At 72.7% G+C, this 57,671-nt stretch carries 45 protein-coding genes and 2 pseudogenes (1 of these 47 running past the window's edge); 27 read left to right on the top strand and 20 right to left on the bottom strand.

Annotated features, from left to right (window positions below):
- Positions 1-894 carry the 5' portion of a LacI family DNA-binding transcriptional regulator gene (locus AC069T_RS12905; protein ID WP_478782764.1) on the bottom strand. Its footprint begins 192 nt before the window's first position, so the window shows 894 of its 1,086 coding nt (coding positions 1-894); its start codon is at positions 892-894; the stop codon falls past the left edge of the window.
- A 236-nt stretch (positions 895-1,130) separates the two neighbouring features.
- Here AC069T_RS12905 and AC069T_RS12900 point away from each other — a divergent pair, with 236 nt between their 5' ends.
- Genes AC069T_RS12900 through AC069T_RS12890 form a run of 3 tightly spaced genes read left to right on the top strand, consistent with a single transcriptional unit; the run spans position 1,131 to position 4,263 of the window.
- Positions 1,131-2,282 carry a Gfo/Idh/MocA family protein gene (locus AC069T_RS12900; protein ID WP_478782763.1) on the top strand — a complete coding sequence of 384 codons (1,152 nt, stop codon included), beginning with the start codon at positions 1,131-1,133 and terminating at the stop codon, positions 2,280-2,282.
- On the top strand, positions 2,279-3,430 hold the full coding sequence (locus tag AC069T_RS12895) for a dihydrodipicolinate synthase family protein (RefSeq protein ID WP_478782762.1): 1,152 nt from the start codon (positions 2,279-2,281) through the stop codon (positions 3,428-3,430). Before AC069T_RS12900 ends, AC069T_RS12895 begins: the two co-directional genes overlap by 4 nt.
- A 35-nt stretch (positions 3,431-3,465) precedes the next feature.
- Positions 3,466-4,263: a sugar phosphate isomerase/epimerase family protein gene (locus AC069T_RS12890; protein ID WP_478782827.1), complete on the top strand. Its 798-nt coding sequence runs from the start codon at positions 3,466-3,468 to the stop codon at positions 4,261-4,263.
- A gap of 23 nt (positions 4,264-4,286) precedes the next feature.
- On the opposite strand, the gene AC069T_RS12885 is transcribed toward AC069T_RS12890, so the two are convergent.
- The 7 genes from AC069T_RS12885 to AC069T_RS12855 form a co-directional block, all read right to left on the bottom strand.
- Positions 4,287-6,044 (bottom strand): DUF6177 family protein, encoded by a 1,758-nt coding sequence (locus AC069T_RS12885; protein ID WP_478782761.1) that lies wholly within the window; start codon positions 6,042-6,044, stop codon positions 4,287-4,289.
- A complete protein-coding gene (eccCa, locus tag AC069T_RS12880) occupies positions 6,041-10,030 on the bottom strand; it encodes a type VII secretion protein EccCa (protein WP_478782760.1) in 3,990 nt (1,329 codons plus the stop codon). The genes AC069T_RS12885 and eccCa overlap by 4 nt, the downstream gene beginning before the upstream one ends.
- Before the next feature lie 61 nt (positions 10,031-10,091).
- Positions 10,092-11,048, bottom strand: coding sequence for a CpaE/TadZ family protein (locus AC069T_RS12875; RefSeq protein ID WP_478782759.1), 957 nt, complete (start codon positions 11,046-11,048; stop codon positions 10,092-10,094).
- 852 nt (positions 11,049-11,900) lie between these two features.
- Positions 11,901-13,283: a type VII secretion integral membrane protein EccD gene (gene eccD, locus AC069T_RS12870; protein ID WP_478782758.1), complete on the bottom strand. Its 1,383-nt coding sequence runs from the start codon at positions 13,281-13,283 to the stop codon at positions 11,901-11,903.
- Between the two features lie 13 nt (positions 13,284-13,296).
- Entirely contained in the window at positions 13,297-13,614 is a 318-nt protein-coding gene (locus tag AC069T_RS12865; protein ID WP_478782757.1) for a hypothetical protein, read from the bottom strand.
- 131 nt (positions 13,615-13,745) lie between these two features.
- The gene (locus AC069T_RS12860) at positions 13,746-14,057 is read right to left on the bottom strand and encodes a pore-forming ESAT-6 family protein (protein ID WP_478782756.1); all 312 of its coding nucleotides are present in this window, start codon (positions 14,055-14,057) and stop codon (positions 13,746-13,748) included.
- 22 nt (positions 14,058-14,079) lie between these two features.
- Positions 14,080-14,412, bottom strand: a complete 333-nt coding sequence (locus AC069T_RS12855) for a hypothetical protein (RefSeq protein ID WP_476751410.1) — start codon at positions 14,410-14,412, stop codon at positions 14,080-14,082.
- 743 nt (positions 14,413-15,155) lie between these two features.
- Between AC069T_RS12855 and AC069T_RS12850 the strand changes: the two genes are divergently transcribed.
- From AC069T_RS12850 to AC069T_RS12835, 4 genes and pseudogenes are all read left to right on the top strand, one after another.
- Positions 15,156-15,497, top strand: a complete 342-nt coding sequence (locus tag AC069T_RS12850) for a PadR family transcriptional regulator (RefSeq protein ID WP_478782755.1) — start codon at positions 15,156-15,158, stop codon at positions 15,495-15,497.
- Entirely contained in the window at positions 15,494-16,450 is a 957-nt protein-coding gene (locus AC069T_RS12845; protein ID WP_478782754.1) for a hypothetical protein, read from the top strand. The genes AC069T_RS12850 and AC069T_RS12845 overlap by 4 nt, the downstream gene beginning before the upstream one ends.
- 95 nt (positions 16,451-16,545) lie before the next feature.
- Positions 16,546-17,457, top strand: coding sequence for a phosphatase PAP2 family protein (locus AC069T_RS12840; RefSeq protein ID WP_478782753.1), 912 nt, complete (start codon positions 16,546-16,548; stop codon positions 17,455-17,457).
- A 544-nt stretch (positions 17,458-18,001) separates the two neighbouring features.
- Positions 18,002-18,292 (top strand): annotated as a pseudogene (locus tag AC069T_RS12835) (short-chain dehydrogenase); the annotation flags it as partial.
- Positions 18,293-18,362: 70 nt separating this feature from the next.
- On the opposite strand, the gene AC069T_RS12830 reads toward AC069T_RS12835, so the two are convergent.
- A complete protein-coding gene (locus AC069T_RS12830; protein ID WP_478782752.1) occupies positions 18,363-19,295 on the bottom strand; it encodes a hypothetical protein in 933 nt (310 codons plus the stop codon).
- Between the two features lie 105 nt (positions 19,296-19,400).
- Between AC069T_RS12830 and AC069T_RS12825 the strand changes: the two are divergent.
- A pseudogene (locus tag AC069T_RS12825) lies at positions 19,401-19,622 on the top strand (helix-turn-helix domain-containing protein); the annotation flags it as partial.
- A 150-nt stretch (positions 19,623-19,772) separates the two neighbouring features.
- On the opposite strand, the gene rbsD reads toward AC069T_RS12825, so the two are convergent.
- The 6 genes from rbsD to AC069T_RS12795 form a co-directional block, all read right to left on the bottom strand.
- On the bottom strand, positions 19,773-20,162 hold the full coding sequence (rbsD, locus tag AC069T_RS12820; RefSeq protein ID WP_478782751.1) for a D-ribose pyranase: 390 nt from the start codon (positions 20,160-20,162) through the stop codon (positions 19,773-19,775).
- Positions 20,159-21,058 carry a ribokinase gene (locus AC069T_RS12815; RefSeq protein WP_478782750.1) on the bottom strand — a complete coding sequence of 300 codons (900 nt, stop codon included), beginning with the start codon at positions 21,056-21,058 and terminating at the stop codon, positions 20,159-20,161. Before AC069T_RS12815 ends, rbsD begins: the two co-directional genes overlap by 4 nt.
- Before the next feature lie 187 nt (positions 21,059-21,245).
- Positions 21,246-23,198, bottom strand: coding sequence for an ABC transporter permease/substrate-binding protein (locus AC069T_RS12810; RefSeq protein WP_478782749.1), 1,953 nt, complete (start codon positions 23,196-23,198; stop codon positions 21,246-21,248).
- Positions 23,188-24,726: a sugar ABC transporter ATP-binding protein gene (locus AC069T_RS12805; RefSeq protein WP_478782748.1), complete on the bottom strand. Its 1,539-nt coding sequence runs from the start codon at positions 24,724-24,726 to the stop codon at positions 23,188-23,190. Before AC069T_RS12805 ends, AC069T_RS12810 begins: the two co-directional genes overlap by 11 nt.
- The gene (locus AC069T_RS12800) at positions 24,723-25,739 is read right to left on the bottom strand and encodes a LacI family DNA-binding transcriptional regulator (RefSeq protein ID WP_478782747.1); all 1,017 of its coding nucleotides are present in this window, start codon (positions 25,737-25,739) and stop codon (positions 24,723-24,725) included. The genes AC069T_RS12805 and AC069T_RS12800 overlap by 4 nt, the downstream gene beginning before the upstream one ends.
- A 137-nt stretch (positions 25,740-25,876) precedes the next feature.
- Entirely contained in the window at positions 25,877-26,287 is a 411-nt protein-coding gene (locus AC069T_RS12795; protein ID WP_478782746.1) for an ATP-binding protein, read from the bottom strand.
- Positions 26,288-26,512: 225 nt separating this feature from the next.
- On the opposite strand from AC069T_RS12795, the gene AC069T_RS12790 reads away from it, so the two are divergent.
- The 7 genes from AC069T_RS12790 (at position 26,513) to AC069T_RS12760 (ending at position 32,041) form a co-directional block, all read left to right on the top strand.
- Positions 26,513-27,349, top strand: coding sequence for a helix-turn-helix domain-containing protein (locus AC069T_RS12790; protein WP_478782745.1), 837 nt, complete (start codon positions 26,513-26,515; stop codon positions 27,347-27,349).
- 8 nt (positions 27,350-27,357) lie between these two features.
- A complete protein-coding gene (locus AC069T_RS12785) occupies positions 27,358-27,558 on the top strand; it encodes a DUF397 domain-containing protein (RefSeq protein WP_478782744.1) in 201 nt (66 codons plus the stop codon).
- A gap of 18 nt (positions 27,559-27,576) precedes the next feature.
- Positions 27,577-27,765 carry a DUF397 domain-containing protein gene (locus tag AC069T_RS12780; RefSeq protein WP_478782743.1) on the top strand — a complete coding sequence of 63 codons (189 nt, stop codon included), beginning with the start codon at positions 27,577-27,579 and terminating at the stop codon, positions 27,763-27,765.
- On the top strand, positions 27,762-27,986 hold the full coding sequence (locus AC069T_RS12775; protein WP_478782742.1) for a DUF397 domain-containing protein: 225 nt from the start codon (positions 27,762-27,764) through the stop codon (positions 27,984-27,986). Before AC069T_RS12780 ends, AC069T_RS12775 begins: the two co-directional genes overlap by 4 nt.
- Positions 27,987-27,994: 8 nt before the next feature.
- The gene (locus AC069T_RS12770; RefSeq protein ID WP_478782741.1) at positions 27,995-28,189 is read left to right on the top strand and encodes a DUF397 domain-containing protein; all 195 of its coding nucleotides are present in this window, start codon (positions 27,995-27,997) and stop codon (positions 28,187-28,189) included.
- Between the two features lie 39 nt (positions 28,190-28,228).
- On the top strand, positions 28,229-30,487 hold the full coding sequence (gene recD2 / locus AC069T_RS12765; RefSeq protein ID WP_478782740.1) for an SF1B family DNA helicase RecD2: 2,259 nt from the start codon (positions 28,229-28,231) through the stop codon (positions 30,485-30,487).
- A gap of 264 nt (positions 30,488-30,751) precedes the next feature.
- Entirely contained in the window at positions 30,752-32,041 is a 1,290-nt protein-coding gene (locus AC069T_RS12760) for a citrate synthase (protein ID WP_358849840.1), read from the top strand.
- Between the two features lie 670 nt (positions 32,042-32,711).
- Here AC069T_RS12760 and AC069T_RS12755 read toward each other — a convergent pair.
- Positions 32,712-34,979 carry a heavy metal translocating P-type ATPase gene (locus tag AC069T_RS12755; protein WP_478782739.1) on the bottom strand — a complete coding sequence of 756 codons (2,268 nt, stop codon included), beginning with the start codon at positions 34,977-34,979 and terminating at the stop codon, positions 32,712-32,714.
- A gap of 123 nt (positions 34,980-35,102) precedes the next feature.
- A complete protein-coding gene (locus tag AC069T_RS12750; protein WP_476751422.1) occupies positions 35,103-35,342 on the bottom strand; it encodes a heavy-metal-associated domain-containing protein in 240 nt (79 codons plus the stop codon).
- 224 nt (positions 35,343-35,566) lie between these two features.
- Between AC069T_RS12750 and AC069T_RS12745 the strand changes: the two genes are divergently transcribed.
- Both AC069T_RS12745 and AC069T_RS12740 read left to right on the top strand, forming a co-directional pair.
- Entirely contained in the window at positions 35,567-36,124 is a 558-nt protein-coding gene (locus tag AC069T_RS12745; RefSeq protein WP_478782738.1) for a YcxB family protein, read from the top strand.
- Positions 36,125-36,239: 115 nt separating this feature from the next.
- Entirely contained in the window at positions 36,240-37,283 is a 1,044-nt protein-coding gene (locus tag AC069T_RS12740; protein WP_478782737.1) for a zinc-dependent alcohol dehydrogenase family protein, read from the top strand.
- 82 nt (positions 37,284-37,365) lie between these two features.
- Here the strand turns inward: AC069T_RS12740 and AC069T_RS12735 are convergent, their stop codons facing one another.
- Entirely contained in the window at positions 37,366-37,566 is a 201-nt protein-coding gene (locus AC069T_RS12735) for a helix-turn-helix transcriptional regulator (protein ID WP_476751424.1), read from the bottom strand.
- Positions 37,567-37,799: 233 nt separating this feature from the next.
- The gene (locus AC069T_RS12730; RefSeq protein WP_478782736.1) at positions 37,800-38,777 is read right to left on the bottom strand and encodes a sugar phosphate isomerase/epimerase family protein; all 978 of its coding nucleotides are present in this window, start codon (positions 38,775-38,777) and stop codon (positions 37,800-37,802) included.
- Positions 38,778-38,899: 122 nt separating this feature from the next.
- Here AC069T_RS12730 and iolC point away from each other — a divergent pair, with 122 nt between their 5' ends.
- The 9 genes from iolC (at position 38,900) to AC069T_RS12685 (ending at position 52,164) form a co-directional block, all read left to right on the top strand.
- Complete coding sequence (iolC, locus tag AC069T_RS12725) at positions 38,900-39,850, top strand: 5-dehydro-2-deoxygluconokinase (protein WP_478782735.1); 951 nt, start codon at positions 38,900-38,902, stop codon at positions 39,848-39,850.
- Positions 39,851-39,930: 80 nt separating this feature from the next.
- The gene (locus AC069T_RS12720) at positions 39,931-40,809 is read left to right on the top strand and encodes a Cgl0159 family (beta/alpha)8-fold protein (RefSeq protein WP_478782826.1); all 879 of its coding nucleotides are present in this window, start codon (positions 39,931-39,933) and stop codon (positions 40,807-40,809) included.
- 7 nt (positions 40,810-40,816) lie between these two features.
- A complete protein-coding gene (iolB, locus tag AC069T_RS12715) occupies positions 40,817-41,641 on the top strand; it encodes a 5-deoxy-glucuronate isomerase (RefSeq protein ID WP_478782734.1) in 825 nt (274 codons plus the stop codon).
- Positions 41,638-43,512, top strand: a complete 1,875-nt coding sequence (gene iolD / locus AC069T_RS12710; protein ID WP_478782733.1) for a 3D-(3,5/4)-trihydroxycyclohexane-1,2-dione acylhydrolase (decyclizing) — start codon at positions 41,638-41,640, stop codon at positions 43,510-43,512. Before iolB ends, iolD begins: the two co-directional genes overlap by 4 nt.
- 13 nt (positions 43,513-43,525) lie before the next feature.
- The gene (gene mmsA / locus AC069T_RS12705; protein WP_478782732.1) at positions 43,526-45,028 is read left to right on the top strand and encodes a CoA-acylating methylmalonate-semialdehyde dehydrogenase; all 1,503 of its coding nucleotides are present in this window, start codon (positions 43,526-43,528) and stop codon (positions 45,026-45,028) included.
- 376 nt (positions 45,029-45,404) lie between these two features.
- On the top strand, positions 45,405-46,814 hold the full coding sequence (locus tag AC069T_RS12700; RefSeq protein WP_478782731.1) for an APC family permease: 1,410 nt from the start codon (positions 45,405-45,407) through the stop codon (positions 46,812-46,814).
- Between the two features lie 128 nt (positions 46,815-46,942).
- Positions 46,943-49,594: an alpha/beta fold hydrolase gene (locus AC069T_RS12695; RefSeq protein WP_478782730.1), complete on the top strand. Its 2,652-nt coding sequence runs from the start codon at positions 46,943-46,945 to the stop codon at positions 49,592-49,594.
- Complete coding sequence (locus tag AC069T_RS12690) at positions 49,591-50,454, top strand: ABC transporter permease (protein WP_478782729.1); 864 nt, start codon at positions 49,591-49,593, stop codon at positions 50,452-50,454. The genes AC069T_RS12695 and AC069T_RS12690 overlap by 4 nt, the downstream gene beginning before the upstream one ends.
- Before the next feature lie 153 nt (positions 50,455-50,607).
- A complete protein-coding gene (locus tag AC069T_RS12685) occupies positions 50,608-52,164 on the top strand; it encodes a vWA domain-containing protein (protein ID WP_478782728.1) in 1,557 nt (518 codons plus the stop codon).
- Here AC069T_RS12685 and lacZ read toward each other — a convergent pair.
- Complete coding sequence (lacZ, locus tag AC069T_RS12680) at positions 52,161-55,346, bottom strand: beta-galactosidase, LacZ type (protein WP_478782727.1); 3,186 nt, start codon at positions 55,344-55,346, stop codon at positions 52,161-52,163. The two genes, AC069T_RS12685 and lacZ, sit on opposite strands and share 4 nt — an antisense overlap.
- Before the next feature lie 270 nt (positions 55,347-55,616).
- Here lacZ and AC069T_RS12675 point away from each other — a divergent pair, with 270 nt between their 5' ends.
- Positions 55,617-57,542: an AMP-dependent synthetase/ligase gene (locus AC069T_RS12675; RefSeq protein ID WP_478782726.1), complete on the top strand. Its 1,926-nt coding sequence runs from the start codon at positions 55,617-55,619 to the stop codon at positions 57,540-57,542.
- The last annotated feature ends 129 nt before the right edge of the window (positions 57,543-57,671 follow it).

The following is a 57,671-nucleotide window of genomic DNA, read 5'->3' as shown; positions in this document are numbered from 1 at the left end:
CACGGACACGTCCTGCGGAATCCGCAGCCCGGAGTCCCGCAGCGCCGCGCACGCCCCGAGCGCGACGGTGTCGTTGGCGGCGACGACCGCGGTCAACGACGGTTCGCGGCGCAGGAGTTCGAGGGTCGCCTCGTACCCGGCCCGCCGGTCGTACGGGCCGTGCACGATCCGCCGCGGGTCGTCCTCGATCCCGTGCGCGGCGAGCGCTGCCTGGTGCCCCTCCAGCCGGTGCCGGGTCGTCGTCCGCTCCTCGGGACCCGCGATGTAGCCCATGCGCCGGTGCCCGAGCCCGATCAGGTGCTCGGTCAGCCGCTGGCCGCCCCCGCGGTTGTCGAAGGTGAGCGCGACCGCCCCGGTGTCCTCGGGAGCGGGCGGCCGCCCGCACAGGACGATCCGGGTCCCCGCCTCCGCCAGCCTGCGCAGCTTCGCGGCGACCGCGGCCCCGTGCGCCGCGTCCTCGACGGCCCCGCCGGTCAGCACCACCGCGGCGGCCCGCTGGCGCTGCAGGAGCGTGAGGTAGGTCAGCTCCCGCTCCGGGGAGCCGCCCGTGTTGCAGACGACGGCGAGACGCTCACCGCCCGCGCGCCCGCCCCCGAGCACCTGCGAGGAGTGCGCGGACAGTCCGAGGGGTCCCCCTATCTCCGCCTGGACGGCACTGGCCATGATCCCGAAGAAGGGGTCGGCGATGTCGTTCACGAGGATGCCGACCAGGTCGGACGTGGCGGCGGCCAGCGAACTCGCGGGCCCGTTCAGCACGTAGTCCAGTTCGTCCACGGCCCGCAGCACCCGCTCCCGCGTGGCGGCCGCCACCGGGTAGTTCCCGTTCAGCACACGCGACACCGTCGCGGGCGAGACCTGCGCGCGGGCCGCCACGTCCGCCAGGGTCACCGTCATCTCGTCGTTCCTCCGGTCGCGCGTCGCTCAGTCGGTCCGGGGCCGTGATCGGCCGTGCGATGCCCTGCCCCCGCCGCGTGACCGTACCTCTTGTCCGCCCCGTCGAACATCTCGCGGTCCCCGCGGTCTTGTCCGAACGGTTCCGCAGCGGTTAGCTTCTCACTCGTATAGAAAGCGCTTGCTGTCTCGCTCGCCTGCGAGCGTACGCGGCGCCGGACGCGTACGAAGGGAATGACGTGACACGCAAGACGGTGCGTATCGCCATGAACGGCGTGACGGGGCGCATGGGTTACCGCCAGCACCTCGTCCGCTCGATCCTCGCCCTGCGCGAGCAGGGCGGTCTCGACCTCGGCGACGGCACCGTGCTGTGGCCCGAGCCGGTGCTCGTCGGGCGGCGCGAGCACGCCCTGGCGGCGCTTGCGGACCGGCACGGCCTGGAGCACTGGTCGACGGACCTGGACGCGGTGCTCGCCGACCCGGCCGTCGACATCTACTTCGACGCGCAGGTCACGTCCGCCCGGGAGGAGGCGATCAGGAAGGCGATCGCCGCCGGCAAGCACGTCTACACCGAGAAGCCGACCGCGACCGGCCTCGACGGCGCCCTGGAGCTGGCCCGGCTCGCCGACGCGGCGGGCATCAGGCACGGCGTCGTCCAGGACAAGCTGTTCCTGCCCGGACTGCTGAAGCTGAAGCGGCTCATCGACGGGGGCTTCTTCGGACGGATCCTGTCCGTCCGCGGCGAGTTCGGCTACTGGGTCTTCGAGGGCGACTGGCAGTCCGCGCAGCGGCCCTCCTGGAACTACCGCGCCGAGGACGGCGGCGGCATCGTCGTCGACATGTTCCCGCACTGGGAGTACGTCCTGCACGAGCTCTTCGGCCGGGTCACCTCCGTCCAGGCGCTCACCGCCACGCACATCCCGCAGCGCTGGGACGAGCAGGGCAAGCCGTACGACGCCACCGCCGACGACGCCGCGTACGGCGTCTTCGAGCTGGCGGGCGGCGCCGTCGCCCAGATCAACTCCTCGTGGGCGGTGCGCGTGAACCGGGACGAGCTCGTCGAGTTCCAGGTCGACGGCACGGAGGGCTCGGCCGTCGCCGGGCTGCGCAACTGCCGCGTCCAGCACCGCAGTTCCACGCCCAAGCCGGTCTGGAACCCGGACATCCCCGCCACGTACTCCTTCCGCGACCAGTGGCAGGAGATCCCGGACAACGCCGAGTTCGACAACGGCTTCAAGGCCCAGTGGGAGCTATTCCTGCGGCACGTCTACGCCGACGCGCCCTACCACTGGGACCTGCTGGCCGGCGCCCGCGGCGTCCAGCTCGCCGAACTGGGCCTGAGGTCCTCGGCCGAGGGCCGCCGCCTCGACGTACCGGAGATCTCGCTGTGACGATCCGACTGCCCGGCGCGGACGGGGAACTGCGCGCCTACACCCCGCGCTCCGAACCGCTCGCCCTGTCCCCGGGCGCCCCCTTCACCTCCCGTACGGTCTTCTCGGCCGCGCACGTCGTGGCCGATCCGTACGCCGACACGACCCCCGACTCCCCGGCCGCCGTCGACTGGGACGCGACGCTCGCCTTCCGCCGCCACCTGTGGGCGCAGGGCCTCGGGGTCGCCGAGGCGATGGACACCGCGCAGCGCGGCATGGGCCTGGACTGGGCGGGCGCCGCCGAGCTGATCCGGCGCTCCGCCGCCGAGGCACGGGCGGTCGGCGGGCGGATCGCGTGCGGGGTCGGCACCGACCAGCTCGTCTCCGGCTCGCTCGACGGCGTCCGGGCCGCCTACGAGGAACAGCTCGCGCTCGTGGAGGGGACGGGCGCACAGGCGATCCTCATGGCGTCCCGGGCGCTGTGCGCGGCGGCGTCGGGCGCCGAGGACTACCTGGAGGTGTACGGGCATCTGCTGCGCCAGTCCGCCGAACCGGTGATCCTGCACTGGCTGGGCCCGATGTTCGACCCGGCGCTCGAGGGCTACTGGGGCTCGGCGGACCTGGACACGGCGACCGGCATCTTCCTCGAGGTCATCGCCGCGCACCCCGACAAGGTCGACGGCGTCAAGGTCTCCCTCCTGGACGCGCAGCGGGAGATCGACCTGCGCCGCAGGCTCCCGCACGGCGTGCGCTGCTACACCGGCGACGACTTCAACTACCCCGAGCTGATCGCGGGCGACGAGCGGGGCTTCAGCCATGCCCTGCTCGGCATCTTCGATCCGCTGGGCCCGCTCGCCGCCGAGGCGGTACGCGTCCTGGACACGGGGGACGCGAAGGGGTTCCGTGAACTCCTCGACCCGACGGTGGAGTTGTCGCGTCATCTCTTCCAGGCGCCGACCCGTTTCTACAAGACCGGCGTCGTCCTCCTGGCGTGGCTCGCGGGCCACCAGTCCCACTTCACGATGGTGGGCGGGCTCCAGTCGGCCCGCTCGCTCCCGCACCTCGCGCGTGCCTACGAACTCGCCGACGGACTCGGCCTGTTCCCGGACCCGGCGCTCGCGGAGTCCCGTATGAGGAACCTGCTCGCCGTGTACGGAGTCGCCCAGTGACCACCCAGGACCTCTCCCGCTTCTCCGTCAACCAGATGACGGTGAAGCAGCTCTCCCTGCCGGAACTGGTCGACGGGTGCGCCGAGTTGGGCGTGCCCGGAGTCGGCCTCTGGCGCGAACCCGTCCGGTCGTACGGCGTCGGGGCGGCGGCGAAGCTGGTGCGTGACGCGGGACTCGCCGTGACCACGCTGTGCCGCGGGGGCTTCCTCACCGCGACCGACCCGGACGAGCGGGCGCGGTCCCTGGACGACAACCGGGAGGCCGTCGACGAGGCGGCGGTCCTCGGCACGGACACCCTCGTGCTGGTCTCGGGCGGGCTCCCCGCGGGTTCGAAGGACCTGCACGGCGCGCGGGAGCGGATCGCCGACGCCCTCGGCGAGCTCGGTCCCTACGCGGCCGAGCGCGGCGTACGGCTGGCCATCGAACCGCTGCACCCGATGTTCGCCGCCGACCGCTGCGTGGTCTCCACCCTCGCCCAGGCCCTGGACCTGGCCGAACGCTTCCCGGCGGACCAGGTGGGCGTCACGGTGGACACGTACCACATCTGGTGGGACGACACCGCGCCGCGGCAGATCGCCCGGGCCGGCGCCGGCGGCCGCATCCACACCTTCCAGCTCGCCGACTGGGTCACCCCGTTGCCCGAGGGTGTCCTCAACGGGCGTGGCCAGCTCGGGGACGGCGCCGTCGACCTGCGGGAGTGGCGCGGGTACGTGGAGGCGGCCGGTTACTCGGGTCCCATCGAGGTCGAGCTCTTCAACGACGGGCTGTGGGCACGGGACGGACGCGAGGTGCTGGCCGAGACGGCGGCCCGGTTCGTGGCGCACGCCCTGTAGGCGCAGGTCGCCCCGGCTGCCCGCTACCCCCGCTTCAGGTGCTGCGTGAGCTGCTGGAACGTCGCCCAGGACCGCGGGTCCCTCCCGTCGCCGAGCGGGTAGTGCAGGGCCGGTCCGGCCGCGGGACCCAGCGGGACCGGGCGGACGGCGACGGGCGGGCGCCGGGCGTGGGCGAGACCGATGCCGCGCACCTCGTCCGGGCCCAGGGTGAGGGAGAAGGGCACGGGCGGGGCCTCCAGCAGCGGGGGCGCGGTCAGGTCCCGGCGGGCCCGGCGGACCGAGACGAGCAGGCTGACCAGGGCGTGCTCGCCGACGAGGACCCCGGCGAGGTCCTGGACCGCGTCGAGGGGCAGCTCCTCGTCCTCGCCGAAGCCGAGGGTGAGGAGCATCTCCTCCTCCACACCCGCCGCCGTACGCGTCACCCGCAGGGTTCCGACCGCGGGCCGCGCCGGGTCGCCCACGGCGATCAGGTGGGTGGCGGCCGGCGCCCGCCCGTGCGCCAGATCCGTCAACTGGCGGCGCGACCAGGGCAGGTTGACCGGCTCGGCCGTGCCCCAGCCGGCGGGCGGCGCCCCGGTGAGGGCCCGCCAGGCCGTCTCCAGCGCCCCGCCGAGGAGCAGGTTCGGGTCGGCGGCGTGCCGGGTGCGGAACGCGACGTGGAGCTGCCGCTCGGCGGTGGGCCCGGTGGCGGAGAACGCGCGGGCCACCGTCGCCCTCCCGTCGGCGGTGAGGGCGGGCGTGAAGGTGCCGCCCTGCCAGCGCAGTACGGCCCCGGACAGCCCGTCGTAGTACCCGCAGTCCGGGTCCTCGACGACCCAGCGGTTGGGTACCGGCGCCAGCGTGGTGCGGGCGGCCGGACTCAGCCGGACGTGCGGCGGGGTCACGATCTGCAGGGCGCGGCGCGAGCCGGACGCCTCTCGCAGGATCTCCGACAGCCACGAGGTCAGGGCGATCACCGGCCGGTCGGCCAGGACGACGGCGGTGCTGTCGGTGAGCACGTCGACGGCCGGCAGACCGACCGCCGCACGCGCCGTCACGGAGGCGTCCCCGCTGTCCGTCCCGCGGCTCCCGGTGGCGGCTTGCGGCTCCCCGTCCGTACCGGGCTCCCCGCTGTCCGTCCCGCGGCTCCCGGTGGCGGCTTGCGGCTCCCCGCTGTCCGTCCCGCGGCTCCCGGTGGCGGCTTGCGGCTTCCCGCTGTCCGTCCCGCGGCTCCCGGTGGCGGCTTGCGGCTTCCCGCTGTCCGTCCCGCGGCTCCCGGTGGCGGCTTGCGGCTCCCCGCTGTCCGTCCCGCGGCTCCCGGTGGCGGCTTGCGGCTCCCCGCCGTCCGTCCCGCGGCTTCCAGCGGCGGCCTGTGGCTCCCCGTCCGTACCGGGCTCCGCGGTCTCCGGTGCCGGTACGGCGGAGGTGTCCACCACCTCCGTACGCGCCGCGCCCGCCGGCCAGGTGATGCCGCCCAGCAGGGCGTTGAGCCGGCCGCAGACGGAAGCGGCGAGGCGCTCCGCCTCCGGCACCGCCGTGGAGGCGCGGGCCTCGGTCCACCAGAACGGCAGGGGCACACCGGCGGCCGACGGCCCGAGCAGGCGCTGCGCCTCGCCCGGCACCTGGACGAGGACCGGCGCCTCGACGGAGACGAGCGGGCGGCCTCCCGGCCCGTGGAGCTGGATGACCGCCCCGTCGGCCGCCGCGGACAGCCCGAGGTCGGGGCCGCCCGCGTACAGGCCGGTCAGCAGGGCCCAGACGTCGGGCATCTTCGGGGTGAGAGCGATGACGTCCTTGGTCACGGGCGTTCGGCTTCCTCGGTGTCGGAGAGTGCGGTCTGGATGAGCTGGTGGTGGCGGCCGCGGCGGACCATCGTGCCGCGTCCCGGCGGCTGCGCCGAGGCGTACAGGCCCGGGAAGAGCTGGCCCTCGGTGCGGTCACCGGCCATCACGAGCGCGGCGGTGCCGGTCTCGCGCAGCGTCGTCAGCAGCGGCTCGTACAGGGCGCGGGAGGACCCGGCGACGCGGCGGGCGATGACGAAGTGCAGCCCGATGTCCTGGGCGGAGGAGACGTACGGCAGGAAGGGCGTCAGCGGCTGCTGGCCCGCCGTGGCGAGGATGTCGTAGTCGTCGACCAGGATCACGATCCGCGGCCCGCTGAACGCGGGTTCGGCGCTCAGCGTGTCGGGGTCCGCGCTCTCCGGCAGCCGCTTCTCCAGTTCGGTCGCGATGCCGCCGGCCAGCGCGGCGGACAGCTTCGCGTTGTGCGCGTAGCCGCCGCGGTACGCCTCCGGGATCACCCCGCGCAGCCCGCGGCGCGGGTCGAAGACACCGAAGACCAGCTCCTCGTCGCTGTACCGCTCGACGAGCTGTCCGGCGATCAGCTTCAGCAGGTTCGTCTTGCCGCACTCGTTGTCGCCCAGGATCAGCAGATGCTGGTCGCTCCCGAACAGGTCGAGGAGGGCGGGCGCGAGCGCGTCCTGGTCCACGCCGAGCGGCACCCGCCGCGGCTCGGCTGCCACGGAGGGCAGCCGCGCCGCAGGCAGGCGGGTCGGCAGCACCCGGACGGGCGGCGCCACGTCACCGTGCCAGGTGGCCCGGATCGTACGCGCGGCCTCCTCCAGCGCGGGCCCGATGTCGTCCGTGGACGCCGAACCGTCGATGCGCGGCAGCGCGACCTGCGCGAACAGCCTCCCGTCCGTGAGGACCCGGCCCGGGGTGTCCGCGGCAAGCGTCTCGGACAGCTTGCGGTCGACGGAGGAGTCGGCCGGGTCGTTCAGCCGCAGCTCGACGCGCGTGCCGAACATGGACTGGGTGGCGATCCGCACGTCGTTCCAGCGCAGCATGCCGGCGACCACGTGGATGCCGTACCCGCCGCCGCGCTTGAGCAGGTCGGTCACCGAGTCGTCGAGTTCGGCGAACTCGTCGCGCAGCGCCCCGAATCCGTCGACGAGCAGGACGACGTCGGTCGAGCCGAGCTCCGCGAGACGGCCCTGCGCCCGCAGCCGGCGCAGCTGCTCGACGGAGTCGATGCCGTACTCGCGGAACAGCTCCTCACGCTCGGCCAGCATCGCCCGCACCTCGGCGACCGTCCGGGCGGCCCGCTCGTGATCGGCGCGCCCGGCGATCCCGCCGACGTGCGGCAGCCCGGCCAGCGCCGACAGACCGCCGCCGACCAGGTCGAGCCCGTAGACGGCGACGTCGTACGGGGTGTGCGTGGTCGCCAGGGCCAGCGCGAGGGTCCGCAGCAGGGTGGTTTTGCCGGACTGCGGTCCGCCGATGACGGCGGCGTGCCCGCCGGCGACGGTCAGGTCGAGCAGCCACTTGCCCTGCCACTGGCCGGCCGGGTCGTCGAGCACGCCGAGGGGCACGCGCATCGCCCCGGCCGGGCCGTCGGCCAGGTGCAGCCCGCGCTCGGTGACCTGGACGGGTCCCGCGGCCGCGTCGAGGGTGACGGCGGCCGGCAGTGGCGGCAGCCAGATCCGGCGCACCGGCGGGGCCGCCCCGGCCAGCTGGCCGACCATCACCGACATCACGGTAGGTCCGGTCTCCCGCTTGGTCGCGGCGGGTTCGGAGCCGCCCTCGGCGGGGGCCGTGCCGAGGGTGTTGAAGGCGGGATAGGGCCAGGCGAGCGGCTCGTCGTCCCGCTGGTCGCGCAGGGCCGGGCCCCGGTGGGCGCCGGACACGTACCCCGCCTTGAACCGCTCGTACACCGAGGTGTCGACCTTCAGATAGCCGAAGCCCGGCAGCGGCGGCAGATGGAAGGCGTCGGTGGTGTCCAGCACCGTGCGCGACTCGTCGGGGGAGAAGGTGCGCAGACCGAGGCGGTACGACAGATAGGTGTCCAGCCCCTTCAGCTTGCCGCCCTCGATGCGCTGGCTGGACAGCAGCAGATGCATGCCGATGGAGCGGCCGATGCGGCCGATCGACAGGAACAGGTCGATGAAGTCCGGCTTGGCCGTGAGGAGTTCGCCGAACTCGTCGATGACGACGAACAGGTGCGGCAGCGGCTCCAGATCGGGCCGCGCGGCGGCGCGCAGGGCCGCGTAGTGCCCGATGTCGGCGACGTTCCCCGCGTCCTTCAGCACCTGCTGGCGGCGCTTGACCTCGCCGGCGAGGCTGGTGTGGACGCGCTCGACGAGACCGGCCTGGTTCTCCAGGTTCGTGATCACCCCGGCCACGTGCGGGAGTCCGGTGAACGGCGCGAAGGTGGCACCGCCCTTGTAGTCGACCAGGACCAGGGCCAGGTCCTCCGGGGAGTGGGTGGCGGTGAGCGCCAGCACCAGCGTGCGCAGCAGCTCGCTCTTTCCGGAGCCGGTCGCGCCCACGCACAGCCCGTGCGGCCCCATGCCCAGCTCGGAGGACTCCTTCAGGTCCAGCAGCACCGGCTCATGACGGTCCGTCAGGCCGATCGGTACGCGCAGGAACTCACGCTCGCCGCGCGGTGCCCACAGCCGGGCCATGTCCAGCGCCGCCGGATCCTCGACACCGAGCAGGCCGGAGAAGTCGACGGGCCCGGACACCGGGGTCCCCTCGGCCGCGGACTCCGCCGAGAGCCGCAGCGGGGCGAGCAGCCGCGCCAGCCCCTCGGCGCCCGCGGGGCTCACCGCGTCCGCCGTGCCCTGCGCCACCGCGGACGGCTCGCGCAGGTCCTCCACCGTCACCTGGTCGCCGTCGACGCGGATACGGACGCCGACCTGGTCCGGCTCGTGCACCTGCCGCTCCAGCAGGTGCAGCACGGTGACGCCCATGTCCGGCAGCTCGACCACCGTGTCCGGCCGCGGGAGTTCGGCGGCCGTCTCGCCGTACTCGTCGCTCACCACCAGCAGCCGGCTCGTCATGCGCAGCGCGTCCCGGCCGGACAGACCCCGCCGCACCTCCGCCGCGTACGACGCGCGCCGGTCCAGCTCAGGCCGGCACAGCGCGGCGAGCTGCGGCAGGCTCGGGGCGATCCGGCGGGCGGCGACCGGCCCGTCCTGCTCCTGTGGATCGAGCACGTGGGGCAGCCACTTGGCCCACTCCCACTCGGCCAGCCGCTCCCCGGGGATGCCGAGGGCGACGGCCACGTCGTCCGGGGCGTGCGTGACGGCGGTCTGGATCAGCAGGGCGCGGGCGACCCGCAGCACGCCCTCGCGGTCGCCGACGATGCTCACGTTGCCCGCGCGGTCCAGCGGCACCGTCAGCGGACAGTCACTGGCGACCGAGTACCGGGCCAGCAGCGCCCGCGCCTCGTTGAGCATGAACGGGTCCGGCGGTGTCATCACCCCGCCGGAGTTCGAGTCGATGGCAAGCTCCTGCACCGGCACGTCACCCGTGCCCACCCGCACCCGCAGGAAGTCCGGGTCCTGACGCCGGCGCTCCCACAGACGGGCGGGATCCCGTACGAGGTCGTAGAGCCCCTCCGGGGGCGGGTTGAGGACCCGGGCCAGCCGGCGCCGCTCCCGCTCGGCGGCACCGAACTCCTCGCGCAGTTCCTCCAGATACTCCAGATACCGCTCGCGCTGGGCCCGCCGGGTGCGCTGCGCCTTGCCCCGCTGGGACAGGAACAGGGCGACCGCGCCGAGCAGCGCGAGGACCAGCACCATCGCGCCGAGCGCCGCGAACTGGCTGTTGCGGATGACGGTCATCATGACGACCGAACCCATCACGCCGGCCATGGGCAGCAGGGCCGTCGCCGCGTTCCCTAGCTTGCCCTCGGGCAGGTTCGGCGGCGGTTCGACCGTGCGCGGCCCGGCGGGCGCGAGCGGCCGGGTGGAGCGGGCGGGCCGGTGTATCAGACTCTGGGTCACGGACGGACCCCTTCTCGGACGGCTCCGGTGTCGTGACGTGCTGCGGCGCTGCGGCGGGCGGTCATCGCACCCTCGTCGCGCGCCGCATGGCCTCGGCGGCGAGGCGGACGGTGGCGTCGCGGGTGGCCTGCCCGAGCAGGTCGGTGCGGATGGGGCCGCCGCCCGCCAGATGCCGGTCGTAGGGGAGCGGGACGACGGTGACGCCCGTCTCCTTCAGGTGCGCGGTGGCCGCCTTGACGTCCAGCACCAGGTCGGGCGAGCCCGCGGTGAGCGCGACCACCGTGGAGGCGAGCGCGGCGTGCGGCAGCTGCGCCAGCCAGTTGAGGACCTGGCGGGTTCCGTTGACGCCCTCGGCCGTCGTCGGCGAGACGACCACCCGGGCGTGCGCGGTGTCCATCGCCGTACGGGCCACCTCGCCGGGCAGGCTCTCGCAGTCCACCACCGTCACCGCGAAGTAGCGGCGCAGCGCCAGCGTCACCGTGCGGTAGGTCGGCACGTCCAGCGGGGCACCGACGCGGCCCCGGCTCGCGGGCAGCAGCCAGCCGCCGTCCGCGACCGGCACCAGGTAGCCGGTGACGTCGTTCAGCCGCATGGACGGGCTGAGGACCTGCGCCAGGTCGGCGCACACCCAGCGCACGGACTCCGCGCCCATCCGCACGGGCAGGGTGCCGAGCGCGGCGTCCGCCTCCAGCGTGAGCACCGGGTCGTGCCGGTAGTGGTTGAAGGTGCGGCCCAGCAGCGCGGAGACCGTGGACTTGCCGACGCCACCGCGGATCGACGTCACCGCGATGACCCGGCCGGTGGTGACCGGCTGCTGCAACTCCCGGGCGATCCGGGTCTCTTCGGTCACGTCCTGGGCGGCCGACGCGGTCAGCCGACGCAGCGAGCGTCCGGTGCGCCGGGTGATCGAGTCCCCGTGCTGCGGCCGGCCCAGGGCCCGCGCGAGCCGGGGATCGACGGTGGGCACGGACTCCGGCGCGGACGCGGGCAGCCGGGGATCCCGCGAGCCGCTCGGCACGGGACTGCCCCCGGCCGGCTGCCCCTCGCCCGCCGCGGCCGACAGGACCGGGGCCGGCGGACCGCCGCCGGGCGCCTGCCCGTCGGGCCGCGCGGGTGCCCGGGGCGCGGGGACGGCGGACTCCGCCGCCGAGGGGGCGGGAACCGGTGCTTGCGTGGGCGCGGCAGGGTGCCCGGGCGGGGGTGCCCCGGGCGCGGGGATCGCGGACTCCGCCGACGGTGCCGGGTGCACGGCGGCGGCGGGAGCCGCGGGCTGCCGGGTCGCGGGGGCCGTCGGCCCGGTGGACCGGGGCGGGTGCACGAGACGCAACGCAGGCTCGCCCCGCCGCCCCCCGGAACCGGCGGGACCCGGACCCCCACCCTGCTCGAAACCCCCGACCCGCCCGACGGCACCGGCGTGTCCCACGGCACCGGCATGCCCTGCGCCGGCACCGGGTTGCTCTACGGAACCGGCACGCCCGGCGGCCCCCACGTGCCCGGCGGCACCGGCATGCCCTACGCCGGCACCGGGCTGTCCGAGGGCACTCACATGTCCGACGGCACCGGGCTGTCCGCCGGCACCGGGCTGTCCGCCGGCACCGGGCTGTCCGCCTGCACCGGGCTGTCCGCCTGCACCGGGCTGTCCGACGGTGCCGGAGCGCCCTATGCCGGCACCGGGTTGCCCTACAGCCCCCACGTGCCCAGCGGCCCCCACGTGCCCAGCGGCCCCCACGTGCCCGGCGGCCTCCGTCGCCGGGCCCGCGGCCGGCGTCCCGGCGGGTGTGGTCGCCTCCGCCTGTTGCAGGCGGCGCAGCACGTCCCGCTGCCAGTCCCCTCCCTGTCCCTGTCCCTGTTCCTGCGCCATGTCCGCCCCTTATGCGAAGGTGTCGAGCAGTCGTCCGTACACGCCGAACACGCCGAGGACCAGCGGGAACAGGGCGATCACCCCGACGGATTCGAGTACGTCGCCGGCGCGCCGCAACCGTACGCGCACATGTTCGGCGGGCTGGACCGCGAGCACCAGGAGCGGCAGCACCGCGAGCCCGGCCAGCACGGCCAGCGGCCCCGCCGCACCGGACCGGTCCAGCCACACGGAGATCAGCCGCACGGTGAGCACGGCCCCCGCGAGCAGCAGCACCACGACCTCCGCGACCAGCGGAAAGGCGCGGGCGCGAAGCGCGAGCACCGCCGTCGTGACGGCGGCGAGCAGCACCGTCCACACGGTGGGCTCCCGCAGGGCGAGGACACCCGCGGCCGCCGCGGAGACGGCCACGGTGACCGTCGCCAGCGCCAGCCCCCGGTGCGTGGCGGCGAGCGCCGCCGTCACCTGGTACCTGCTCACCGAGGCGCCACCCGACCGCCGGTCGTCGAGACCGGAGAGCCCCGAGGCCATCAGCGCCAGCCGGGGCAGCAGCCCGAGCACGACGACGGACCCGACGGCGAGCAGGGCGCCGGCCCTGGCCTGCTCCCCGGCGCTCGCCGCCCCCGACTGGAGGGCGACGGCCGCCTCCCAGCACACGCCCGTAGCGGCGAGGGCGGCGCCACCGACCAGCCCGCCGCGCCCGAGCGGCGTGAACCGGCCGAGCAGGAGGAGCGTCACGACGACGGCCGCGGCCGGTCCCCCCGACTGCACCGCCGTCGACCAGTCACGGGCGTCGCCCAGCGTCCAGGCACCGAGCGCGCCCAGCGCCCCGCCGGTGGTGATCAGCGTGGCGGCCACCCCGCGCCGCCCGGCCCGCCCCAGCAGCACACCCGCGAGTGCGGCGACCGCGGCGACGGCCAGCAGCCCCCCTCCGACGGCCCCGTGCCCGTACGCGCCGCGTGCCACAAGCCCGGTGACGAGCGCCCAGCCGACCGTCGCGAGTCCGGCCACGACCCGCCGGACGGCGGGCCGCCAGCGCCAGGCACGCCCGTCGAGGTCGTCGGCGGTCTCGTCGCTGACGTCGTGCACCACCGGCGCGGACGGCGCGTCCTCGGCCCGTACGAGCCGCAGCACGGCACCGTCGGGCACCCCCGCGGACTCCAGCGTGCTGTCGTGCGCGAGCGCGGAGCCGTCCGCGGTGACCAGGTGCCGCAGCTGGGGACGATCAGAGACGCGGTCGCCGAGCAGCCGCAGAACCTCGGGCAGCAGCAGCCCGACGGGTTCCCGGGACGGCAGGACGAGGTCCACGCGCCGCCGCTCGCCGACCAGGGTGACCCTGCTCAGCGCCGAGCGGTCACCCGGACCCGACTGAATCGAAGCCCCCGCAGATATCACGAATTCGAACCTATCACCGGGTAGAAGGGGTCACTGAGGACGCGGAGGGCCCCGCCGAGGGCCCGGGTGACGACGGCGCGGAAACCCCCGAAGGAGGCTGTACGGGACCACCGTTCGGGTTCTTGCCGATGATCCGGTGCGACACGAACGACCACCCCACGCATCCCGCGCACAGCACCGCCGCGATCACCACCCCGGCGAACACCTTGCCCAACCGCTCGTCCACCGAACGGCGTTGCCGCTGCGCCCCGAACAACAGGGCGTCGCGCAGCCGCCGTCGGCGTACCGACACGGACTCCAGCAGCTGGCTGTCGTACTCCTGGGCCGTCACGACGAACCCTTCCTGCCAGGAGTGCTGGCGATCACGGTGCTTCCCCGGGCAGGCGCGTCCCACGCGCGGTGGCACCCGGACGTGCCGGGTGCCGGGCCGCGGCGGTCACCGCGGCCCGGCACGGGCTTGTGTCAGCCGATGTTGTCGACGGCGGCGCGGGCCCTGGCGAGGGTCGCCTGGGCGGTGCCGTCGTTCTGCTCCAGCGTGGTGCGCACGAGCCGGATGATGTCGCGGACCTCGTTGGCCGCGCGGTTCCAGCGGACTTCCTTGCCGTGGTAGTCGTCGGAGACGCCGTCGGCCTGGAACTCGGCCATCGCGGCCTGCACCGCACGGTCGCGGTCGCCGAGGACCCGCTCCAACTGGCCGATGATGCCCTGCAGGCTGCCCTGCACCTCGGTGGAGGCGCCGGTGTCGTACGAGCGGCGGTCCTGGTTCTGACCCATGATCTGAATCCCCCTGAGTCGTCTATCGGGCGCCGAAGCGGGCCGCGTCGAAGTTGGCCTGCCCCATGTTCTGGTGGGCGTTGTCCTGCTGCTCGGTGTCACCGGTGCCGAAGGCGGTGTCCATGCCGCCCTGGCCGCCCAGGATCGCGCCCAGCGAGCCGTTCAGCGCGTCGGTGATCTCGTCCGCGCGGCTCTTGAACGAGTCGAACGCGGCCTTGCCCGCGCCGTTGAACTTTCCCTCCAGCGGCTCCGCGGCCTGCACGAGCCACTTGATCAGAGTGCCCAGGTCGTCACTGGATCCGACCGTGCTCTTGCCGAGGTCCGCCAGGGTCGTGGAGCCCATGTCGAACTTCATGCATTCACCCCCGTGTATCGCGTATGACTCACCAGTACGTCGAACATCGTGACCCATGACGCGTTGCAGCGGCAACGCCGTTGGACACCAAGTGACACGATCAGGACGTAACGCGGACTTGTTCGCGACTCCGGGTTTCCGCGCCCGCGCGGGGTGTTGAGGGTCCCGGGAAAAAACTTCGGCAGAGCGTGCAACCCTTCCGCGGGTCAGCGGGTCTTGTTTGCGTCAGGACTCTTGGAGGGGGATCCGGGGGGATCGCGGGGGTTCTGACGGGGGAGGGGAAAGCCGAAGGGGCCCGGTCGACGGACCGGGCCTCTTCGAAATCCCGCTGACCACCGGTCCAGCGGACCCTCGCAGCCCCGGACCACCGCCGGACCCCGGCTTCTTGACGCCCCGCCCGCCGGACAGCCGGGCGGGCGGCCCCACTGCGACGGGGTCCCGGGACCGCAGGCCCCGCGACGGGATCCCGGGACCGCAGTCCCTAGTGCCGCATCAGGCAACGTTCGCCCTGTTCACGACCTCGCGGAGGCGTTCGTCGGCGGCGTGCTTGTTTCCCCAGATGCTGTAGCGACGGATCACGCTGCCCTGCTCAAGAGCATCCGCCAACGCCGCGCGGGTGCGTCGAGGAGATCGCCGTCGCCCGCCGGCCGGGAGAGGGTGACGCTCGCCGCGGGCGTGGAGGTGCTGCCGTTGATCACCCAGGGCTGGCGGATATATTTCGTAGCTCGATATATGCTCGATGCATGCCCAGACAGAATTCTCCCTTGACGGAACCGCAGTACTTCATCCTCGCCGCACTCATGGATGGTCCGTTGCACGGTTACGGCATCATCAAGGCTGCCGAGCAGGCCACCGACGGGCGGCTCCGGATCGCTGTCGGCACTCTCTACGGCGCGCTGGAGCGGATGGAGCGGGCCGGGCTGGTGGCCGCCGGCCATGAGGAGATCGTGGACGGGCGGGCGCGGCGCTACTACCGGCTCACCGAGGACGGCACCGAGGCGCTCGGCCGGGAGGCGCTGCGGATGCAGCAGGCGGCGGCCGTCGTCATCGGACACTCGCGGGATGCCGGAGCGGCCCCGGCATGAACCGTCTGCTGCTTGCGGCCTATCCCGAGCCCTACCGTTCCCGGCAGGGAGAGGAGGTGCTGGCCTGCCTGTCCGAGGCGTACCCCGGCCGCTCCTGGCCCCCGCCGCGGGAAGTTGCCGCCCTGGTGCGCGCCGGGGTGCAGGCCCGCGCCCGTGCCGTCGTCGACGACACGGCCCGGCCGTGGTGGCTGGACGGCATCCATCTGGCCGCCCTGGCCCTCGCCGCGCTGGCGCTCGTTCCGTACTTGCAGGATGTGTGGCACTGGGCACTGCACATCGACCCCGGACAGCACGCCATCGCCTTCCACTTCTCCGGCTGGTACCCGTGGGCCGAAGGTCCCACGCGGATACGGCTGCTGCCCTACGGGCTGCTCCCGCTGGGCTGCCTGATCGCCCTGCTGCGCGGCAGAGCGTGGATCGCGCTGCCGGCCGCGGCAGCCATGATGTGGGCCGGCGCCACGTCCCACGGCCGCATCCTTTTCGGCGACGAGGGCAAGGCGGGCCTGAGCTACTACGGTCTCGGCGCCCCGCTAACGGCCCGTGACCTGGTGCTCTCGGGGGCACTGTGCGCCGCGTGCGCCGTGCTGGCGCTCTGCCGTCCCAGCCGTCTGCGACGCCGCTCGTACCGCTGGCTGGTCCCTGTCGTGCTCGCCATGTTCGTGGCCGGGGGCCTGCACATCATCTCCGTCAGTCCGACCTTCCAGCGCGGTCTGTTCGCCCTCGAAGTCGCCGCGCTGATCGCCGCGTGGGCGGCAACGGCCGCCACCGGCGACCGCCGGTGGCTGATCCCCGTCGCGGCGGTCGCGATCGTCCGCACGCAGGCGATCGTCGTCCGTCCGGACGCGTTCATGCAGTCCTTTCCGGACCTGGTCGTCCTCATCCTGCTGATCGCACCCCTCCCCGCCCTGGCGATCGCCGCCCAGCGCCGACAGGGGCAGGCACTCGCCGAATAGGAGCGGACCACCCGGTGGGCCGGCCGAGCCCGGAGGCCCACGTCGTGCCGCAACACGTGCGTGACCGAACTCCCCCCAACGGAAGAAACAGAGCGATGACTCAGCACGATTCTCCGTCCCTGCCCGCGCACCGTCCGGGGGCCTCAAAGCAGGCCCCCGACGACACCAGCCCGTCGTGTACGACGCGGCCGTGGATGCCGGCCCTGCTGTACACCCTGGGGTTCCTGACGGTCTACCTGCTCGCCATCTGCACCCCGTGGGGGCAACGAGCTGAGAACCCGTGGTTCTACCTCGGCATACAGGGTGGCGAAGCAGCATGGATCTACCCCCTATCAGGATCGGTCTACGGCTCGACGCCCCTGCCGCCGCTGGAACTGAGCGCCAAGCCCACCGTGATGGCGGGCCTGGCCGTCATCGTGCTCCTCACCCTGGTGCGACGGTGCTGGCGGCAGGGGTTCGCGGCGCTGGGGGTCGCCATTCTCGCGATCGGAACCAAGGAGGTGTTCAAATCGACCGTGCCCCGCCCCGATCTGGTGGGCGCGCCGGAGAATCTCCTTGACCAGGGTTTTCCCAGCGGGCACACGGTCATCCCCGCCGCGCTGACCCTCGCCGCCGTCCTCGTGGTTTCCCCCCGCATCCGCCCCTACGTCGCCACGGCCGGTGTGCTGTGGCTCGCCTGCATCGCCGCCGCCAGCGCGACCATGGGCGGCCACCGGCCCAGCGAAGTGCTGGGAGCCACACTGTTGGCCTGTGCCTGTTACGGCCTCGCAACCTGGCTGCTGCTGCCGGCCGCCGCGCCAGGCGCCACGCGGAGCCCTCGTGCGCTGCATGTCACCGCCCTGGCGCTGGCACTGATCGTCGCCCTCGTTTCCGGCGCACGGCCCGACACCCTCACAAGGTCACTGGTCTCCGCGGCGACGGCCTTCATATGTGCGGCCCTGGTCTGGTACGCCGCAGTCGGGCGGCCCGCACACACCGCACGCCGCACACGTCCCGCACTGGACTGACCACCCGGCCGGCTCCGGGCGGGAACCCGGTTGCATCCTGGCAGAGCGGCGGTCCGACGCCACCGCCCAGTCGTAGAAGCCGTCGACGCCTGAGCGGGGATGCGCTCCCGCCCGGCGTGTCCTCCCGTAGTCCGGTCAACAGGCCGGTGTCGCCCGGCGCGGCAACCGGCGGCCTTCGATCAGGCCGAGGCCCGCGACCGCGACCACGTGCGGACCTGGGTCGTCCTGGTCGACGGCGCCCGCCACCAACTCGACCTGATCCGCGCCGAAGCCGACCGGCGCGGATCACCGTGCAGGTCCTGCTCGACATCGTGCACGTCAGCGAGTACGTCTGGGCTGCCGCGCACGGCTTCCACCGGCCCGGCACCCCGGCAGCCGAAGCCTGGGTCGCCGGGCATCCGACCACGATCCTCCACGGCCGGGCCAGCCGCGCCGCCCCTTCCACCTCGCCCGCAAGCACGAACGGCTCTATTCCACCTCTGACCAGCACGACTACGACCTCACGGTCTGAACCGCAGGCGTCCCCCGGGGAGTGCTACCCCCTTCGGAGATGATGCTCGACAACTGCGGCGTCACCGAGGACAACTGGCGCGACGCGCTGGCCGACGTCCCGCACTTCTGCATCTCGGAGAGCCCGGCATACGTCGGACGCGCGGTCGCGGCGCTGGCCGGCGACAGCGACATCGCACGCCGCAACGGCCAGTCGCTGTCCAGCGGCCAACTCGCCCAGGAGTACGGCTTCACCGACCTGGACGGCTCACGCCCCGACTGCTGGCGCCACCTGGTCGAGGTCGACGACGCCGGCAAGCCGGCGGACGCGACCGGATACCGGTGAGGGGCATCGCCCGCGGGGCTCTTCCAGCGTCCGTCCGACTCGCCCGCCGCCCCTCACGCGCAGTCGTACGTCAGCCCGCCCGCTCATAGGTGAGGACGGTCTTCGGGTGGTTGCCGATCTTGCGTAGGCGCAGCGGGCCGTCCGAGGACTTCACGTCGAAGGAGTACTCGGTCTCCTTCGGCGGGCAGTTGACGGTCCTGGTGCCCTGATCGAGCTTGAAGTTGCTCATGGACAGGTCGTGCTGGTCGATGCCGGAGACAACGGCGCTGCCCTTGCATCGCGGGCCGGTGCGGGACTCGATGACCACGCGTGCGGATCTGCCCGGCTCGACCTGGTGGAGGGTCAGCTGCTGGCTGTCGTCCGTGGCTCGCCACCGGCCCACGAACCAGGGGTGGATGGGCTTGTACTTCGTGGCCACCCCGGCGAATCCGGAGCCTTTGCGCCAGGTCAGCGTGGTGGTTCTCAGCATGCTGCGATGGACGAAGTCCACTCGGGCGCCACCGTCGCGGATGCGGGCCTTCGGCCAGACGATGGTGTTTTTGGTCGGGTCGGTGGTCCAGGAGGAGAGGTCCCCGGTGGCGACGGCCGCAATCACATCGTGCGGTTCGTCGCCGTCCCTGCAGTACGCGCCGAAGCCGGCCGCGAGCCACACGGTGTCCCGGTACGCCTTTGCCCTGATGCCGCCGCACGGTTTGGTGCCGGTCTCATAGACCGTCTTCCGGGCGGACCAGACGTCGTCAGAGGCGTCGCGATGCTGTGCCTCCAGGCCGCGGCGAGTGAAACGGAGGGACACCTGCCGGCCGTCGGACAGTTCGAGGACGGTGTGGTCTTCATCGTCCTCGACGACCCGTGAATCAGGCTTGTCCTCGGGTTCGCGGTGGGACTTCGTGTGCTTCGCGCTGCTGCCGGACGGTCCCTTGTCCGATTGCTCGGCGCAGCCGCCGACGGCTGCGTCGAGCATCAGCACCACTACCGCCCACGCCGCTGCGCTCTTCGTTCTCATGCCGTGTCAGCTCCCCTGTACGCCGCGCCGCGATGCCCGGGCCGGTGGGTGGCACGAACTCGGCGATGCTAGTCGGTGGGCGGCCCGCCCCGCTCGGCCCCCGGCACGGTGCGGCGGGCTCAGATGGTTCTGCTGTCCGCGCGGGGGATCCCCCTGGCGAAGATCGCCGAAGTGTCGTTCACCAGCGACGACCGGGTCCGCGAGGTGATCCACAACTTCAACACCGACGACCTCGACTCGCTCTACCCGAGCTATAAGGGCGGGCGGCCCAGGACGTTCACGCTGCCCGAGCGCCGCTCAACCGCATCGAGGCCCAGTTCACCGCCCTGCGCTACTTCACCCTGGACGGCACCGACCACGCTATCCACACAGAGCAGGGCAGCATGATCCGCCGCTGCATCATCCGGCGAAACCGCCATGCCGACGACCGGCACCTGCGCGCCGTCGTCGACAGGGCGAACGTTGCCTGATGCGGCACTAGAAGAACACCCCGCACCGCAGCAGCACGTTCGCGTACGGCCGTGCCTCCCCGGTGCGCACGATCAGCCGCGCACCCGCCGACCGCGACTTCAGCTCCTCGTGCGAGACCAGCTCCAGTGCGGGCAGGCGCGACCGGAGCAGGGCCGCCGCCTCCGGGTTCGCCTCCTGGACCTCGTGGGCGGCGGTGCCGCCCTCCACCACCAGCTCCGCCAGCAGCCCGTCGAGGACCTCGGCGAACGACGGCACCCCGGCCCGGAAGGCCAGGTCCACCAGGCGCGGCCCGTCCGGGACCGGCATTCCCGCGTCGCACACCAGCACCCCGTCGCCGTGCCCCAACTCGGCGACGGCGCCCGCGAGATGACGGTTCAGAATCCCGGCCTTCTTCACAGCGCGGCGACCTCCTCGGCGGTGGGGAACGACACCTGCGCGCCCTCCCTGGTGACGGCGGCGGCGCCCACCCGGGCCGCGTACGCGGCGGCCTCGGCCAGGGACGAGCCGGTCCCCAGGCGCCAGGCCAGCGCCGCGGTGAACGCGTCGCCCGCCCCGGTGGTGTCCACCGCGTCGACCCGCACCGACGGGACCCGGACCGTGCCCTCCGCGTCCGCCACCAGCGCGCCGTCGGCGCCGAGCGTGACGACCACCGAGCGCGGTCCGAGGGCGAGCAGGGCCCGCGCCCAGTCCTCGGGCCGGTCCCCCGCCGCGTCGCCGAGCACCACGCGGGCCTCGTGCTCGTTCACGATCAGCGGGTCGCACGCGGCCAGCACCTCGGCGGGCAGCGGCACCGGCGGTGACGGGTTCAGGACGAAGCGACCGCCGGCCGGCAGGCTCCGTACGGTCTCCACGACCGTCTCCAGCGGAATCTCCAGCTGCGCCGAGACCACGCGGGAGGCCCGGAAGAGGTCCCCGGCCGCGCGGACGTCCCCCGGGGTCAGCCGCCCGTTCGCACCGGGCGAGACGACGATGCTGTTGTCCCCGGACGGGTCGACCGTGATCAGTGCGACCCCGGTCGGCGCCCCGCCGACGAGCACGCCGGCCGTGTCGACACCGGCCGCGCGCTGCGAGTCGAGCAGCAGCCGTCCGTGCGCGTCGTCGCCGACCCGCGCGAGCAGGGCCGTACGGGCGCCGAGCCGGGCGGCGGCGACCGCCTGGTTGGCGCCCTTGCCGCCGGGGTGCACGGCGAGGTCGGAGCCGAGCACCGTCTCCCCGGCCGCGGGCCGCCGCTCGACCCCGATCACCAGATCGGCGTTGGCCGATCCCACGACCAGCAGGTCGTAGTCGTACATCAGCACACTCTTTCCGTACGTCGACGGGAGCCGGATCCGGACCCCGTATGCCGACGGGAGCCGGGTCCGGACCCCGTATACCGACGGGGACCGGGTCCGGCCCCGTCTGTCGATGAGGGCCGGGTCCGGCCCCCGTACGTCGATGCGGGCCGGGTCCGGAGCAAGCGCCCCCGACCCGGCCCGTCCGTCAGCCGCCGAACCCGGCCACGTTCTTGGACGTGACCACCTTCACCGGCACCTTCACGGTCTGGTCGACCTTCTCGCCCTCGGCGGCGGCCAGCGCGTTGCGCACCGCGATCCGGCCGAGCTCCTTGGGCTGCTGCGCCACGGAGGCGTACAGGGTGCCCGCCTCGACCGCCTTCAGTCCGTCGGGGGTGCCGTCGAAGCCGATGACGGCGACCGACTTGCCGGCCTTGGAACCGAGCGCCTTGATCGCGCCGAGCGCCATCTCGTCGTTCTCGGCGAAGACGCCCTGCACGTCCGGGTGGGCCTGGAGCATGTTGGTCATGACGTCGAGGCCCTTGGTGCGGTCGAAGTCGGCGGGCTGCTTCGCGACGACCTTGATGCCGGGGTGCTCCTTCAGGCCCGCGGCGAACCCGGCGCCCCGCTCCCGGCTGGCGGAGGTGCCTGCCTGGCCCTGAAGGATCACGATGGTGCCCCGGCCGCCGAGCTTGTCGGCGAGGGTCTCGGCGGCGAGCTTGCCGCCCGCGACGTTGTCGGAGGCGACCAGCGCCGCCGTGTCGGCCTTGTTCACGCCACGGTCGACGCCGACCACGGGGATGCCGGCCTTGTTGGCGGCGCGCACCGCGGGACCCGCCGCGTCCGAGTCCACCGGGTTGACGACGATCGAGCCGAGGCCTTCGCTGGTGAAGTTCTGCAGCTGGTTGGCCTGCTGCGAGGCGTCGTTCTGCGCGTCCGTGACGGTCAGGTCCGCGCCCCGCTTCTTCGCCTCCTCCTGCGCGCCCGCCTTGATCTGGACGAAGAAGGGGTTGTTCAGGGTCGACAGGGACAGCCCCACCTTCTGGGTCGTGCCGCCCGACGAGCCGTTGTGCAGGAAGGACATCGCGCCCACGACGGCAGCCGCGACCACGGCCGCCAGCACATACGTGCCCGCCTGCCGTGCCCGGCCGCCCGGAGTGCCCGTCCCGGCGGCCGCCGGGGTCGCCCCCGCCTTGCGCCGCAGCGTGTCGAGCAGCACCGCCAGCGCGATGACGACACCGATCACGACCTGCTGCCAGAAGGCCGACACGGACAGCAGGTTGAGGCCGTTGCGCAGCACCGCCAGGATCAGCGCGCCGATCAGCGTCCCGGACGCCTTGCCCGTGCCGCCGGCCAGCGAGGCGCCGCCGATGACGACCGCGGCGATCGCGTCGAGCTCGTAGCCCTGGGCGGCCTGCGGCTGGGCGGAGGAGAGCCGGGAGGCGAGCACGATGCCCGCCGCGGCGGCGAACAGACCGGACAGCGCGTAGATCGCGAGCTTCTGCTTCTTCACCCGCAGGCCGGAGAGGCGGGCCGCCTCCTCGTTGCCGCCGATCGCGTACATGGAGCGCCCGATGTACGTACGGCCGAGGATCAGGGCCGTGAGCAGGCCCATCACGATCATCACGAGGACCGGCACCGGCAGCCAGCCGCCGAGGGTGTCGCCGAGGTGCGAGACGGAGTCGGGGAAGGGGATCGGGCTGCCCTGCGAGATCACCAGGGACAGTCCGCGGCCCACCGAGAGCATGGCGAGCGTCGCGATGAACGGCGGCAGCTTCCCGTACGAGATCAGCACGCCGTTGACCAGCCCGCACGCTATGCCGGTGGCGATGGCGAGGAGGACCGCGATCCCCACCGGGACGCCCTGGGAGGTCGCCGTCCAGGCGAGGACGGTGGCCGACAGCGCGGCGACGGAACCGACCGACAGGTCGATGCCCGCCGAGACGATCACGAAGGTGACGCCGAAGGCGAGGATGGCGGTCACGGCCGCCTGGACGCCGATGTTGAGCAGGTTGTCGGTCGTCAGGAAGTCGCCGGACAGCGCCGACATCGCGACGACGAGGACGATGAGCGCGGTGAGCGCGCCGTTGTCGAGAAGGAGGCGGCGGACCGCCGAGGCGCCACCGGCGCCCGATGAGCTCTTGAGCGTGTCAGTGGCCACGGGAGTCCTCCACTGCGGTAGTTCCGGTGTGGGCGGGGGCGGACGTGCTGACGGCGAGTGCCATCACCGCGTCCTGGGTCGCTTCGGCGGCCGGGAGTTCGCCGGCGATCCGGCCCTGGGCCATGACCAGCACCCGGTCGCTCATGCCGAGCACCTCGGGCAGGTCGCTGGAGATCATCAGGACGGCGGCGCCGGCGGCGGTCAGTTCGTTGACGAGCTGGTAGATCTCGACCTTGGCGCCGACGTCGATACCGCGCGTCGGCTCGTCGAGGATCAGCACCTTGGTGTCGGCGAGCAGCCACTTGCCGATGACGACCTTCTGCTGGTTGCCGCCGGACAGGGTGCGCACGTGCTGGCCGAGTCCGGCCATCCGCACCCCGAGCTGCTTCGCGATGCGGGCGGCGGCCTCCCGCTGCCCCTTGAGGTCGACGAGCCCGCCGCGGGTCGCCCGGCGCAGGGTGACCAGGCCGAGGTTCTCCTCGACGGAGGCGTCGAGCAGCAGCCCCTGGCCCTTGCGGTCCTCGGGGACGAGCCCGATGCCCGCCGTCATGGCGGCGCCGACGTCGTGGCGCGGCAGCCGGGCCCCGGCGACCTCGACGGACCCGCTGTCGTACGGGTCGGCGCCGAAGACCGCCCGGACGACCTCCGTGCGGCCCGCGCCGACCAGCCCGGCGATGCCGACGACCTCACCGGCCCGCACCTCGAAGGACACGTCGTGGAAGACGCCGTCCCGGGTGAGCCCCTCGACGGTCAGCAACGCGGCTCCTGTGTCAGGGCGTTCGCGCGGGTACTGCTGCTCGATCGACCGGCCCACCATGAGGCGTACGAGGTCGTCCTCGGGGGTGGCGGCGGGCACCTGGCCGACGCTGCGGCCGTCCCGCAGGACCGTGACCCGGTCGCCCAGGGCGGCGATCTCCTCCAGGTGGTGCGTGATGAAGACGATGCCGACGCCGTCCTCGCGCAGCCGGCGCACGATGGTGAAGAGTTTCTCCACCTCCTCGGAGGTGAGCACCGCGGTCGGCTCGTCCATGATCAGGACGCGGGCGTTGAGGCTGAGCGCCTTGGCGATCTCGACCATCTGGAGGCGAGCGATGCCCAGTTCACGCACCCGCGCCCGCGGGGAAACGTGCACGCCGACCCGTTCGAGCAGTGCGGCGGCGTCGGCCTCCATCGTCCTGCGGTCGATCAGCCCGAAGCGGCGCGGCTGGCGTCCCAGGAAGATGTTCTCGGCGACCGTCAGGTCCGGGACGAGGTTGAACTCCTGGTAGATGGTGGCGATCCCGAGGCGTTCGGAGTCCTGCGCCCCGTGGATGCGCGCCTCCTCGCCGTCGACGAGGATCCGTCCGGCGTCGGGCCGGTAGGCGCCGGAGAGCATCTTGATGAGGGTGCTCTTGCCGGCGCCGTTCTCGCCGAGCAGCACATGCACTTCCCCGCGGCGCAGGTCGAAGTCCACGCTGTCGAGCGCGACGACGCCGGGGAAGGTCTTGCGTATCCCTTCGATGCGCAGCAACTCGTCCGGATGGCTCACGGGTTGCTCCTTTGCACGGGGGCGCTCTCGCCGCACGAGCGGCGCACGACGAGGCGGGCGGGGAGGGTGACGGACTGCGGGGGCCGCCCTTCGATGCGGTCGACCAGAGCGCGGACGGCGGCCCGGCCCAGGGCACCGGTCGGCTGGGCGATCGCCGTGATCGGCGGATCGGTGTGGACGAACCACGGGATGTCGTCGAAGGCGGCGAGCGCGATGTCCTCGGGGACCCGCATGCCGCGCGCCCTGATGGCGTCCAGCGCGCCGAGCGCCATCAGGTTGTCCGCGGCGAAGACGACCTCGGGCGGCTCGTCCAGGGCGAGGAACCCCTCGGTGGCCCGGCGGCCGCTCTCCGCCTGGAAGTCGCCCTGCCCCGTGTAGGCGTCGGGCAGCGCGATTCCGTACTCGGCGAGCGCCTCCCGGAACGCCTCGACGCGCTCGCTGCCGGTGGTGGTCGCCGCCGGGCCCGCGATGATGGCGAGCCTGCGGTGGCCGAGCCCGTGCAGGTGCGCGACGAGGTCACGCACCGCCGCGCGCCCGTCCGCCCGCACCACCGGCACGTCCACGCCCGGGATCCAGCGGTCCACGAAGACCATCGGGGTCCCGGCGCGGACGGCGTCCAGCACGGCGGGGGAGCCGCCGTCGGCGGGGGAGACGAGCAGCCCGTCGATCCGGCGGTCGAGCAGCGTACGGACGTGGTGGTCCTGGAGGTCGGGCCGCTCGTCGGCGTTGCCGATGATGACGCTGTAGCCGAGGGCGCGGGCCTCCTCCTCCACGGAGCGGGCCAGCTCGGTGAAGTACGGGTTGAGCACGTCGCTGATGACCAGGCCGAGGGTGCGGGTCTGGTCGGTGCGCAGGGAGCGGGCGACGGCGTTCGGGCGGTAGCCCAGGGTCTGGACGGCGGTCAGGACACGGGCGCGTGCGTCCGCGCTGACCGACGGATGGTCGTTCAGGACGCGCGAGACCGTGGCGACCGACACGCCCGCCTCGGCAGCGACGTCCTTGATGCTCGCCATCGTCGCTCCACCTCCTCGTGGAATCGATTACACGGGAGATTGGAATCGATTACACGCACGAGGGCAAGGGGCGGGAGGTGGCCGAGATTCAATCGTGACCGGCGGCGGGATTCCGTCTCCCGCGGGCCCCGGGGGCCTCAGCCGGCCGCCAGCTCGCACCATACGTACTTGCCCCGGTTGCCGTCCCGCGCCAGCGGGTGCCAGCCCCACCCGGTGGCGCAGGCCCGCACCAGCGCCAGCCCGCGGCCCTGCTCAGGGTGCTCCTCGATCCCGGACGGCGCCGGTGGCTCCGGCGGTTCGGGGTCCGTGTCCCAGGCCCCGATCCGCAGGGTGCCAGGCGGCGACCAGCGGACCCGGAGGGCGGCGGGGCCCTTCGTGTGCCGTACGGCGTTGGAGACCAGCTCGGTCGCGAGCAGCTCGGCGACGTCGACGAGGCCGATCAGTCCGTGCATGGTGAGGATCAGCCGGAGGGTGCGGCGGCTGACGGTCACGGCCCGGAGGTCGTTCGGGACGTGGAGGGAGTACTCCCAGGAATCGTTTTCGGGCATGCATGTGAACTCCGTTCGGTGGAGGGGGAGTTGCGGGGCGGGGCGGTGGCAGTGTCGCGCCCGTCATGGCAGGACGGGGCGGTGCGCTTCCGGGGTCCCGGTGGTGCCGCAGGGTGTGCGTCGCGTCACCGACGGTAGGTCTAACAGGTAAGACCGAGCAAGCCCATCGCGTAATCTGACCCCGAACGAGTCGCATCGGCGCGCTTGTTGAACGGGAGGGGGTCAATGGTCCTGAGGCGTGAACCGACGGCACGCCAGGTGCGCTTGGGGGTCGAACTGCGCAGGCTCCGCGATGCGGCCGGCCTGACCGCGACGGAGGCGGCGTCGCTGCTCGGGGTCAACAGGGTTCAGATCAGCCACATCGAAGCGGGGCTCGCGGGCGTGAGCGAGCAGAGGCTGCGCCGCCTCGCCTCTCACTACGCGTGCACGGACGAGGAGTTCGTCGACGCGCTGGTGGCCATGGCTGCGGATCGGACGCGGGGGTGGTGGGAGGAGTACCGGGGGTTGCTGCCGACGTCGTTCCTGGACCTGGCTGAACTGGAACACCGCGCTGTGTTCCGGAACCAGGTGGCCATCCTGTACGTGCCGGGTCTGTTGCAGACGGAGGAGTACGCGCGTGCCGTCTTCTCCGCACGTGTCCCCGAACTCACGGGGGAGGAACTTGAGTTGCGTGTACTCCACCGCATGGCACGCCAGAAGCTCACGATCCCTTACGAGGTGGTGATCCACGAGGCGGCGCTGCGCATCAGGGTCAGCGACCGCGCCACTTCCAGATCTCAGCTCGCCCGGCTTCTCGAAGTCTCCGAAGCGGACCACATCACCCTTCAGGTGATCCCCTTCGACCTCGACGGATTCGCCAATGCCTCAAGCGCGATGACCTACGCGGGTGGGTCACTGCCCCGGCTGGACACAGTGGTGCGCGACGCGCCCCATGGCTCGATTTTCATCGATTCTGAGGCTCAGCTGAACACCTATCGAAGGAACTTCCGTAGGGTGCAGGCTGTATCGCTCGACCCTGAACGGTCACGCGAACTCATCCACGACCTGGCGAAAGAATTGTGAGGCGTCCCATGACAGTCTTCGACAACTGGCGGAAGTCGTCCTACTCGGGCGAGGGCGACGGCAACGACTGCGTGGAGATCGCGAACTCCGCCACCCACGTAGCCGTCCGCGACACCAAAACCCCCGCCCGGGCAACCCTGACCTTCCCGGTCACCGCCTTCGCCCCCTTCGTCGAGGCCCTGAAAAGGGTGCCCCGAGCCGCCTGCTGAAAGAGCTGTGAGGGACCCATGGACAATTGGCGCAAGTCGTCCTACTCGGGCCCCGACGACGGCAACAACTGCGTCGAGGTCGCCCCCCGCCCCGCCCACGTGGCCGTCCGCGACTCGAAGGTCCCGTCCAAGGCCACCCTCACGTTCGCCTCGACTGCCTTCACCGCTTTCGTCGAGGGACTGAAGAAGCCGGTGAAGTCGTCGTGAGGCACCTCGTGCCGACGTTCGCCAACTGGCGGAAGTCGTCGTACTCCGGCGGCGGCGACGGCAACAACTGCGTCGAGGTCGCCGAATCCACCACCCACGTAGCCATCCGTGACTCGAAAACCCCCGCCCGGGCAACTGTCACCTTCCGAGTCACCGCCTTCGCCCCCTTCGTCGGGGCCGTGAAAGGGGCACCCCGTGGCCGACCGCTGGAGGAGCTGTGACGCACCCAATGCCGACGTTCGTTAACTGGCGGAAGTCGTCCTACTCCGGCGAGGGCGACGGCAACAGTTGCGTGGAGGTCGCGAACTCCCCCACCCACGTAGCCGTCCGCGACACCAAAACCCCCGCCCGGGCCACCCTCACCTTCCCGGTCACCGCCTTCGCGCCCTTCGTCGGAGCCCTCAAGGGGGACCCCCGGCGCTGATCCCTGACGGCTGTCACACCCCACCGGTACGGTCGGATCATGTCCAATCAGGCGGGGACCCGCCAGGTGACCCTGGCGGTGGTGGAAGGCGTACTGGAGCGCATCACGTACGCCAACGAGGAGACCGGGTACACGGTCGCCCGGGTCGACACCGGCCGCGGCGCCGGTGACCTGCTCACCGTCGTCGGCTCGCTCCTCGGCGCGCAGGCCGGCGAGTCCCTGCGCCTGGAGGGCCGCTGGGGCTCCCACCCCCAGTACGGCAAGCAGTTCACGGTGGAGAACTACACGACGGTGCTGCCCGCCACCGTCCAGGGCATCCGCCGCTACCTCGGCTCTGGCCTGGTCAAGGGCATCGGCCCGGTCTTCGCGGACCGCATCACCCGGCACTTCGGCACGGACACGCTCCGCATCATCGAGGAGGAGCCCAAGCGCCTCATCGAGGTGCCCGGCCTCGGCCCCAAGCGCACGAAGAAGATCGCCGACGCCTGGGAGGAGCAGAAGGCGATCAAGGAGGTCATGCTCTTCCTGCAGAGCGTCGAGGTGTCGACCTCCATCGCCGTCCGCATCTACAAGAAGTACGGCGACGCGTCGATCTCGGTGGTGAAGAACCAGCCCTACCGCCTCGCGTCGGACGTCTGGGGCATCGGCTTCCTCACCGCCGACAAGATCGCCCAGTCCGTCGGCATCCCGCACGACAGCCCGGAGCGGGTCAAGGCCGGTCTTCAGTACGCGCTCTCGCAGTCCACCGACCAGGGCCACTGCTACCTCCCCGAGGAGCGGCTGATCGCGGACGCGGTGAAGCTGCTCCAGGTGGACACGGGACTCGTGATCGAGTGCCTGGCCGAGCTTGCCTCGCCCTCGGAGGAGGGCGAGGACCCCGGCGTGGTGCGTGAGAAGGTTCCGTCCCCCGACGGCGGCGACCCGGTCACCGCCGTCTACCTGGTCCCCTTCCATCGCGCGGAACTGTCCCTGTCCGCGCAGCTGTTGCGCCTGCTGCGCACCGGCGAGGACCGGATGCCCGGGTTCCACGACGTGGACTGGACGAAGGCACTCGCCTGGCTCAGGGGGCGTACGGGGGCGGAGCTGGCCCCCGAGCAGGAGGCGGCCGTCCGCCTCGCGCTGACGAAGAAGGTCGCCGTCCTCACCGGCGGTCCGGGCTGCGGCAAGTCGTTCACCGTGCGCTCGATCGTGGAGCTGGCCCGCGCCAAGAAGGCGAGGATCGTCCTGGCGGCGCCCACGGGCCGGGCGGCCAAGCGCCTCGCGGAGCTGACCGGCGCCGACGCCTCCACCGTCCACCGGCTCCTGGAGCTCAAGCCCGGCGGCGACGCGGCGTACGACAGGGAGCGGCCGCTGGACGCCGACCTGGTGGTCGTGGACGAGGCGTCGATGCTGGACCTGCTCCTCGCGAACAAGCTGGTCAAGGCGGTGGCCGAGGGTGCCCACCTGCTGTTCGTGGGGGATGTCGACCAGCTGCCGAGCGTCGGCGCCGGGGAGGTCCTGCGCGACCTGCTCGCCGACGGCAGCCCCATTCCGGCGGTCCGCCTCACCCGCGTCTTCCGCCAGGCCCGGCAGTCCGGCGTGGTGACGAACGCCCACCGGATCAACTCCGGCCACCAGCCCGTCACCGAGGGCCTGAACGACTTCTTCCTGTTCGTCGAGGACGACACCGAGGAGGTGGGCCGGCTCACCGTCGACGTGGTGGCCCGGCGCATCCCCGCCAGGTTCGGCCTGGACCCGCGCCGCGACGTGCAGGTGCTCGCCCCGATGCACCGCGGCCCGGCCGGCGCCGGAGCGCTCAACGCCCTGCTTCAGCAGGCCGTCACACCCGCCCGCCCGGACGTGCCCGAGAAGCGCTTCGGCGGGCGCGTCTTCCGCGTCGGCGACAAGGTCACCCAGATCCGGAACAACTACGAGAAGGGCGAGAACGGCGTCTTCAACGGCACGGTCGGCGTCGTCACCTCGCTCGACCCGGACGAGCAGCGCCTGACGGTCCTCACGGACGAGGACGAGGAGGTGGCGTACGAGTTCGACGAACTGGACGAACTGGCGCACGCGTATGCCGTGACCATCCACCGCTCCCAGGGCAGCGAGTACCCGGCGGTGGTGATCCCGGTCACCACGAGCGCCTGGATGATGCTCCAGCGCAATCTGCTCTACACGGCGGTGACCCGCGCCAAGAAGCTGGTCGTCCTCGTCGGCTCCCGCAAGGCGATAGGCCAGGCGGTCCGCACGGTGTCCGCGGGCCGGCGGTGCACGGCCCTGGACCACCGCCTCGCCCCGCGTCCGTCCGGCCCCTGACGACGGGCCGGAACCCCGGTGAGAACGGGTCACCGGGCCCGGGGTCGCACGTGTCGCGGAAAATGATCGATCAAATGAGTCACAAAGGTCACACTGCACTTCCGGAAGCGGGGCGGAGGGAGGCAGGATGAGCAGGTTGGCGGCACTGAGTGCCGCCAGTAGGCCCAATGGTCGACCCCGAGTGCACTCTCCAGGGCCAAATGGGGGATGGTAGAGACAGTCAGGGCACCTCGAAGAAGAGGCACAACGTCGGTGAGGGATGACGTGAGCGACAACTCTGTAGTACTGCGGTACGGCGATGGCGAGTACACCTACCCGGTGATCGACAGCACCGTCGGCGACAAGGGCTTCGACATCGGGAAGCTCCGCGCCCAGACCGGTCTGGTGACTCTCGACAGCGGATACGGCAACACCGCTGCCTATAAATCCGCCATCACCTACCTCGACGGCGAGGAAGGCATCCTCCGCTACCGCGGTTACCCGATCGAGCAGCTCGCCGAGCGCTCCACCTTCCTTGAGGTGGCGTACCTGCTGATCAACGGCGAGCTGCCGACCGTCGACCAGCTCTCCACCTTCCAGGGCGAGATCACGCAGCACACCCTGCTGCACGAGGACGTCAAGAACTTCTTCCGCGGCTTCCCGCGTGACGCCCACCCGATGGCCATGCTGTCGTCCGTGGTCAGCGCGCTGTCCACGTTCTACCAGGACAGCCACAACCCGTTCGACGAGAAGCAGCGTCACCTCTCGACGATCCGCCTGCTCGCCAAGCTGCCGACGATCGCGGCGTACGCGTACAAGAAGTCGATCGGGCACCCCTTCGTCTACCCGCGCAACGACCTCGGGTACGTCGAGAACTTCCTGCGCATGACCTTCTCGGTCCCCGCCCAGGAGTACGACCTGGACCCGGTCGTCGTCTCCGCGCTCGACAAGCTGCTGATCCTGCACGCGGACCACGAGCAGAACTGTTCGACGTCCACGGTGCGGCTGGTCGGCTCCTCGCAGGCGAACATGTTCGCCTCGATCTCCGCCGGCATCTCCGCCCTCTGGGGCCCGCTGCACGGCGGCGCCAACCAGTCGGTGCTGGAGATGCTCGAGGGCATCCAGACCTCGGGCGGCGACGTCGACACCTTCATCCGCAAGGTGAAGAACAAGGAAGACGGCGTGAAGCTCATGGGCTTCGGGCACCGCGTCTACAAGAACTTCGACCCCCGGGCGAAGATCATCAAGGCGGCGGCGCACGACGTCCTCTCGGCCCTCGGCAAGTCCGACGAGCTGCTGGACATCGCGCTGAAGCTCGAGGAGCACGCGCTGGCCGACGACTACTTCGTCGAGCGGAAGCTCTACCCGAACGTGGACTTCTACACGGGTCTGATCTACCGCGCCATGGGCTTCCCGACCGAGATGTTCACGGTCCTGTTCGCCCTCGGCCGCCTGCCGGGCTGGATCGCCCAGTGGCACGAGATGATCAAGGAGCCGGGTTCCCGCATCGGCCGCCCGCGCCAGATCTACACCGGTGAGGTCCTCCGCGACTTCGTCCCGGTGGAGGCCCGCTGACCGGTACTTCGTGGGTCACTGCACCCACGGCCCCTTACGGCGAGTGAGCCGAAGGGGCGCGCCTGTGCCGACAGACCGAACGCGCGGAGGCCCGACGCAGGAGGGCCGAGCACGATCGGTCTGTCGGCACAGGCTCCTGCGCCCCGGAGGCGAACCGAGCCTTTAAAGAATACGGAAAAGCGCCCTGCTGCCGGTCCCCCCACGGGCCGGCAGTCAGGGCGCTTTCCTGGTCCCGGTGCGGATTCCCCCCACGGGATCCGGCCGGGCGTCTGTGGGACAGCGCCTGAACCGCTGCGAGCTGAACGAGCAGAACTGCGTGCGCCACCGCGTGACGCGGTGCGCTCTGCCGGGACCCGTACGGACCGGGAGGGCCGCTCAAAGCTCTCCGGTGTACGTGCCCCGGCAACGCAATTTCCGGGGACGTCCCCCAAGACGTCCCCCGATGCCAGCTACGCCCCCCAAGACGTGTCTGACATCGCCAACTTAGACTCACGAACCCCTTCGTTGGTTACATTCACATCTCTGTGATCTGCGTCTCTTGCATATGTCCTGAAGATACGCAAGAGCCCCGATACGTCGATCGGAGGCCAAGCGTAAGGATGCTGCGCGAGCCTTGTGAAGAGCTTATGTGAGGCTTCCGTTGGACTCTAGAGGGACTCCCGCTTCGCCGTCATGAGAATGCCCTGAGCCGAAGGCTGTTCGTCACCACGAACACCGACGAGAAGGCCATGGCGGCACCCGCGATCATCGGGTTGAGGAGTCCCGCGGCGGCCAGCGGGAGCGCGGCCACGTTGTATCCGAAGGCCCACACCAGGTTCCCCCGGATCGTGGAGAGCGTCCTGCGGGACAGCCGGATCGCGTCCGCCGCCACCCGCAGGTCTCCGCGCACCAGCGTCAGGTCGCTCGCCTCGATGGCCGCGTCGGTGCCGGTGCCCATCGCGAGGCCGAGGTCGGCGGTGGCGAGGGCGGCGGCGTCGTTGACCCCGTCGCCCACCATCGCGACCGTCCGTCCCTCGCCGCGGAGCCGTTCGATCACGCGGACCTTCTCCTCGGGCAGCACCTCGGCGATCACCTCGTCGATGCCGACGGCACGGGCCACGGACCGGGCCACCACCCGGTTGTCGCCGGTCAGCAGCACCGGCGTGAGCCCGAGGGCACGCAGGGCGCGTACGGCCTCGGCGCTGGTCTCCTTGATCGCGTCGGCGACGGTCAGGACGCCGATCGCCGCCCCGTCGCGGCTGACCACGACGGCCGTACGCCCTTCCGCCTCGGCCTCCCCCTTGGCGCGGGCCAGCTCAGGCGGGAGCGCCTCGTGCGGCAGCCGTCCCACCCGGATGTCCCGCCCGTCGACGCGCCCGCGCACGCCGAGCCCGGGGACGTTCTCGAAGTGCTCCGGGGCGGGCAGCGGGCCGGTGCGCTCCTCGGCGCCCGCCGCGACCGCCCGGGCGATCGGATGCTCCGAGGCGTGCTCCAGGGCGCCCGCCGCCCGCAGCACCTCGCTCTCGTCGACGCCCTCGGCGGCGTACACCTCGTGCAGGGTCATCCGGCCGGTCGTCACGGTCCCGGTCTTGTCCAGGACGACGGTGTCGACGCGGCGGGTGGACTCCAGGACCTCGGGGCCCTTGATGAGGATGCCGAGCTGGGCGCCGCGGCCCGTGCCGACCATCAGCGCGGTGGGGGTGGCGAGGCCGAGGGCGCAGGGGCACGCGATGATCAGCACCGCGACGGCGGCGGTGAAGGCGGCCACCGTGTCGCCCGTGAGGGCGAGCCAGACGCCGAACGTGCCGAGCGCGATCAGCAGCACCACCGGTACGAAGACCCCGGAGACCCGGTCGGCGAGGCGCTGCACGTCGGCCTTGCCGTTCTGCGCGTTCTCGACGAGCCGTGCCATCCGGGCGAGCTGGGTGTCCGCGCCGATCCGGGTCGCCTCGACGACGAGCCGTCCTCCGGCGTTGACGGTGGCGCCGGTGACGGTGTCGCCGACGGAGACGTCGGCCGGTACGGACTCGCCGGTCAGCATGGACGCGTCGACGGCCGAGGAGCCCTCGACGACGGTGCCGTCCGTGGCGATCTTCTCGCCGGGCCGCACCACGAAACGGTCTCCGACGGCGAGCCTGCCGACGGGGACGCGCACCTCACGGCCGTCCCGGAGCACGGCGACGTCCTTCGCGCCCAGTTCCATCAGGGCCCGCAGGGCCGCACCGGCGCGGCGCTTGGAGCGGGCCTCCAGGAAGCGGCCGAGCAGGATGAACGCGACGACCCCGGCGGCGACCTCCAGGTAGATCGTGGACGCGCCGTCCGTGCGGGAGGCGGTCAGCGCGAAGCCGCCCCGCATCCCCGGCATCTCCGGCATCCCCGCGTCCCCGAAGAACAGGGCCCACAGCGACCAGCCGAAGGCGGCGAGCGTGCCGACGGATACGAGCGTGTCCATGGTGGCCGCGCCGTGCCGCGCGTTGGTGAGGGCGGCCCGGTGGAAGGGGAGTCCGCCCCAGACGACGACGGGCGCCGCGAGGGTGAGCGAGAGCCACTGCCAGTTCTCGAACTGCAGCGCCGGGATCATCGACATCAGGACGACGGGCAGGGCGAGGACGGCGCTGACGGTCAGCCGTTCCCGCAGGGACGCCAGTTCGGGGTCGTCCGCGGCGGGCGCCGTCTCCTCCTCCTCGGGGGCCGGGGGTGCCGGCTCCTCGGCCGTGTACCCCGTCTTCACGACGGTGGCGATCAGGTCGGCGACCGGGGTCCCCGCCGGGTACGCGATCCTCGCCTTCTCGGTGGCGAAGTTCACCGTGGCGGTGACGCCGTCCATGCGGTTGAGCTTCTTCTCCACCCGGGCCGCGCAGGAGGCGCAGGTCATTCCGCCGATGACGAGCTCGACCTCGGAGACCGGGACGGCCGCGGCGGGGTCCGCCGCCGGGGTCCGGGCTGCTGCGGTGGTCATGTCGGCTCCAGTCGGTGAGCCGGGCCGTACGGAGTCGGTGTCAGCCGGCCGGTACGGCCCGGTGCGGGTGCGGGTGCGAGCTGCTTCGGGCGGGCTCGCCCGTGGGTGCGGTGCGGGGCGGGATCAGGCGCGGCCGGCGAGCTCGAAGCCCGCCTCGTCGACCGCGGCGCGCACGGCGTCGTCGTCGAGCGGGGCGGCGGACACGACGGTGACCTCACCGGACGAGGCGACGGCCTTCACCGATTCGACGCCGTCGAGCTCCGAGATCTCGCCGGAGACGGAGCCTTCACAGTGCCCGCAGCTCATTCCGCTCACCCGGTAGACGGTGGTGACGGAGTTCGGGGTGCCGGTCTGGGCGGTCATGACGTTACTCCTCGTCGAGGCAGGGGGCGTACGTGTGCAGGCGGGAGACCCGTGAGACCCGGGTTCCCGCACGACGCACTCCACACTATACCCCTAGGGGGTACTAAGGGTGAGGGCACCGCCCGGCTGCGGGGCATGCCCGGCCGCCGTCCGCCTCGCCACGACCCCCGCCCCGGCATGGAGGGGCCGGTAGGATCCGCGGGTCGTCCTACTGGGGAGGGGCCATGGCCGAGGGCCGTGAGGACACCGGCAACAGTGCGGAAGTCGCCGCCGATGATGTGGACGAGGCGGCGGTGCGGCTGGTGTACCGCCCGCAGCCCGCCGACACACTGGCCGGTCTGCGGGTCCGGCAGCGGATCAGGCGCTGGGGACTGCTGCTGCGGAGCGTGTTCCTGGCACTGTGGGTGGGGCAGTGGCTGCTGGGCACCTTGAACCGGGGCAGTGTCGACGTGGTCTCCACCGCTCTGTTCCTGCTCGTCGTCCTGCTGGTGGGCGGCTATACGCGGCTGCAGGCCGCCCAGGTGCAGCGGATCGTCGGACGGCAGGGCGAGTACCGCACCACCGTGTCCCCGGCCGGGATCACCACCAGCAGCGACCACGGCACGCTCATCCAGAAGTGGTCGGTCCTCCAGGGCTACCGGGAGACCCGCGGACACTTCGTCCTGCTCAGCCGGGACCCCAACATCATGTGCCTCGAGGTCCTGCCCAAGCACGGGCTGACCACCGCCGCCGACGTCGACCGGCTGCGGGCCCTCCTGGACCGGCACACCACCCGCGTCTGACGCGGTACGGAGCCGGCGTTCCCCACGGAGGTGATCCCCAGGCGCCGGCGACGGGCGACCGCGACGGGCAGCGGGCAGGCGACGGGCGATGTGCGACGGACGAGGGGTGGGACGGATGCGGGCAGTGGTGTTCGAACGGTACGGCGAGCCGGCCGAGGTGCGCGAGGTGGCGGACCCGGAGCCCGCGGAGCACGGGGTGGTGGTGCGCGTCGAGGCCACCGGGCTGTGCCGCAGCGACTGGCACGGCTGGCAGGGGCACGATCCGGACGTCACCCTGCCGCACGTCCCGGGGCACGAACTCGCCGGTGTCGTCGAGGCCGTGGGCGCCCGGGTGAGCGGGTGGCGTCCCGGTGACCGCGTCACCGTGCCCTTCGTCTGCGCCTGCGGGAGCTGTGCCGCCTGCGCGGCGGGCGACCAGCAGGTGTGCGAGCGCCAGACCCAGCCGGGCTTCACCCGCTGGGGCTCGTTCGCGCAGTACGTGGCCCTGGACCACGCGGAGGTGAATCTGGTCGCCGTGCCCGCGGAGCTGTCCTTCGGGACGGCGGCGGCGCTGGGCTGCCGGTTCGCGACGGCGTTCCGTGCGGTGGTCGCGCAGGGGCGGGTGGCGGCGGGCGAGTGGGTCGCCGTGCACGGGTGCGGGGGCGTCGGACTGTCGGCCGTGATGATCGCGGCGGCCTGCGGTGCCCGGGTGGTCGCGGTCGACGTCTCGGGCCGGGCGCTGGAACTGGCGCGGCGCTTCGGCGCCGCCGAGTGCGTCGACGCCTCGCGGACCGCGGACACGGCGGAGGCGGTGCGCGAGCTGACGGGCGGCGGTGCGCATCTCTCCCTGGACGCCCTCGGTTCCCCCGCCACCTGTGCCGCCTCCGTGAACGGCCTGCGCCGCCGCGGCCGTCATGTGCAGGTGGGTCTGCTGCCGTCGCCGACCGGCTCCACCCCCGTCCCGATGGCACGGGTGATCGGCCTCGAACTCGAAGTCCTGGGCAGCCACGGCATGGCCGCGCACGCCTACCCGCGGATGCTGGAGCTGGTACGGGCCGGGGTGCTGCGCCCCGACCTGCTCGTCACCTCCGTCATCCCCTTGGGCGCCGCACCGGCGGCGCTGGCGGCGATGGGCGCGGCCCCGGGGTCCGGGGTCACGGTCGTCGAGCCCTGGAGCTGACGAGGCCTCCCGCCCCCGGCCCGGATCCACCGCGGCCCGCGGGCCGCACCCCGCACCGGCGGGGCGGGTCCCGCGGGCCCGCTCAGTCCTCTCTGCGCCCGCGGTTCCGTGGCCGTGAGGCGACCCAGGCGCGGACCGTGTCCGCGTACCAGTACGGTTTACCGCCCTCCACATGGTCGGGCGGGGGCAGCAGACCGTGCTTGCGGTAGGACCTGACGGTGTCCGCCTGCACCCGGATGTGCGCGGCGATCTCCTTGTACGACCAGAGCCTTCTGTCGGTCATCGGTGGCACCTCCCTGCGCGCGCCACAGCGGCGGCCGGGGGGCGGCCGTCGGGGGAGCCGGGCACTGCGCTGGCGATCACCCAGCCTGTGCCCGTTCGGCGACGCACCGTGACCGGGAAGCCGTACCTGTCGCCCGGGTGTGACCCAAGACCCGCGTATACGTGACATCTGTGACAGGAAGCGGTCGTTTGTGACACGAGTGACGCATTGGACGAGCAGTCGCCCCCCTGAGGTCACGCGCCGCAGGACCTCAGGAACGCCCGCGTCCGTCGCGCGATGGGCAGCGGCTTGTCCGGGGGGCACGGGTACATGTCCTGCTCGACGATCGCGAAGAGGTCGACGCCGAGCTTCTGCGCGGCGGCGAGGACGGGCTCCAGCGCCGGCACGCCGGACGGCGGTTCGCACATGACGCCGCGCGCCACGGCCGGCCCGAACGGCACCTCGCCGGCCCGGACCTCCGCCAGTACCAGCGGGTCCACCTGCTTGAGGTGGAGGTAGCCGATGCGTTCGCCGTACGTCTCGATGAGCTTGACGCTGTCGCCGCCGCAGTACGCGTAGTGCCCGGTGTCCAGGCACAGCGAGACGAGGGAGGAGTCCGTCGCGTCGAGGAAGCGGGTGACGTTCTCCTCGCTGTCGATGTGCGTGTCGGCGTGCGGGTGGACGACGATCCGCAGCCCGTAGCGCTCCCGCACCTCGTGGGCCAGGCGCTCGGTCTGCGCGGTGAGGCTGCGCCACTGCGTCGGCGTCAGCGTGCTGCTCTCCAGCACCGTGCCCGTCTTGTCGTCCCGCCAGAAGGAGGGGATGACGACGAGATGCCGGGCGCCCATCGCCTGGGTGAGCGCCGCGATGGCCGAGACGTGCGCCCAGGTGGACTCCCACACCTCCGGCCCCCGGTGCAGCCCGGTGAACACCGTGCCGGCCGAGACGGTGAGCCCGCGCCGCGCGGTCTCCTCCGCGAGGACGGCCGGGTCGGTCGGCAGATAGCCGTACGGGCCCAGCTCGATCCACTCGTACCCGGACGCGGAGACCTCGTCGAGGAAGCGCTGCCAGGGGACCTGCTGCGGATCGTCGGGGAACCAGACGCCCCAGGAGTCGGGGGCCGAACCGATCCGGATGCGGGACAGTGAGGACGGAGGCGACGACCGCGGCGACGGCTGGGGTGCTGCGGGGCGTGACGGCTCGGGCGGCGACTGCGGTGGCAACGGCGTCATGGCCGCCAGCTTCGGACCGCCCCGGAGAGGTGTCAAGGCCTGGTCCGAATGTCTGGACAAAACGTTGACAGGGTTCCCCGGGCCGGGCTAGACCTGGGGACAGCCGAAGCGAAGGGATCTCGATGGCGTACGACCTGATCACCATGGGGCGGATCGGCGTGGACCTCTACCCCCTGCAGACGGGCGTCCCGCTGGCCCGGGTCTCGTCCTTCGGGAAGTTCCTCGGCGGTTCGGCGGCCAACGTCGCGGTGGCCGCGGCCCGGCTCGGGCGGCGTACGGCCGTGATCACGCGTACGGGCGACGACCCCTTCGGCACGTATCTCCACGAGGCGCTGCGGGACTTCGGCGTCGACGACCGCTGGGTGACGCCGGTCGCCGGACTGCCCACCCCGGTCACCTTCTGCGAGGTCTTCCCGCCGGACGACTTCCCGCTCTACTTCTACCGGCAGCCCAAGGCGCCCGACCTGGAGATCAACGTTCGCGAACTCGACCTGGACGCCGTCCGCGCGACCGGGATCTTCTGGGTGACGGGCACGGGCCTCAGCGAGGAGCCCAGCCGCACGGCGACACTCGCGGCGCTCGCCCACCGGGCCGCGGCCGGTACGACCGTCTTCGACCTCGACTGGCGCCCCATGTTCTGGCAGGACCCGGCCTCGGCGCGCCCCTTCTACGCCGAGGCCCTGCGCCACACCACGGTCGCCGTCGGCAACGTCGACGAGGTCGAGATCGCCACCGGCGAGCGCGACCCGCACGCCGCCGCGCGCGCCCTGCTGGCGGCCGGCGTCGAACTCGCCGTCGTGAAGCAGGGGCCCAAGGGTGTCCTCGCCGTCCACCGCGACGGCACGTCCGCCGAGGTCCCGCCGCTGCCGGTGACCGTCCTCAACGGCCTCGGCGCCGGCGACGCCTTCGGCGGCTCCCTGTGCCACGGCCTGCTCGCCGGCTGGGACCTGGAGCGCGTCATGCGGTACGCGAACGCGGCCGGTGCCATCGTCGCCTCCCGCCTGGAGTGCTCCTCGGCCATGCCGACGCCGGACGAGGTCGAGGACGCGCTCGCCGCGGGAGCGGTGCGGTGAGGGCGGGCCACGTCGGCGGGGCGCGGCACGAGGAGGGCGCCGGCGGCGGCCGGTCCGCCGCTCCGGGCGCCCTCGCCCCGGTGGACGTGTCCGAACTCGTCCGCACCCGCGCCCACCACCCCGAGGCGATCGCCGAGGCCGCCGTCCGCCGCGCCCGGCGCCCCCTGGTGGACGAGGGCCGCCGCCTGATGATCATCGCCGCCGACCACCCGGCCCGCGGCGCCCTCGCCGTCGGCGACCGCAAGTTCGCGATGGCGAGCCGCGCCGGCCTCCTGGAGCGGCTGTGCCTCGCCCTGTCCCGCCCCGGCGTCGACGGCGTCCTCGCCACCGCCGACATCCTCGACGACCTGCTCCTGCTCGGCGCCCTGGACCACAAGGTCGTCCTCGGCTCGATGAACCGCGGCGGCCTGGCCGGTGCCGCCTTCGAACTCGACGACCGGTTCACCGGGCACCGTCCGCGCGACATCGAGCGGTTCGGCTTCGACGCCGGGAAGCTGCTGCTGCGCATCGACTACGACGACCCGGGCTCGCTGCGCACCCTGGAGTCCGCCGCCCGGGTCGTCGACGAGATGGCGGAGCGCCGCCTCCCGGTGTTCGTCGAGCCGTTCCTGTGCCGCCGCGACCCGGCGAGCGGCGCGCTGCGCACCGACCTCGGCGCGGAGGCCGTCACCAAGTCCATCGCCATCGCGAGCGGCCTGGGCGGCAGTTCGGCGTACACCTGGCTGAAGGTGCCCGTCACCGACGACCCGGACGACATGGCCCGCGTCATGGAGACCTCCACCCTGCCGGCCGTCCTGCTCGGCGGTGACGTCGGCGAGGACCAGGACGGCGCGTACGAGAAGTGGCGCGGCGCACTCCGGCTGCCCACCGTGCGGGGGCTGGTCGTCGGCCGCTCCCTGCTCTACCCGGCCGACGGGGACGTGACCGCAGCGGTCGACACCGCCGTAGGACTTCTGTGAGGACCGGATGACGAACAACGACCTGTACGTCCCCAAGGGCGCCACGGCGGGCCCGCTGTACGCCGTCGACATCGACCCCGGGCGGGCCGGCTGGCGGCACAGCAGCCTGCGCGTCGTCGAACTCGGCCCCGGTGGCGGGCACACCTTCACCAGCGGCGACAGCGAGTGGATCGTGCTGCCCCTGGAGGGCGGCTGCACGGTGCGCACGCAGGACGAGGAGTTCCATCTCCGGGGCAGGGAAAGCGTATTCGCGGGAGTCACCGACTTCGCCTACGTGCCCCGTGACGCCCGGACACTGATCGCCTCCGGTGCGGGAGGCCGCTTCGCCCTGGCAGGAGCGAAGTGCGAGCGCCGACTCCCCGCCCGCTACGGCCCCGCACCGGAGGTTCCCGTCGAAGAGCGCGGCAGCGGCACCTGCGCCCGCCGGGTGCGCAACTTCGCCTCCGCCGACGCCTTCGACTGCGACCGGCTCATCGCCGTCGAGGTGATCACCCCCGGCGGCAACTGGTCCTCGTACCCGCCGCACAAGCACGACGAGCACCGCCCCGGCGCCGAGTCGCAGCTCGAGGAGATCTACTACTTCGAGATCGAGGGCCCGAACGGGTTCGGCTACCAGCGCGTGTTCCCCTCCCGCGAGGGGGGCGCCGACGTGCTGGCCGAGGTCAGGACCGGCGACGCGGTCCTCGTACCCGACGGCTGGCACGGCCCGTCCGTCGCGGCTCCCGGGCACACCATGTACTACCTGAACGTGATGGCGGGCCCGGGTCCCGAGCGGGAGTGGCGGATCTGCTTCCACCCCGGACACGTGGAGAGCACGGAGGGATACCGATGACCCGTCTGACGGTCGCGCAGGCGCTGGTGCGTTTCCTGGCCGCCCAGTTCACGGAACGGGACGGCGAGCGGCAGCGGCTGATCGGCGCCACCTGGGGCATCTTCGGCCACGGGAACGTCGCCGGGATCGGGCAGGCGCTCGTCGAGTACGCGGACGAGATGCCGTACCACCAGGGCCGCAACGAACAGTCCATGGTGCACGCGGCGGTGGGGTACGCCCGGCAGCGCAACCGGCTGTCCACACACGCCGTGACGACGTCGATCGGCCCCGGCGCCACCAACCTGGTCACCGGCGCCGCCCTCGCGACGGTCAACCACCTGCCGGTGCTGCTGCTGCCGGGTGACGTGTTCGCCACCCGCCCGGCCGACCCGGTCCTCCAGCAGCTCGAGGTCCCCCACGCGGGCGACGTGTCGGTCAACGACTGCCTGCGTCCCGTGTCGAAGTACTTCGACCGGATCACCCGCCCCGAGGCGCTGATCCCGGCCGCGCTCCAGGCGGTGCGGGTGCTCACCGACCCGGTGGAGACGGGCGCGGTCACCCTCGCGCTGCCGCAGGACGTGCAGGCGGAGAGCTTCGACTGGCCGGAGGAGTTCTTCGCGGAGCGCGTGTGGACCGTCCGGCGCCCGGCCCCCGACTCCGGTGAACTGTCCGCCGCCGTACGGGCCGTCCGCGAGGCCCGGCGTCCGCTGATCGTCGCGGGCGGCGGAGTCCACCACAGCCGCGCCGAGAACGTGCTCGCGGAGCTGGCCGCGGCCACCGGCATCCCGGTCGCCTCCACCCAGGCGGGCAAGGGCTCCCTGAGGTGGGACCACCCCCAGGACGTCGGCGGCATCGGCCACACCGGCACCGCGACCGCCGACGAACTGGCCCGCACCGCCGACCTGGTGATCGGCGTCGGCACCCGCTACACCGACTTCACCACGGCCTCCGGCACCCTCTTCGCGGGGCCGGGCGTCCGCTTCCTCAACCTGAACATCGCGCCCCACGACGGGCACAAGCTGGCCGGGCGGACCCTGATCGCGGACGCCCGCGCCGGCCTGGAGGAGCTGACCGAGGCCCTCACCCTGCACGGCCACCGCGCGGAACCCGCCTACGTCACCGAGTACACCGACGACAAGGAGCGCTGGGAGTACCGGGTCGACGCGGCGTTCGAGGCGGAGGACCCCGACCTCCGGCCGACCCAGCCGCAGGTGCTCGGCCTGCTCGACGCCCTGGTGGACGAGCAGGACATCCTCATCAACGCGGCCGGTTCGCTCCCCGGTGACCTGCACAAGCTGTGGCGGGCGCGGTCGCGGGACCAGTACCACGTGGAGTACGGCTATTCGTGCATGGGCTACGAGATCCCGGCCGCGATCGGCGTGCGGATGGCTGCGCCCGGCCGGCCCGTGTGGGCGCTGGTCGGCGACGGCACGTATCTGATGATGCCGACGGAGATCGTCACCGCCGTCCAGGAGAACGTCCCGATCAAGGTGCTGATCCTGCAGAACCACGGATACGCGTCCATCGGCGGCCTCTCGGAGTCCGTGGGCGGCGAGCGGTTCGGCACCGCGTACCGCTACCGGTCGGGCGACGGCGCCTACACCGGCGCGCCGCTGCCCGTCGATCTCGCCGCCAACGCGGCCAGCCTCGGCATGCGCGTCCTGCGCGCGAAGACCGTGCGCGACCTGCGGGCGGCCCTGGCCGAGGCACGCGCCGCGGACACTCCCACATGTGTCTACGTGGAGACCGAAACGGCAGACACAGTGTCGGGCGCGCCTCCGGCCCAGGCCTGGTGGGATGTACCTGTGGCCGAGACCGCGACCCGCCCGTCGGCGGTCAAGGCGCGCGACGAGTACGACCGGCACGTCTCCACCCGGCGCCGCCATCTGTGAGGGAGTTACTGGCATGACGAAGATCGTCAACCACTGGATCGGCGGCAAGCCCGCCGAAGGCACGTCGGGTACGTACGGCCCGGTCACCGACCCGGCGACCGGCGCCGTCACCACCAAGGTCGCCTTCGCGAGCGCCGACGAGGTCGACGCGGCGGTCGCCGCCGCCAAGGAGGCGTACGCGACCTGGGGGCAGTCCTCGCTCGCGCAGCGCACGAACATCCTCTTCAGGTTCCGGGCGCTGCTCGACGCGAACCGGGACGCGATCGCCGAGCTGATCACCGCCGAGCACGGCAAGGTCCACTCGGACGCGCTGGGGGAGGTCGCGCGCGGCCTGGAGATCGTCGAGCTGGCCTGCGGCATCAACGTGCAGCTGAAGGGCGAGCTGTCCACGCAGGTCGCCAGCCGTGTGGACGTGTCGTCCATCCGTCAGCCGCTGGGCGTCGTGGCCGGCATCACGCCGTTCAACTTCCCGGCCATGGTGCCGATGTGGATGTTCCCGATGGCCATCGCCTGCGGCAACACCTTCGTGCTGAAGCCGTCCGAGAAGGACCCGTCGGCCTCGATGAAGATCGCCGAGCTGCTGGCCGAGGCCGGTCTGCCGGACGGTGTCTTCAACGTCGTGCACGGGGACAAGGTGGCCGTCGACCGGCTGCTGGAGCACCCGGACGTGGCGGCCGTCTCCTTCGTCGGCTCGACGCCCATCGCCCGTCACATCCACACCACGGCCGCCGCGAACCACAAGCGCGTACAGGCCCTCGGCGGCGCCAAGAACCACATGCTGGTCCTGCCCGACGCCGACCTGGACGCGGCCGCCGACGCCGCCGTGTCGGCCGCGTACGGCTCGGCGGGTGAGCGCTGCATGGCCATCTCGGCGGTCGTCGCTGTGGGCGCGGTCGGCGACGAGCTGGTGCACAAGATCCGCGAGCGCGCCGAGAAGATCAAGATCGGTCCCGGCAACGACCCCGCCTCCGAGATGGGCCCGCTCATCACGGCGGCCCACCGCGACAAGGTGGCCTCGTACGTGACGGGCGCGGCGGCGCAGGGCGCCGAGGTCGTCCTGGACGGCACCGGCTACACGGTCGAGGGCCACGAGGACGGCCACTGGATCGGGCTCTCGCTGCTCGACCGGGTCCCGGTGACGGCCGACGCCTACCGGGACGAGATCTTCGGCCCGGTGCTGTGCGTGCTGCGCGTGGACACGTACGAGGAGGGCGTCGACCTCATCAACGCCTCGCCGTTCGGCAACGGCACGGCGATCTTCACCCGGGACGGCGGCGCCGCCCGCCGCTTCCAGCTGGAGGTGGAGGCGGGCATGGTCGGCGTCAACGTGCCGATCCCGGTGCCGGTCGGCTACCACTCCTTCGGCGGCTGGAAGGACTCCCTCTTCGGGGACCACCACATCTACGGCAACGACGGCACGCACTTCTACACGCGCGGCAAGGTCGTGACCACTCGCTGGCCCGACCCGGCGGACACCCCCGCCGGTGTCGACCTGGGGTTCCCGCGCAACCACTGAGTGTGATCGGCGCAGGCAGTGGAGCCGTCCGCGTTGCGGACGCCTCCACGTTTTTTTGACGCCGAAGCTGCGGTTCTCGTTCAGAGGGGATGAAACGGGTGACGCAGGTCACGAGAGTATTCGACCTTGGAAAGCAAGGTCACCTTTACGAAGAGCTTGATGATTGCCATCTCCGTGCGTCGGGGCCTGCGAAAGGCATGTGACCCGGGCCGCCACGCAACTGCGGATTCCGTAGGTAAACAGCCATTGACGTGCTGGTTTTCGTCGGGGTTCCATGCAGCGCCGGGAGCGGACGAACAGAAGAACAACGCGAGCCGCCGGAGGCGATATCGCTCCCGCCCCAAGCACTGCCGCACGAGTCGATCGGAACCGCTCCATGACCGACACGCTCCGCCCTGTCGAGACCGCCGCCCCGGCCGCCGCCCCCACGGCGCCGGGCAGCCCCCGCAAGCTCAAGCGCTCCATCGGAATCGTCGGCGGCACCCTGCTGACGCTCTCCTGCGTGACCCCCGCCTCCACCCTCTTCGTGGTCGTCCCCGACCTCTTCTCGTCCCTCGGCACGGCGACCGCGCTCACCATCGCGATCGGCTCGCTCCTCTGTATCGCCGTGGCGTTCTGCTACTCGGAGCTGGGCACCCTCATCCCCAGCGCGGGCGGCGAGTACGCCATGGTCTCGACGATGGCCGGCCGCCTCGCCGGCTGGCTCGTCTTCGTGCTCTCCCTGCTGGTGGTCATGATCGTGCCGCCGGTGATCGCCATGGGCACCGCGGACTACCTCGCCCCGATCGTGCACCTCGACCCGTCCTACGCGGGCGCCGCGGTCATGCTGCTCGCCACCCTCGCCGGCCTGCTCGACCTGCGCGCCAACGCCTGGATCACCGGCGTCTTCCTGGTCCTCGAGGTCATCGCCGCGGCCGTCGTGGCGGTCCTCGGCTTCGCGCACGGTGAGCGCGGCGCGGGCAGCCTGGTCTCCTTCCAGGTCGCGGACGCCGGCGGTCACACGGACACCGTCACGGCCATGCTGATCGTCTCCGGGCTCGCCATCGCCCTCTTCGTCACCCAGGGCTTCTCGACCGCGGTCTACCTCTCCGAGGAGCTGGAGAACCCGCGCCGCAACGTGGCCCGTACCGTCCTCGCCACCCTCGCCATCTCGTCGGTGATCATCCTGGTGCCGGTCGTCGCGATCACCATGGGCGCCCCGGACCTGGCGGCCCTCAGCGGCGGCGACATCAGCACCATGGTCACCACCTGGTCGAACTCCGCCGTCGGCACCTTCGTCAGCCTGTGCGTGGCCCTCGCGATCATCAACGCGGGCATCGTCATGGTCATCCAGAACTCCCGCGTCCTGTTCGCCTCCGCCCGCGACAAGGCCTGGCCCGAGCCGGTCAACCGCGGCCTGTCCCGCCTCGGCCGCTTCGGCTCCCCGTGGGTCGCCACCCTCCTCGTGGGCGTCCCCGGCGCGGTCCTGTGCTTCGTGAACCTGGACACCCTGTACGGCGTCACCGGGGTCTCCGTCACCGCCATGTACCTGCTGGTCGCGGTGGCCGCCCTGCTCGCCCGGCGCGGAACGCACGCCCACACGGCCGCCTGGCGCATGCCGCTGTGGCCCGCCGTACCCGTCCTGCTGATCGGCGTCCTCGCCTACATCCTGAGTCAGCAGGAGGCGGGCTACCTCCTGTGGACCGGCGGCATCACCGCCGTCGCAACCCTGTACTGGGCCTTCTACCTGCGTCCCCGCCGTGACACCCGCTGGCTGGTGTCGATCCCGGAGGACGGGGAGGCCTGAGCCGCGGCCCCGCGGCACCGCGTACCACGGGCGCGGTACGCGGGGGCGCGACCGTACTCCCAGGGGAGGGGCCCGGGTTCAGCCCGGTGGCTGCACCGGTTGACGGCGGCCCCCCTTACGGTTGACGCATGGATCTTCGACTGCCCCGACTGCGCGGGCCCGCACCGCGGGGGCCGCGCCGGTGGGCCGCCGCCGCGGCCGCCGTCGTCGTGCTCGCCGGTGCCGGCACGTGGACGGCCGCCGCCTCGGACGAGCCCCCGACCGTTCACCGCGCCGACCGGGCCATGGCCATGGGCGACGGGGTGAAGATCAACACGTCGTACTTCACCGCGGGCTCCGGCCGCCGCCCGGCCGTGCTGCTGGCCCACGGCTTCGGCGGCAGCAAGGCGGACGTGCGGGGCCAGGCCGAGCAGCTCGCCCGCGACGGATACGCGGTGCTGACCTGGTCGGCGCGCGGCTTCGGCGGCTCCACCGGGAAGATCGGCCTGAACGACCCCAAGGGCGAGGTCGCCGACGTCTCGAGGCTCATCGACTGGCTGGCCGAGCGGCCCGAGGTCGAGCTGGACGGACGCGGCGACCCGCGGGTGGGCCTCAGCGGCGCCTCCTACGGCGGAGCGGTCTCCCTGCTGGCCGCCGGGTACGACCGGCGGGTCGACGCGGTCGCCTCGTCGATCACCTACTGGAACCTGGCGGACGCCCTCTTCCCGAACGGGGTCCTCAAGAAGCTGTGGGCCGGCCTGTTCATCAACTCCGGCGGCGGCTGCGAGCGCTTCGAGGCACGGCTGTGCGCCATGTACAACCGCGTCGCGGAGGCCGGGAAGCCGGACGCGCGGGCGCGCGCCCTGCTCGACGCCCGCTCCCCGTCCGCCGTCGGCGACCGCATCAAGGTGCCCACGCTCCTGGTGCAGGGCCAGACCGACTCGCTGTTCCCGCTCGGCCAGGCCGACGCGACGGCCAACGCGATCCGGGCCAACGGCGCACCGGTCGGCGTCGACTGGATCTCCGGGGGCCACGACGGCGGCGACAAGGAGAGCGACCGGGTCCACGCCCGCGTCGCCACATGGTTCGACCGCTACCTGAAGGGCGACGAGAGCGCCGACACCGGCCCCGCCTTCCGGGTCACCCGCACCGGGGGCGTCGACTCCACGGACGGCGCCGCACAGCTGCGGGGCGCGAGCGCGGACACCTACCCCGGCCTGGAGAGCGGACTGCGGAAGGTCGCGCTGAGCGGACGCGAGCAGAGCGTCCGCAACCCCGCGGGGGCCAGTCCGCCCGCCATCTCCGCCCTCCCCGGCCTCGACGACTCCGGCGGCATCTCCCAGCTGTCCTCCCTCGGCGTCGGGGTGTCGGTCGACTTCCCGGGCCAGTTCGCGAAGTTCACCTCCGCCCCGCTCGCCGCGGACCTGCGGGTCACGGGATCTCCGACGGCGACCGTGCACGTGAAGTCGACCACCGACGACGCCGTCCTCTTCGGGAAGGTGTACGACGTCGGACCCGGCGACTCCCGGCAGTTGCTGCCCGCCCAGCTGGTGACGCCCGTACGGGTGGAGGGCGCGAAGGCCGGCAAGGACGTCCGGCTGACCCTGCCCGCCATCGACCACGAGATGCGCAAGGGCCACCGGCTGCGTCTGGCCCTCGCCTCCACGGACCTCGGCTACGCGTCCCCGGCCGCCCCCGCCACGTACACGGTGTCGCTGAAGGGCGACCTCCGGGTCCCGACCGCGCCGGACGTGCGGACCGCGCCCGCGCCGCTGCCCGCCTGGGTGTGGTGGCTGCCGGTGGCCGGCGCCCTGGCCGCGCTCGCCCTGCTGCTCACCGGCCGCCGCCGTGCCTCAGCCGGGCCGCCCGACCCCGAACTGGCCGACGTCCCCCTGAAGATCACCGGACTGAGCAAGCAGTACGCGAAGTCGGCGGACCGGTACGCGGTACGGGACCTGTCCTTCCGCGTCGAGAAGGGCCAGATCCTCGGCCTGCTCGGGCCGAACGGCGCGGGCAAGACGACCACCCTGCGCATGCTCATGGGCCTGATCGGCCCCGACGACGGCGAGATCCGCGTCTTCGGGCACGCGATCCGGCCCGGTGCCCCGGTGCTCTCCCGCGTCGGCGCCTTCGTCGAGGGCGCCGGGTTCCTCCCGCACCTCTCGGGCCGCGAGAACCTGGAGCTGTACTGGCGGGCCACCGGGCGCCCGCCCGAGGACTCCCACCTGGACGAGGCCCTGGAGATCGCCGGCCTCGGCGACGCCCTGGCCCGCGCGGTGCGCACGTACTCCCAGGGCATGCGCCAGCGCCTCGCCATCGCCCAGGCCATGCTGGGCCTGCCGGACCTGCTGATCCTGGACGAGCCGACCAACGGCCTCGACCCGCCCCAGATCCGCGAGATGCGCGAGGTCATGATCCGCTACGCCGCGGCCGGCCGTACCGTCATCGTCTCCAGCCACCTCCTGGCCGAGGTCGAACAGACCTGCACCCACCTGGTGGTCATGGACCGCGGCAGGCTGGTCCAGGCCGGGCCCGTGCACGAGATCATCGGCTCCGGCGACACCCTCCTCGTCGGCACCGGCTCACCCGTGGCCGAGCCGCTCGCCGAGAAGGTCGGCGCGCTGCCCGGCGTGACCTCCGCCGTCGTCACCGACGACGGACTCCTGGTCCGGCTCGCCACCGGGGCAAGCGCGGAGAACCTGGTCGTCGAACTCGTACGGCTCGATGTGCCCGTGCGCTCGGTCGGCCCCCACCGGCGGCTCGAAGACGCCTTCCTCACCCTGATCGGAGGCTCCGCGTGAGCACCCTCACCGAGCGGACCGAGACGGCCGACGGCTACCGGGCGCGACGGACCCTGCCGCTGCGGGTGGAGCTCGCACGGCAGCTGAAGCGCCGCCGCACCCTGGTCATGGGGGCCGTGCTCGCGCTGCTGCCGTTCGTCCTCGTCGTCGCCTTCGCGATCGGCGGCGAACCGGGCGGGCGCAACGGCCAGGTGACGCTGATGGACACGGCCACCGCGTCCGGCGCGAACTTCGCCGCGGTGAACCTGTTCGTGTCGGCCGGCTTCCTGCTGGTGATCCCGGTGGCGCTGTTCTGCGGGGACACGGTCGCCTCCGAGGCGAGCTGGTCGTCGCTGCGCTATCTGCTGGCGGCACCGGTCCCGAGGACCCGGCTGCTCCTGTCCAAGCTCACCGTCGCACTCGGCCTCAGCCTGGCCGCCATGGTGCTCCTCCCGGTCGTCGCGCTGGCGGTGGGCACGGCGGCGTACGGCTGGGGCCCGCTGGAGGTCCCGACCGGCGGAGAGCTGTCCACGGGCACCGCGACCCAGCGCCTGCTGATCGTCGTGGCGTACATCTTCGTGTCCCAACTGGTCACCGCGGGGCTCGCGTTCTGGCTGTCGACCAGGACGGACGCCCCGCTCGGCGCGGTCGGCGGCGCGGTCGGACTGACCATCGCCGGCAATGTGCTGGACGCGGTGACCGCCCTCGGCGACTGGCGCGACTTCCTGCCCGCGCACTGGCAGTTCGCCTGGGCGGACGCCGTCCAGCCGGACCTGGAATGGAGCGGCATGATCCAGGGCGCCGCGGTGTCCACGGCGTACGCGCTCGTGCTGTTCGCCCTGGCCTTCCGCGGCTTCCGGCGCAAGGACATCGTGTCGTAGGTCTCCGGAAGGTCACCCGCCGGTCTCGGCGGCCGCTCACCGTGGCCGCATCGAGACGCATCCGCAACGCCCCGTGGCGCACATCCCGGCCCCCTCGGACGTCACAGTCACAGACGTAGGCCAGGAGCCGGACCGTTCACCGAGGGGGCACGGATGGGGATGGACCACATACGGCGGCTGCGCGGGGGGCTGCTCGCGCTGACGCTCGCGGGCGGCCTGCTGCTCACGGGCTGCGGCGGCGGCGCGGACGGCAGCAGGGCGTCGGACGGCGCCGCGAAGTCCCGTGGAGGCGGGACCGGCTGGCCGGCCCCGGCGCCGAGGCCGGGCACCTCGGAGGGCGAGCGGCCCGGGGAGGAGACCGGCGACGGCGACCGTGACGCCGCCCCGTCCCCCGACCACCTCTCCACCTTCGCCCTGGACGTCGACACCGCCTCGTACGGCTACGCCCGCCGCACGCTCGCCGGCGGCCGGCTGCCCGACCCGGCGACCGTCCGCCCCGAGGAGTTCGTCAACAGCTTCCGCCAGGACTACGAACGCCCCGACGGAAACGGCTTCTCGGTCACCGTCGACGGCGCCCGCACCGACGCCGAGGACTGGTCGCTGGTCCGGGTCGGCCTCGCCACGCGGGAGGAACGGCCCGAGGGCGAACGCGCGCCCGCCGCCCTCACCTTCGTCGTCGACGTCTCCGGCTCCATGGCCGAACCGGGCCGTCTGGACCTGGTCAAGGACTCCCTCGGGGTGATGACGGACCGGCTGCGCGACGACGACGCGGTCGCCCTGGTCGCCTTCAGCGACGAGGCCGAGACCGTCCTGCCGATGACCCGGCTCGGCGGCCACCGCGACCGCGTCCACGCCGCGGTCCGCCGCCTGGAGCCGCGGTCCTCGACCAACCTCGGCGAGGGCGTCCGCGCCGGGTACGACACCGCCGTGGAGGGTCTGCGCGAGGGTGCCACCAACCGGGTCGTCCTGCTCTCCGACGCGCTCGCCAACACCGGCGACACCGATGCGGACAGCATCCTGGAGCGCGTCTCGGACGCCCGCCGCGAGCACGGCATCACCCTGTTCGGCGTCGGCGTCGGCAGCGATTACGGAGACGCCCTGATGGAGCGCCTCGCCGACAAGGGCGACGGCCACACCACGTACGTCTCGAACGACGCGGAGGCCAGGAAGGTCTTCTGCGAGGAACTCCCCCGCAACATCGACCTCACGGCCCGCGACGCGAAGGCGCAGGTCGCCTTCGACCCCGCGACGGTCGAGACGTTCCGGCTCGTCGGCTACGACGACCGGCAGGTCGCCGACGAGGACTTCCGCGACGACCGGGTGGACGGCGGCGAGGTCGGCCCCGGCCACACCGTCACCGCCCTGTACGCCGTCCGCACCAGGCCGGGCGCCTCCGGGCATCTCGCCACCGCGAGCGTCCGCTGGCTCGACCCCGGCGACCGCACCCCGCACGAGGAGTCCGGCCGGCTGGAGGCGGCCTCCCTCGGCGACGACCTGTGGAGGGCGTCGCCCGGCCTCCAGGTCGCCGCCGTGGCCGCCTACTTCGCCGACGACCTCCGCCGGGGCGAGGACCGCCGGCCCGCGCTCCCGGCCCGCCCCTCGCTCGGCCGGCTCGCCGACCGCGCCGACCGGCTGGCGACCGTCGCGCAGGACGAGGCGGTTGGCCGGCTGGCCGACGCGATCCGCCGGGCCGACCGGCTCCGGGGCTAGAGCCTCCCCTGGGCGGGCCGCAGCCGGTAGGCGTACGTGTACGTCCGCCCCGAGCGCAGCACGTACTCCGCGAGCGGTGCCGCGCCCCACGAGTTGATACCGCCGACGCCCATCTGCCGGTGGTTGACCAGGAGCACCGTCTCGTCCCGCCGCTTCAGCTCATGGGGGTGCCGGGGCCCGTCCAGGTCGAACGGCGAGTGATGCAGGGCGCTGGTCTCCAGGAGCGGTTCGCCGTCCGCCGGGTCCGCGAGCACGCAGAGCCCGTCACCGGCCCGGTCGGTCAGCGACAGGCGCCGTACGTCCGTCATGTTGCCCGTCTGCTGGGGACGGACGTACGGCGCCATCTGTTCGTCGACGGTGGAGCGGTAGCGGCCCACGAACGCGGCGGTCCTGCGGTCCTGGTAGTTCTCGTGCGGCCCCCGGCCGAACCAGTCGAGCCGCTCGAAACCGGCCGGGACCGTCAGCAGGGCGCCCACCATGGGCAGGTCCGGCAGCCCGGCCGCGGCGTCGAGGGTGTGCCGGACCCGCACCTCGCCGTCGGCGCGCACGGTGAACACGGTGTGCCACGTGCAGGCGCCGGGCGAGGTGGGCAGCGTGCAGCCGACCTCGATGACGACCTCGCCGGACGCGGGCCGCGTGACGCTCACCGACGTCACCGTCCGCCGGGTGCCGGCCTCCCGCCAGGTCCGCGCGGTGGCCGGGAACCTGCGCCCGATGTCGTTGTCGGTGGGCCCGCGCCAGAAGTTCGGCACGGGACCCTCGACGAGCAGCCGCCGCCCGCGCCAGGTGTACGCGGAGAGCGTCCCGGACTCCTTGGAGAGCACCACCTCCACCTCCCGCCCGGTCACCGTGACCTCGGTGTCGCTCTCCACCGGCGTGAGCTCGCCGCGCGGCGCGGCCGCCGTCCGCGCGGGCGTGTGCCAGTCCAGCGCGAGCTGTTCCGCGGCCACCTCGTGCCCGGCGCCGGCCCAGCGCGTCCCGGCCCGCAGGACGAAGGAGAGGTCGAGGAAGTACTCGGCTCCGGGCTCCGGCGCCGCGGGCCTGCGGTACGGGACGCGGACGGTCCCCTCCGACCCGGGTGCGACGGCGGGCGCGGCGAGCGTGCCGTGCTGCACCCGGTCGCCGTCCCGGGTGACGGACCACCGCAGTTCGTACGCGTCCAGCCCGCTGAACAGGTGCTTGTTGCGCACCTTCACGGTCCCCTCGGACAGCTCGCCCGCCCTGATCCCCACCGGCTGGTAGCACTTCTTCGCCTCGATCAGCCCCGGGTGCACCGAGCGGTCCGCCGCCACGAGACCGTTGCAGCAGAAGTTCCCGTCCGTGGGATAGCCGGGGTGCCAGTCGCCTCCGTACGACAGGTAGGTGCGCCGCGCGTCCCCGGGCACGGGCAGCCGGATCGCCTGGTCCGTCCAGTCCCAGACGAAGGCGCCGTGCAGGTTCGGGTAGCGCTCGAAGATGTCCCAGTACTCCCGGAGGTTGCCGCCGCTGTTGCCCATGGAGTGGGTGTACTCGCACAGCATGAACGGCTTCGGGTTGCCGGACCTGCCGTACGCCTCCACGCCCGCCGGGCTGGTGTACATCTCGCTGTGCACGTCGGCGACGGAGTTCATGCCCTCGTAGTGGACGGGGCGCGAGGCGTCCCTGGCGTGCACCCAGTCGGCCATGACCTGGAAGTTCGACCCTTTGCCCGCCTCGTTGCCGAGGGACCAGACGACGACGCAGGCGTGGTTCTTGTCGCGCTCCACGAGCGAGCGGACCCGGTCCACACAGGCGTCGGTCCACTCGGCCAGCGACCCCGGCAGGGTGTCCCGCACCCCGTGCGTCTCCAGATTGGCCTCGTCGACGACGTACAGCCCGTACTCGTCGCACAGCTCCATCCACCGCGGGTGGTTCGGGTAGTGCGAGGTGCGGACCGCGTTGATGTTGTAGCGCTTCATCAGGCGGATGTCCTGGAGCATCCGCGCCTCGTCGACGGCCTGGCCGCGGTCGGGATCCGACTCGTGGCGGTTGGTGCCCCGGAACATCAGCGGCTTGCCGTTGAGGGTCAACCTCCCGGGCCCGTAACCGACTTCGCGGAAGCCGACCCGGGTGCTGTGCACGTCGACCGCCCGGCCCGAGGCGTCGGCCAGCGTGACGACCAGCGTGTACAGGTTCGGCGCCTCGGCCGACCACAGGGCGGGCGCCGTCACGTCCGCCCGCAGCCGGACCTCGGCGTCACCGTCCCCGAACTCCACGTTCCCGGCCGGCACCAGGACCGGCACGCGGCGCCCGCGCGCGTCGAACAGCTCCGCCGTCACCCGGTACCCGCCCGGCCGCTCCCCGCCGCGGTCGCGTACGGCGACGTCCACCGTGAGGACGGCGTCCCGGTACGCCGCGTCCAGTTCGGTCCGCACGAACAGGTCCTGCACGTGCACCGGCGGGATCGAGTACAGGTACACGTCCCGGAAGATCCCGGACAGGTCGATCATGTCCTGGTCCTCGAGCCAGCTGCCGTCGGACCAGCGGTACACCTCGACGGCGAGCGTGTTGCGGCCCGGCCGCAGCCGGCGGCTGATGTCGAACTCGGCGGGGGTGTAGCTGTCCTCGCTGTAGCCGACCCGCTCGCCGTTGACCCAGACGAAGAACGCCGACTTCACGCCCTGGAAGGAGAGCAGCGTGCGCCGCCCGGACCAGCCCTCGGGCACGGTGAAGGTACGGCGGTAGGAGCCCACCGGGTTGAAGTCGTGGGGCACCTGCGGGGGCGCCGGGGTCTCGTAGCCGATCCACGGGTACCTGACGTTGAGGTAGATCGGCTCCGGGTATCCCTCGATCTCCCAGTTCGACGGGACCGGGATGCGGTCCCAGCCGCCGTCGTCGAAGCCCGGGTCCTCGAACCCGACGGGCCGCCGGTCGGGGTTGCGGGCCCAGTGGAAGCGCCAAGTCCCGTTCAGCGAGAGGTGGTACGGCGACTCGGCGAACTTCCCGCGCAGCGCGTCACCGGCACTCGCGTACGGCACGAGGCGGGCGCGCGCCGCCTCGCGGCCGATCTGGAAGACGCCCGGCCGCGCGTCCCACGCGGCGTCCTCCGCGTCCGCGGCGAACGCCCCCTTCTGCGCGGTGAGGGCGGCCCATCCCGCGAGAGCGCCACCCGCGAGGAGGGTGCGGCGGCTCGGACGGTGGCTGGTCGGTGTGTCAGCACTCACGCTGCGGCTCCGCACGTAAGACAACAAGAAGCGCCAGCATCGAACCGGACCGCTCAGCACGCAAGGCTCCACGGGCCGCACAACTCCCTTTGGCGCACAGGGGCAGAGGCCATCGGAGGGGCAAGGCCCGGCCGGCCCCTCCCCGGCGAGGCCCGTGCGCGACCCATTGAATTTCTGTTACGCGCGAGTAAGTTGACTCCGGAGTAAGAAACGCCGCACACCCCGCACCTCCGTACCCGCACCCCGCACGAACCGCGACAGGGAGCCGCCATGGGCGTACGCAAGGACTTGAAACGGGCGAAGCAGCGCACCGGTCCCGGGACCCGCGGCCGGATCGAGCTGATCCGGGACGGGACCGGCGCGGTCCGCGAGGCGCGCGCCGACCGCCTGGCACCGGCGCCCACCACCGGCAGCACCGCCGACCTGCCCTACACCAACGCCTCCGAGGCACCCGACGCCGTCGTGCTGCGCCGCAGAACGGGCGGTGCCTGGCGCCCGGTGACCGCGGCGGCCTTCGCCCGTGAAGTCACCGACGTGGCAGCGGGGTTGATGGCGGCCGGCCTCGAACCGGGCGGCCGGGTCGCCATCATGTCGCGTACCCGCTACGAGTGGACCGTCCTGGACTTCGCCGTCTGGGCGGCCGGCGGCCAGAGCGTCCCGGTCTACCCGACCTCGTCCCCGGACCAGATCGGCTGGATCGTACGGGACTCCGGCGCCCGCTTCGTCGTCGCGGAAACCGCCGAGAACGCGCGAGCCGTGGCCGCCGGAACCGCCGGGCATCCCGAGCCGCCCCGCGTCTGGCAGCTGGACGCGGACGCGCTCGCCGCGCTCGCCGCATCCGGCCGCGGCGTCCCCGGCGAGGAGGTCGCCAAGCGCCGCGCCGCGCTCACCCCGGACACCGTCGCCACCCTCTGCTACACCTCCGGCACCACCGGACGCCCCAAGGGCTGCGTCCTCACCCACGCCAACCTGCACGCGGAGGCCGCCAACACGGTCGAGCTGCTGCACCCCCTCTTCAAGGAGGTCACCGGACAGGTCGCCTCGACCCTCCTCTTCCTCCCGCTCGCCCACGTCCTCGGCCGCTCCCTGCAGATCGCCTGCCTGCTGGCCCGGATAGAACTGGGCCACTGCCCGAGCATCAGGCCCGACGAACTCCGTCCCGCCCTCAGGGAGTTCCGCCCCACCTTCCTCGTGGGCGTCCCGTACCTCTTCGAGAAGATCCACGACACCGCCCGCGCGACCGCCGAGAAGATCGGCCGCGGCGCCTCCTTCGAGCGGGCCGACCGCATCGCGGTCCGCTTCGGCGAGGCCCACCTGGCCGCATTCTCCGGCCGCGGCAAGGGCCCGGGCCCCGGCCTCAGGGCGGCCCGGGCCCTGTACGACCTGCTGGTGTACCGCCGGGTGCGCAAGGAGCTCGGCGGCCGGACGCGCTACGCCATCAGCGGCGGCTCCCCCCTCGACCGCAACCTCAACCTCTTCTTCTACGCCGCCGGGATCATCGTCTACGAGGGCTACGGACTCACCGAGACGACCGCCGCGGCGACCATCGTCCCGCCGCTGAGCCCCCGCCCCGGCACGGTCGGCCGCCCGGTCCCCGGCACCGCGGTCCGCATCGCGGACGACGGCGAGGTCCTCGTCGAGGGGGGCGTCGTCTTCGGCGGCTACTGGAACGACCCGGCCGCCGGTGAAGCCGTCCTGCGCGACGGCTGGTTCGCCACCGGCGACCTCGGCGCGCTCGACGACGACGGCTACCTCACCATCACCGGCCGCAAGAAGGACATCCTCGTCACCTCGGGCGGCAAGAACGTCGCCCCGGCCGTCCTGGAAGACCGCCTGCGCAGCCGCCCGCCCGTCGGCCAGTGCCTCGTCGTCGGCGACAACCGCCCCTACGTCGCCGCCCTCATCACCCTGGACGCCGACTCCGTGGCCCACTGGCTCGCCGTCCGGCGCCTGCCCGCCGACACCCCGCTCGCCGACCTCGTGACCGACCCCCGCCTGCGCGCCGACGTCCAGAAGGCCGTGGACTATGCCAACGAGGCGGTGTCCCGGGCCGAGTCCATCCGCGCCTTCCGCCTGGTCACCGGCGAGTTCACGGAGGACAACGGCCTGCTGACCCCGTCCCTGAAGGTCAGGCGGCACGCGGCGGTGGCGGCGTACGCCGGGGAGATCGAGGAGCTGTACCGGCAGGAGCGCTGAAACGGCGCGGGCACACGAAAAGGGGCGGGGGGACCAAACTTGTTGTGGGGTCCGCCCCCCGCCATCCCCGAGGGGTTGGGTTCTTGCGGTGGGGGGGAGAGTGGAGACCCGCTCCAGGAAGGTTTGCGC

It is taken from the genome of Streptomyces sp. NPDC043867 (assembly GCF_056435845.1).
Note: the sequence above shows the minus strand (reverse complement) of the source record. Positions and strands in the feature narration are given on the sequence as shown.

What these genes read in the sequence shown, in the direction of transcription:
- AC069T_RS12850 (WP_478782755.1), top strand. Translation starts at nt 15,156, where the DNA reads ATGCCCAGACAGAATTCTCCCTTGACGGAACCGCAGTACTTCATCCTC.
- AC069T_RS12695 (WP_478782730.1), top strand. Translation starts at nt 46,943, where the DNA reads ATGGATCTTCGACTGCCCCGACTGCGCGGGCCCGCACCGCGGGGGCCG.
- iolB (WP_478782734.1), top strand. Translation starts at nt 40,817, where the DNA reads ATGACGAACAACGACCTGTACGTCCCCAAGGGCGCCACGGCGGGCCCG.
- AC069T_RS12730 (WP_478782736.1), bottom strand. Translation starts at nt 38,777, where the DNA reads ATGACGCCGTTGCCACCGCAGTCGCCGCCCGAGCCGTCACGCCCCGCA.
- AC069T_RS12830 (WP_478782752.1), bottom strand. Translation starts at nt 19,295, where the DNA reads ATGAGAACGAAGAGCGCAGCGGCGTGGGCGGTAGTGGTGCTGATGCTC.
- AC069T_RS12790 (WP_478782745.1), top strand. Translation starts at nt 26,513, where the DNA reads ATGGTCCTGAGGCGTGAACCGACGGCACGCCAGGTGCGCTTGGGGGTC.
- AC069T_RS12780 (WP_478782743.1), top strand. Translation starts at nt 27,577, where the DNA reads ATGGACAATTGGCGCAAGTCGTCCTACTCGGGCCCCGACGACGGCAAC.
- mmsA (WP_478782732.1), top strand. Translation starts at nt 43,526, where the DNA reads ATGACGAAGATCGTCAACCACTGGATCGGCGGCAAGCCCGCCGAAGGC.
- AC069T_RS12685 (WP_478782728.1), top strand. Translation starts at nt 50,608, where the DNA reads ATGGGGATGGACCACATACGGCGGCTGCGCGGGGGGCTGCTCGCGCTG.
- AC069T_RS12745 (WP_478782738.1), top strand. Translation starts at nt 35,567, where the DNA reads ATGGCCGAGGGCCGTGAGGACACCGGCAACAGTGCGGAAGTCGCCGCC.
- AC069T_RS12890 (WP_478782827.1), top strand. Translation starts at nt 3,466, where the DNA reads ATGACGGTGAAGCAGCTCTCCCTGCCGGAACTGGTCGACGGGTGCGCC.
- AC069T_RS12840 (WP_478782753.1), top strand. Translation starts at nt 16,546, where the DNA reads ATGACTCAGCACGATTCTCCGTCCCTGCCCGCGCACCGTCCGGGGGCC.
- iolC (WP_478782735.1), top strand. Translation starts at nt 38,900, where the DNA reads ATGGCGTACGACCTGATCACCATGGGGCGGATCGGCGTGGACCTCTAC.
- AC069T_RS12795 (WP_478782746.1), bottom strand. Translation starts at nt 26,287, where the DNA reads ATGCCCGAAAACGATTCCTGGGAGTACTCCCTCCACGTCCCGAACGAC.
- AC069T_RS12800 (WP_478782747.1), bottom strand. Translation starts at nt 25,739, where the DNA reads ATGGCGAGCATCAAGGACGTCGCTGCCGAGGCGGGCGTGTCGGTCGCC.
- AC069T_RS12735 (WP_476751424.1), bottom strand. Translation starts at nt 37,566, where the DNA reads ATGACCGACAGAAGGCTCTGGTCGTACAAGGAGATCGCCGCGCACATC.
- recD2 (WP_478782740.1), top strand. Translation starts at nt 28,229, where the DNA reads ATGTCCAATCAGGCGGGGACCCGCCAGGTGACCCTGGCGGTGGTGGAA.
- AC069T_RS12755 (WP_478782739.1), bottom strand. Translation starts at nt 34,979, where the DNA reads ATGACCACCGCAGCAGCCCGGACCCCGGCGGCGGACCCCGCCGCGGCC.
- AC069T_RS12675 (WP_478782726.1), top strand. Translation starts at nt 55,617, where the DNA reads ATGGGCGTACGCAAGGACTTGAAACGGGCGAAGCAGCGCACCGGTCCC.
- AC069T_RS12770 (WP_478782741.1), top strand. Translation starts at nt 27,995, where the DNA reads ATGCCGACGTTCGTTAACTGGCGGAAGTCGTCCTACTCCGGCGAGGGC.
- AC069T_RS12845 (WP_478782754.1), top strand. Translation starts at nt 15,494, where the DNA reads ATGAACCGTCTGCTGCTTGCGGCCTATCCCGAGCCCTACCGTTCCCGG.
- AC069T_RS12860 (WP_478782756.1), bottom strand. Translation starts at nt 14,057, where the DNA reads ATGGGTCAGAACCAGGACCGCCGCTCGTACGACACCGGCGCCTCCACC.
- iolD (WP_478782733.1), top strand. Translation starts at nt 41,638, where the DNA reads ATGACCCGTCTGACGGTCGCGCAGGCGCTGGTGCGTTTCCTGGCCGCC.
- AC069T_RS12750 (WP_476751422.1), bottom strand. Translation starts at nt 35,342, where the DNA reads ATGACCGCCCAGACCGGCACCCCGAACTCCGTCACCACCGTCTACCGG.
- AC069T_RS12740 (WP_478782737.1), top strand. Translation starts at nt 36,240, where the DNA reads ATGCGGGCAGTGGTGTTCGAACGGTACGGCGAGCCGGCCGAGGTGCGC.
- AC069T_RS12855 (WP_476751410.1), bottom strand. Translation starts at nt 14,412, where the DNA reads ATGAAGTTCGACATGGGCTCCACGACCCTGGCGGACCTCGGCAAGAGC.
- AC069T_RS12785 (WP_478782744.1), top strand. Translation starts at nt 27,358, where the DNA reads ATGACAGTCTTCGACAACTGGCGGAAGTCGTCCTACTCGGGCGAGGGC.
- AC069T_RS12815 (WP_478782750.1), bottom strand. Translation starts at nt 21,058, where the DNA reads ATGTACGACTACGACCTGCTGGTCGTGGGATCGGCCAACGCCGATCTG.
- AC069T_RS12700 (WP_478782731.1), top strand. Translation starts at nt 45,405, where the DNA reads ATGACCGACACGCTCCGCCCTGTCGAGACCGCCGCCCCGGCCGCCGCC.